The organism is Brevundimonas sp. NPDC058933 (assembly GCF_049315965.1).
Taxonomy (GTDB): domain Bacteria; phylum Pseudomonadota; class Alphaproteobacteria; order Caulobacterales; family Caulobacteraceae; genus Brevundimonas.
Genome location: NZ_JBMOSL010000015.1, coordinates 1 through 55611, shown reverse-complemented (window position 1 = coordinate 55611; position 55611 = coordinate 1). Strand labels below are relative to the sequence as shown.

Here is a 55611-nt window from a genome sequence, read left to right as displayed (position 1 = left end):
AACTGCAGAGCTGGATCTTCGTTCGAAACGCATCAGGAGCAGACATGCCCGCCTCCATCGACACCGGCCTGAAACCCAAGGAGCGCAGCGACGTCGCGCAGGAACTGTCCAAGGTTCTGGCCGACAGCTTCGCCGTCTATCAGAAGACGCACGGCTATCACTGGAATGTCCGCGGGCCCGAGTTCTTCAGCCTGCACAAGCTGCTGGAACAGCAGTACAATGAGATCTGGACGGCGCTGGACGACATCGCAGAGCGCATTCGCGCCCTGGGCGAACTGGCCCCGCAGAGCGCTTCGGCCTTCGCCAACCTGACCTCCATCAAGGACGGCGATCCCGAAAAGGACGCCAGCGCCATGCTCAAGGAGCTGATCAAGGACCACGGCGTGCTGATCGCCACGGCTCGCGCCGCGCTCGACGCCGCCGACGAGGTCGGCGACGAGGCCTCGGTGGATCTGATGACCCAGCGTCTGGCCGCACATGAAAAGGCCGCCTGGATGCTGCGTTCCAGCCTGGGCGACCGCTAGGCTCCTCACGGAACAGTAATCTTCGGGCCTGAAAAGCGCCGGATTGGGCGGTCATGGGACCCCCTCCGGCGTTCACCAGCGCCGCACATGGAAGGCTGGATGCTGAAAGGCCGACTGCCACAGTTGAAGATTACGGGACGCCGGGCCCTGGCCGCGGCGCCCATGGTCATGGCCGTCAGTCTGGCGGTCATGGGCGTGGCCATGTCGGCCAGCTCCAGCCCCCGTCCCGATATGGACCGGACCGTCGAGGCCGTCGCCCGCGCCACCGGGGGTGATCTAAGCCCGCGCGGGTTGCAACTGGTCATGGCGCGCCTGGATGCGGGACAACTGGCCCTGGCCCGCCGTTTCGACCCGGCGCTGAATCTGCCGGAACTCTACGACCTGACGCCGGGCTGGGAGAGCCTGTCCCTGGGCGGAAAGCCGTCGCTGGATCAGGGTGTGTCGGGCGTCGCCGCCCAGCAGCTGAACGCGGCCATGCCGACCGCCTTCGGCGCCCTGCAGCCGGCCAGGCCCTTTGATCTGCGCCCGGCGACCGAAGCCGACCGCAAGCGCGCCCTGCGCTGCCTGACCCAGGCCGTCTATTACGAGGCGGCGCTGGAGCCGACCGAGGGGCAGGAGGGCGTGGCCCAGGTCGTGCTGAACCGGGTGCGCGATCCCAACTATCCGAATACGGTCTGCGGCGTCGTCTATCAGGGCGCGGAGCGGACCACGGGCTGCCAGTTCAGCTTCACCTGCGACGGCGCCCTGGGCCGGGCGCCCATCGCCTGGGCCTGGAGCCGCGCCGCGCGCGTGGCCGAGCGGGCCCTGGCCGGTCATGTGGCGGCGCGCGTGGGAACGGCGACCCACTATCACGCCGACTATGTCCATCCCTGGTGGTCGCCGACCCTGGCCAAGATCACCCAGGTCGGGGCGCACATCTTCTATCGCTGGAAGGGGGCGCCCGGCGAGAGCGCCGCCTTCACCGACAAGTCCTCGGGCCGCGAGCCGGTCATCGACGAGGCCCGCTTCGCCCGTCCGCGCCTCCTGCTGGCCACCGCCGCCGACAGCGTCGAGGAAGCCCTGGCCGGCGCCCAGCCGGGCCAGTTGCGCACCGTCGAGATCGACGGCCAGACCCGGGTCGTCGGCGTCGCCAGCCTGGGCGGTCGTCGCCAGGCCAGCAAGGACGAGATCGCCGCCATCAACGAACGGCTGAAAGCCTACGAAAGCGCGCCCGCGGTCACGGTTGCGCCGCCGCCGCCCGGCGTCACCGCCATGGCGGTCGAGGAGGTGGGCAGGCCGGGAGCCTAGGCGTTGCATTTAAATGCAACGAGCCTTCGGCTCGCGCATTTCTGCTGGCCTGCTGACAAGCACGGGCTTCCCGGATTGATCGATTGACCAAAACCCCGACCTGGACAGAAGCAGACCGCCTCAAGGCCCTGCGGGCGACGGGCATTCTCGACACGGATCGCGAACAGGCCTTCGACGACATCGTCGAACTGGCGGCCAGCCTTTGCGATGTGCCAGTCGCGGTGGTCAATCTGATCGACGCCGAACGGCAGTGGTTCAAGGCCGAGGTCGGCCTGGGCGTGCGCGAGACGCCGCTGGAGACCTCCTTCTGTCGCCACGCCCTGCTGGAGAGCGATCGTCTGGTGGTGCCGGATGCGCGAGAGGATGCGCGTTTCGCCTGCAACCCCCTGGTCACGGCGGAGGGAGGCTTTCGTTTCTATGCGGGCGTTCTGTTGAGGGGCGAGAACGGTGCGCCCCTGGGCACCCTGTGTGTCCTGGATGTCGTGCCGCGCCCCGAAGGACTGACGCCCTTGCAGTCGCGGGCTCTGGAGGTGATGGCCAGCCAGGTCATGACCCTGCTGGACCTGCGACGCGGCCTGGCGCGAGAGCGCGCCAGCAATGCGCGGTTTGACGCCCTGGCCGACTCCATGCCGCAGATGGTCTGGTCCACACGCGCGGACGGCTTTCACGACTACTTCAACGCGCGCTGGCACGAGTTCACCGGCACGACCCCGGGCTCGACCGACGGCGCCGGCTGGAACGATCTGTTCCATCCCGAAGATCGCGAGCGCGCCTGGAGCGTCTGGCGTCATTCGCTGGCGACGGGCGATCCCTATGAGATCGAATACCGGCTGCGTCGCCACGACGGTCTCTATCGCTGGACCCTGGGCCGCGCAACGGCTGTACGCGATGACGAGGGCGAGATCGTCCGCTGGTTCGGCACCTGCACCGACATCGACGACCTGAAGCAGATCGAACGCGGCAAGGAGCTGGTCAGCCAGGAGCTGAGCCACCGGATCAAGAACATCTTCGCCGTGGTGTCGGCCCTGGTCGCCCTGTCGGCGCGCCAGCACCCGGAAGCCAAGGCGTTTTCCCAGTCGCTGCGCACCCGTATCAACGCCCTGGCCCGAGCGCATGAGTTCGTGCGCCCGCACACCGAAATCTCCGCGCCCAGCGTCGGCGCCATGACCTTGCACGCCTTCCTCGAGGCGATGTTCCGACCCTACGCCGGGGTTCAGGGCGCGCCCCGCGTGCTGCTGAGCGGCGACGATGCGGTGTTCGACGACCAGGCCGCGACCTCGGTGGCCCTGCTGTTCCACGAGATGGCGACCAACGCCGCAAAGTACGGCGCTCTGTCGGAGCCGGACGGTTGGGTGACGCTGGAAACCCGCAAGGCCGATGATCGGTTTATCCTGGTCTGGCGCGAGCATGGCGGACCGCGTGTTACGGGCCAACCGACGCGCGTCGGCTTTGGCACGACCCTGTCGACGCTGTCGGTCGAAGGCCAGTTGGGCGGCCGGTTGGAACGTCTGTGGCTCGAGGGGGGTTTGGTGGTGAAGGCCGACCTGCCCGCGACGGCCTTGTCGCGTCGCAGGGCGGCGTTGAAAACGGCATGAGGCCTGCGATCCCCTGCGGGTCAGGCCGAACCGGAGTTGTCAGGAAGCTAGTATGTCCGCGCGTATTCTGATCATCGAGGACGAGGCCCTTGTGGCGATGGAGCTGAAGTTCGCCCTGCTGGACCTGGGGTACCAGGTCGTGGGGCTGGCTGCGGACGCGCCCACCGCGCTCGACCTGGTGCGTGAGTCCGAAGTGGATCTCGCGCTCGTGGACATCCACCTGTCGGACGGGCCGACCGGGATCGAACTGGGTCGCGCGCTCGGACAGGAGCGCGGCATCACCGTCCTGTTCATGACGGCCAACCCCGGCATGGTGCGCGACGGCGTGGCGGGTGCGGTCGGCGTTCTGCCCAAGCCGACGGACGATTATGCGATTCAGAGCGCGGTCGATTACGCCCTGCGTCGTCGCAATGGAGAGCCGACGCTCTACGCGCCGCCCGAGTTGCAGGTCTTCAACTAGGAACTTGTGGCGAGGGCTTGCGCCCTCGCCAACGGATCACCAGGCGCCGATCTTCTCGGCTTCCTTGTGGCTGATCGGATTATGAGCGGCCTTGTGGTCTTCCTCGGCCAGGAAGCGCGAGGCTTCCAGCGCCGCCATGCAGCCCATGCCGGCGGCGGTGACGGCCTGGCGATAGACGTCGTCGGTGACGTCGCCGGCGGCGTAGACGCCCTCGATGGCGGTGGCGGCGGTGCCCGGCTTGACCCGCAGATAGCCGCCCGAGTTGATTTCCAGCTGACCGGCGAAGAGCTCCGAGGAAGGGGCGTGGCCGATCGCGATGAAGACGCCGTCGGCGGGGATTTCCGACAGGGCGCCGGTCTTGACGTTCTTCAGGCGCACCCCCGTGACGTTGCGGGCCACGCCGTCGACGACGCCGAGGATCTCATCTACGGCCACGTCCCAGACCACCTCGATCTTGGGGTGAGCGAACAGGCGGTCCTGCAGAATTTTCTCAGCGCGGAACTCGTTCTTGCGGTGGATGACCGTAACCTTCTCGGCGAAGTTGGTCAGGAACAGGGCCTCTTCGACAGCGGTGTTGCCGCCGCCGACGACCACCACCTGCTTGCCGCGATAGAAGAAGCCGTCGCAGGTGGCGCAGGCCGAGACGCCGAAGCCCTGATACTCGGCCTCGCTGTCGAGACCCAGCCACTTGGCCTGGGCGCCGGTCGAGATGATGACGGTTTCGGCCAGCATTTCCCCGCCCGAGTCCAGCGTCAGACGGAAGGGGCGCTGCGACAGGTCGGCCTCGACCACGATGTCGTGGACGATCTCCGTGCCCACGTGCTCGGCCTGGGCCTGCATTTGCTCCATCAGCCAGGGACCCTGGATGGTCTCGGCGAAACCGGGGTAGTTTTCGACGTCGGTGGTGATGGTCAACTGGCCGCCGGGCTGCAGGCCGGCGATGACCACCGGGTTCAGCGAAGCGCGGGCGGCGTAGATGGCGGCGGTCCAGCCGGCGGGACCGGATCCGATGATGGCGACGCGGACGGTGCGAACTTGGGCGGTAGCTTGGGTCATGGCCCTATTTAGGCGCTGATTCCCGGAATCGCGATGCTAGGATGCGGTTTCAGCATTGGGGGAGGGATTCATGCGTGGAAACAGGGCGGCCTTTTTGCCGATCGGCGTGGGCGCAGGCGTCGCCATCGGCGTCGCTGTCGGGACGGCCACGGATAATCTGGCCCTGTGGCTGTCGCTCGGCGTCGCCATCGGCTCGGGTCTGGGCGTGGCCATGATGGGGCTGAGCGGCGCCGTCTCGAAAAACAAGAGCGACGGCGGCGGTGTATCCGATAGCGGCGCGTCGGGCGGCGGCGACGCCAGTTGCGGCTCGGACGGCGGCGGCGGCGGCGACTAGCGCGCCCGCATCGCCTCCAGCACGGCGCGCGCCGCACGCTCGGTTTCATTGAGCGGGGCAGCGCTCCAGGCGTCGAGCCTGCCGTCGAAAGGGCGAGCGGCGCCATGGGCCGCCAGATCGGCGTGCAGCCGCGCGAACTTGCCGGGAGGCTTCAGCGCGACCATCGGCAGGATATGGACGGGTTTGCCGGTCGAGGCCGCCTCGGCCGCCATATTGGCGCTGTCCTCGGTCACGAGAATATGGTCAGCGGCGTCGAGCATGGCGAACAGGGGATTGTCGCCAGTTCCATCCCAGATCCAGCCGGGCAGGCCGGACAGGCGCTCGATCATGACGGCTTGGGCGGCCTCGGGCGTGCGGCGCGAGAAGGTCAGCAACAGGGAGCCGTTCGCCGTCTGGATCGCCGTCCTGATGCGATCGGCCAGGTCGGCGGCGTGGCCGGGCGGCAGGTCAAAGGCTTTCGACCTGCCGCCGATCATGACAGCGACGCGCGGATGGGGCAGGGCGCCGATGCGCTCGGCGAAGGCGGGAGCGGCCTGGGCCAGCGCCTGCGGCGTGATGCGGTGAGGGCTGCCGACGATTTCGAAGACATTGTCGCCCGACAGTCCATCATGGGCCGGGGCGACGATCAGGTCGTAGGCGGTGTTGCGCCAGCGCGGGTCCTGGGTCTGGACCGTGAAGGTTCGGCCGTCGCTCCAGTCGCCGACCTTGGCGGACAGGGGCAGGGTGGCGCGACCGGTGGCGATCCACAGGTCAGGCCATACATCGACTGTGCGAGGGTCGAATGAACCCGGCGCCAGCATGGCGAGGGTTTTCATCCCCGACGGCCAGCGATCAAAAGCGGGGCGCCAGCGAACATGCTTGATGTCAATTTCGGCCGGCGTCAGGCGCTGCACCGCCTCGGCCAGGCCCAGGGCCTGGTTCTGGATGCCGGCGCGGCCGTCGGAAACGACCCAGATCGACCGGGGCGGGGGGGTCACGATCCGGTTCGGGGGCCTGTTGGCGAGGCGACGACGGTATCGGCTGCGATCCAGCAGACGGCCTCGATCTTGTTGCCGTCGGGATCCCGAAGGAAGGCGGCGTAGTAGCCGGGGGCGTAGTGGGGCCGGCGTCCCGGCGCGCCTTCGTCAAACCCGCCCGCCGCCAGTCCGGCAGCGTGAAATCGCGCCACGGTTTCGGGCGCGTCTGCGGTAAAGCAGACGTGGACGCCGTTGCCGGCCGAGGCGTCCCTGCCGTCGTGGGGTCGCGCAGCCCAGAATTCGGGAAAGGCGCGGCCGTAGCCGATGCCGACGGCGTGTTCCATCACGCGGCGAGCGCCCAAAACGCCCATCACCGCATCATAGAAGCGTCCAGCGCGGGTCATGTCCGTCACGCCGACCGAGACGTGCGACACCAGAGGCGAACGCGTCCCGGTCGGTTCGGTCATGATGCTATTTCCACTCGACCTTGAGGATCTCATAGGCCTTCACGCCGCCGGGCGTGTTGACCTCGACCACGTCGCCGATCTCTTTCGAGATCAGGGCGCGGGCGATCGGCGAGGCGATGGAGATCTTGCCCTGCTTCACGTCGGCTTCGTGTTCGCCGACGATCTGATAGACGCCCTCTTCCTCGGTGTCCTCGTCCACATAGGTGACGGTGGCGCCGAACTTGACCTGGCTGCCCGACAGCTTGGACACGTCGATCACCTGGGCGCGCGACAGCTTGTCCTCGATGTCGGCGATCGAGCCTTCGATCCAGCCCTGGCGTTCCTTGGCGGCGTGATACTCGGCGTTTTCAGACAGGTCGCCGTGCTCGCGCGCCTCGGAGATGGCGGCGATGACGCTCGGCCGTTCGACCTGCTTCAATTGCTTCAACTGTTCGTCGAGGACACGGTAGCCCTCGGCCGTCATCGGCACTTTTTCCATTGTGTCGTGATTTTCTTGTTTCGCCCGGAGACTAATGAGAGACGTTAATCGGCACAGACACGATCACGGGGCGCGCGTGATCGGGGCCAAGAGGGTAGGGCGCCCTTGCCGTAAACTCAAGAGCATCCGTCCGAGGCGACCTGTCAGGGCTTGGGCTGGCTCATAGCCCGGCGAATGGCGGTCCAGGCGATGAAGCCAAGCGCCGCAACGGCCAGCAGCATGAAGACGCTGGATATGATCCCGACCCCGGCGGCGATGAACGCAATGGCGATGCAGACGGCGGCGGCCAGGGCCGCGATGACTTGAATGACGGACATGCGCATGGTGTCCCTAACGTCGTCGGCAGCTCCGGGTTGCCATGGCGTAGCCGTGAAGGCCGTCAGGCGTAGGCGTATTCCCCGCCGCGCTCCAGGGCGCGCTTCCACGCCGGGCGAGCATGGATGGCCGTCAGGAAGCGGCTGATGTGGGGATAGGCCGACAGGTCGATGGCGCGGCTGGCGGCGGCCTCCAGGGGAAAGCTCATCATGATGTCGGCGGCGCTGAACGACGGGCCGGCGAACCAGCCGGTGGCGGCCAATTCCCTTTCCTGCCAGTCGGCGTGGGCCTTGAGCTGGGGATCGATGAAGGTCCGCTGCGCCTTGGCGGCGATGCCGTTGACGATGGGCCGCAGAAGGCCCGGCGCGCGTTTCGGCATCTGGGCGAACACCAGCTTCAGCAGCAGGGGCGGCATGGCCGACCCCTCGGCGTAGTGCAGCCAGTAGCTGAAGCGACGCCCGTCCGCCGTGCCGCGCGCGGGACGCAGCCGTCCCTCGGGATCATGGGCGTCCAGCAGGTATTCGACGATGGCCCCCGTCTCGGCCACGCGGATGTCGCCGTCGTCCAGCACTGGCGACTTGCCCAGAGGGTGAATAGCTCTCAGCTCAGGCGGGGCCAGCATGGAGGCCGGGTTCCGCTCATAGCGTTTGACCTCATAGGGCAGGCCCAGCTCCTCCAGCAGCCAGAGGACGCGCTGGGAGCGGGAGTTGTTCAGGTGATGGACGACGATCATGGGCGCGCTCCGTCTGGTGAAGGGCCAGCTTGGGCGCTTGACCTAGGGGACGTCCAGAGACTGCGTGCCGGTCAGCGGCGCGAACGACCGCTCCAGTGACCGCGGCCTCGGGTTTTGGCGCGGGACTTCGCCCCGGACGAGGAGGTGGGCGCGGCGCCGGGGCGGCTCGCCTGATGCCGCTGCCACATCTCGAACGCCAGGGTGGCGAAGGCCAGCTTGCCCGCGTGGCGACCGGCGAAACCGCGTCCGCGACGGGACAGAAGAAGGCCGCCGAGCAGGGTGGCGATGCGGGGCAGGCGCATGTGAGGAACTCCGTGAAGGTCGGGCGAATGCAGGCTGAACGGTTCAGCCGCCCGACGGTTCAGAGGGGAGACTCCCGGCTTCAGGTCTTCGGCATCAGGGCTTCGGCGGCGAGGACGGAACCCTCGACGCCCAGGGTGACGGCGGGTTCGGGCGTGATGCGAAACAGGGGCGAATGGTGGCCGGGGGCGCTGTCGACCTGATCCGCCGGAGTGCCGCCGACGGCGAAGTAGACGCCCTTCACCCCGCTCTCGGGGGTGACGAAATGGGCGAAGTCTTCGGCGCCCATGCCGGAACGCGGCTGCTCGATCAATATGTCCTCGCCCAGACCGGCGGCGAAGGCGGCGCGGACCCGGGCGGCGGTCGCGGCGTCGTTGACGGTCGGCGGGGTGCTTTCCAGCGCCGAGCGGGTGACGGTGGGCAGCCTGTCCTCGGGCACGCCCAAAGCCAGGGCGGTGTTGCGGCTGACGCGGTCGATGCCGTCGAGTAACTGCGTTCGGACCTCGGGGCTGTCGGCGCGAACCGTCAGTTGCATGTCCACGCGGTCGGAGATGATGTTGTGCTTGATGCCGCCGTGGATGGCGCCGACCGTGACGACCGCCCCTTCCAGCGGATTGGTCTCGCGGCTGCGCAGGGATTGCAGCGACACGACGATCTGCGAGGCGACCAGGATCGGATCGACGCCCATGTGGGGCGAGGCGCCGTGGGTTCCGACGCCGTGAACCGTGATGTCCACGCTGTCGGCGCTGGAATAGACAATCCCCAGCGGGGCCTCGATCCTGCCCGACGGCAGGTCGGCCCCGACGTGGAAGGCCACGGCGTAATCCGGCTTGGGGAAACGGGTGTAGAGGCCGTCATCGACCATGGCCTTGGCGCCGAAGATGCGCTCCTCGGCCGGCTGGGCGATCAGGACCAGGGCGCCGGACCAGTTGGCCTTGCGCGCCGCCATCTGTCGCGCCGTGCCGACCAGGGCGGTGATGTGCACGTCGTGGCCGCAGGCGTGCATGACGGGCTTCTCGACGCCGTCGGTATCGACCTGACGCGCGGTCGAGGCGTTGGCCAGGCCGGAGTTCTCCAGCAGGGGCAGGCCGTCCATGTCGGCGCGGATCATGACGGTGGGGCCGGCGCCGTTCCTCAGAACCGCGACCACGCCGGTCCCGCCGACGCCGGTGGTGACCTCATAGCCCAGCGCGCGCAGTTCCTGCGCCATGCGGGCGGCGGTCTGGACCTCCATGCCCGACAGTTCGGGGTTGCGGTGGAAATGGTCGAACAGGGCCCCGAGGTTGGCGTCGTAGTCCGCCTTCACCGCCGCCTTGAGCCCGACGTCTTGCGCCATGACCGGTGCGGCGCCCGCCGCCAGAACCGCCGCCAGGGCGGCCGTCATCATCCGTCGCTTCATGTCATCCCCCTGATCCCTGCGGCGAGCCTATGCCTTTCACCGGGGGCGGCAAGGGTCGAAATGGAGGCTCAGCGCCAGACGACCATGGCGACGGCCAGCAGGGCCAGGGCGTGAAGCGTCAGGATCAGGCCCAGCCAGGCGGCGAAGGGCTGTTTGCGCGTCTTGTGACGCAGCAGCCGCTGGCCCAGGCCGGCGCCGAGGCCGCCGAACAGGGCGGCCAGCAACAGGGTGCGTTCGGGGATGCGCCGTCCGCCCGCGCGTGCCCGCGCCTTGTCGAGCGCGAACAGGCTGAAGGCCAAGAGGTTGGCGAGGGAGAGGGCCAGGAGGCACAGGGGGATGGCGTCGCTCATAGGGTTCCGTTTGCCGAGCCTGAGTTGCTGCTCCCTTCCCCCTCGAGGGGGGAAGGGCGGGGTTGGGGGTGGGAGCGCGACGCTTCTGGATTTGGCGCGTGAGGCGTCGGCGTCTCCCCGTTTCTGGATCTGAACGGTCTGCCTGCACCCCCACCCAACCCTCCCCCCTCGAGGGGGAGGGCTTTGGCTAGCTTCCATGAAAAAGCCCCCGGCGTCGGAACGCCGGGGGCTGATTTCACGACTGGCCCGAGGCTCAGTTGTAGGACTGCACCGGGCGGACATCCAGTTCGCCGGCGCGGATGGCGGCGATCCCTTGCGCTGCGGCCAGCGAGCCGGCGGCGGTGGTGTAGTAGGGAATCTTCATCATCAGGGCCGTGCGGCGGATGGAGAAGCTGTCGGCCAGGGCCTGCTTGCCGTCGGTGGTGTTGAAGACCAGCTGGACCTCGCCGTTCTTCATGGCGTCGACGACGTTGGGCCGGCCTTCCAGCACCTTCTTGACCAGACCGACCTCGACGCCCTGGGCCTTCAGGTAGTCGTGGGTGCCGGCGGTGGCGATCACCGCAAAACCCTGGTCCAGCAGCGAGCGGACGGCCTCGACGATGAAGGGCTTGTCGGCTTCCTTGACCGAGACGAAGGCGGTGCCTTCGGTCGGCAGGACGGTGCCGCCGCCGATCTGCGACTTGGCGAAGGCGCGGGCGAAGGCGGGGGCCAGGTCGGCCTCGCCTTCACGCTTCCAGTCCAGGCCCATGACCTCGCCGGTCGAACGCATTTCCGGGCCCAGGATGGTGTCGACCCCGGCGAAGCGCGCGAAGGGGAAGACGGCTTCCTTGACTGCGATGTGGTCCAGCTCGTGATCCACCAGACCGAAGGAGGCCAAAGGCACGCCGGCCATGACCTTGGCGGCGATGGCGGCGATGGGCTGGCCGATGGTCTTGGCCACGAAGGGCGCCGTGCGGCTGGCGCGCGGGTTCACTTCCAGCACGAAGATGCGCGGGTTCTCGCTGTGCGGCTCCTCGATGGCGAACTGCACGTTCATCAGGCCGCGCACCTTCAGGGCCTTGGCCATGGCGGCGGTCTGGCGCTTCAACTCGGCCACGATCTCGGGACGCAGGGAGAAGGGCGGCATGGAGCAGGCGCTGTCGCCCGAGTGGACGCCGGCTTCCTCGATGTGTTCCAGCACGCCGGCGACGAAGACGTCCTCGTCGTCGCACAGGGCGTCGACGTCCACCTCGGTGGCGCGGTTCAAATAGTGGTCGATCAGCACCGGATCGCTGCCCGAGACGCGCATGGCCTCATGGACGTAGCGGTCCAGCTGCTCGCGGTCGTGGACGATCATCATGCCGCGGCCGCCCAGGACGTAGGAGGGGCGGAGCACGACGGGATAGCCGACTTCCTCGGCCTTCTGCGCGGCTTCCTCGGCCGAGCGGGCCAGACCGTTCGGCGGCTGTTGCAGGCCGATGGCCTGCAGCATCTGCTGGAAGCGCTCGCGGTCCTCGGCCAGGTCGATCGAGTCGACGCTGGTGCCCAGGATCGGCACGCCGTCCTCTTGCAGGGCGTGGGCCAGTTTCAGCGGGGTCTGGCCGCCGAACTGCACCACGACGCCGATCAGGTCGCCGTTAGAGCGCTCGACGTCGATCAGCTCCAGCACGTCCTCTTCGGTCAGAGGCTCGAAATAGAGGCGGTCGGAGGTGTCGTAGTCGGTCGAGACGGTCTCGGGGTTGCAGTTGACCATGATCGACTCGACGCCGATGTCGGCGAAGGCGAAGGCCGCGTGGCAGCAGCAGTAGTCGAACTCGATGCCCTGGCCGATGCGGTTGGGACCGCCGCCGAGGATGATGGCCTTCTTCTTGTCCGACGGCGCGGATTCGCACTCGGGGATCTGGCCCAGGGCGCCGCTCTCGTAGGTCGAATACATATAGGCGGTGGCCGAGGCGAACTCGGCGGCGCAGGTGTCGATGCGCTTGAACACCGGGCGGACGTTCAGGGCGCGACGGGCCTTGCGGACCTCGACCTCGGTCTTGCCGGTCAGGGTCGCCAGACGGGCGTCGGAGAAGCCCTTGGCCTTCAGCTTGCGGAAGTCGGCGTCGGTCGCGGGCAGGCCCTGGACGCGGACATGGCCCTCGGTGCGGATCAGGTCGGCGATCTGACGCAGGAACCAGGGTTCATAGGCGCAGGCGGCGTTGACGTCCTCGACCGTCAGGCCGTGGCGGAAGGCCTGGGCGATGACGCGGATGCGGTCCGGCGTCGGCTGGCCCAGGGCGCGGATGACGGCGGCGCGGGCGCTGGCGTCGTCCGCAGCGTCGGCCACGCCCTCGATCTCGATCTCGTCAAAGCCGGCCAGGCCGGTTTCCAGACCGCGCAGGGCCTTCTGCATCGATTCCTGGAAGGTGCGGCCGATGGCCATGACCTCGCCGACCGACTTCATGGCCGTGGTCAGGTGGGGCTCCGAACCCGGATACTTTTCGAAGGCGAAGCGCGGAATCTTGGTGACGACATAGTCGATGCTCGGCTCGAACGAGGCCGGCGTCACCATGGTGATGTCGTTCTGAAGCTCGTCCAGCGTATAGCCGACGGCCAGACGGGCGGCGACCTTGGCGATGGGGAAGCCGGTGGCCTTGGACGCCAGGGCGGACGAACGCGACACGCGCGGGTTCATCTCGATCACGACCATGCGGCCGTCGGCCGGGTTGATCGCCCACTGGACGTTGGAGCCGCCGGTCTCGACGCCGATCTCGCGCAGGACGTTGATCGAGCCCGTCCGCATCAGCTGGTATTCCTTGTCCGTCAGCGTCAGGGCCGGGGCGACGGTGATGCTGTCGCCGGTGTGGACGCCCATCGGGTCGATGTTCTCGATCGAGCAGATGATGATGCAGTTGTCCGCCGTGTCGCGGACGACCTCCATCTCGTATTCCTTCCAGCCCAGGACCGACTCTTCGATCAGGACCTCGGTGGTCGGCGACAGGTCCAGGCCGCGCTCCACGATCTCGTGGAATTCTTCGATATTATAGGCGATGCCGCCGCCGGTGCCGGCCAGGGTGAAGCTGGGGCGGATGATGGCGGGCAGGCCCACGAAGGCCAGGGCGTCGTCGGCTTCCTCGATGTGGTGGACGGCGCGGCTGCGGGGGCTTTCCAGACCCAGCTTGTCCATGGCGTCGCGGAATTTCTGACGGTCCTCGGCCTTGTCGATGACCTCGGCCTTGGCGCCGATCATCTCGACGCCGTATTTCGCCAGGGCGCCCGAGGCGTTCAGGGCCAGGGCCGTGTTCAGCGCGGTCTGGCCGCCCATGGTCGGCAGAAGCGCGTCGGGGCGCTCCTTGGCGATGATCTTCTCGACGATCTCGGGGGTGATCGGCTCGATATAGGTGGCGTCGGCCACCTCCGGGTCGGTCATGATGGTGGCGGGGTTCGAGTTGACCAGGATGACCCGGTAGCCCTCGGCCTTCAGCGCCTTGCAGGCCTGAACGCCGGAATAGTCGAACTCACACGCCTGACCGATGACGATCGGGCCGGCGCCGATGATCAGGATGGACTGGATGTCTGTGCGCTTGGGCATCGGCGTTACTCAGTTCGTCACGACCGCGCACTCCCAGCCGTCGTAATCGAGCTGGAAGGCCGCGGCCCAGGATTGCATCATGGCCGACACAGGCGAAAACGACGCCTCGTCGACCGCTATGGTCGTCTCCAGGACGGTCATGTCGTCCTGGCCCCGCGTCAGAAACCCGGCGCGGCGGGCCACCTCGTTGAGGTCGCCGTGATCACCGTCACCATAGAAGTAGAACAGCGTATGGCGCGGGGTGATCCCGCTGTCGCCCTGCTCGGCCAGAGCAGCGCGCACCATAGCATCCTTTTCCTCATGGCTGGTCAGCGGCGGGCTCCACGCGCGCGAAGAAACCGGACGCAGGGCGAGCCCCCGCGACCGATCCGTTCAGGTTGTCGGTTAAGCGGCCCGTTTAGAGAGGCGGACCCCCGCTGGCAAGACCCGGGAAGCCTTGCAGGACGCAAAGAAAAAGGGCGGCCCTTGCGGGCCGCCCTTCAACCTCTTTTCAGACTGAACTTACCAGGGACGGAAGTTCAGGCCGACGAAGAAGCGACGACCGTAGGGGTCGAAGTTCGAGTACAGCGTCGTACCGAGGTAGGACGGCTGTTCGGCGTCGAAGGCGTTCACCACGCCGGCGCGCACGGACAGGTCGTCACGGACGTTCCAACGGACGGTGAAGTCGTTCCGCACGAAGTTGTCCGTGTTCAGCTGGTCAGCCGAACGCGAGTCGGCGTTCAGCACCCAGTCACGAAGCTGGACGATGTCCTGAGCGGCTTGCCAGTCGGCGGTCCAGTTGATGCTCCAGACCTCGTTCGGGGTCCAGGTCAGCGACGAGGACAGACGAACGCGCGGGTAGCTGCCGCCGACGGCCAGGGTGCTGGCCAGTTCGTCGAAGTCGCCCGGATCCGACTCGTTCAGGAAGTCCTTCTGCTCGATCAGCCAGCTGCCGGCCAGCGAGTAGTCCAGACGACCCCAGTTGCGACCCATCATCTCGTCGAAGTCGAAGCTGTAGTTCGCCGTGACGTCCATGCCGCGCGTCTGCAGCTTGGCGTAGTTCAGCGAACCCTGGATGAAGCCGCCGATCGGATCGTTGTTGGGGGCGCCGATGCCGAAAGCGATGCCCGGGTTGTTGCGGAAGATGGTCGAGCAGGCAGCTGTATTGAGGCTGTCGCCGTTGACGCAGTTTTCCGCAGCCGTCTGAGCCGACACCGAAGCGATGACCTGTTCGATCTCGATCTCGTAGTAGTCGAGAACCAGCGAGAAGTTCGGGATGAAGCGAGGCTTCAGCACCGTCGAGAAGGTGAAGCTGGTGGACTCTTCCGGCTCCAGGTTGGGGTTGCCGCCCATCGAGCCGGAGATGCCCGAGGTGTAGGTCGGGTTGAAGTCGTCGGCGTTGGTGGCGGTGGCGCCGGCGAAGTCGAACGTCAGACCCTGCTGCGCCGCAAGGGTGGTGCAGTTCGCGATGCGGTTGGTCTTGGTCTCGGCGTCAGCGACGGCCGCGATGTTCAGCGTGGCGCACGGGTCGGTGATGTTGTTGAGGAAGGTCTCGCTGTAGGGCGAGAAGTTTTCGCCCAGGTCAGGCACCCGCACCGAGGTGTTGTAGCTGGTCTTGAAGCTGATGTCCGGGATCGGACGATAGACCAGGTTCACGCCATAGACGTCGACATTGCCCACCGTCGAATAGTCGGCGTAGCGGTAGGAACCGCTCAGCTCGGCGTACTCACCCAGGAAGCTGTCGCGGAACAGCGGGATCGACAGCTCGGTGAAGACTTCCTTGGATTCATAGGAAGCTTCCGGGAAGTCCGGGCCCGAGTTGAGGAACAGCAGGCGACCGTCGGTGTCGCGATCGCGGCCAGTGGCCTCGGTCGTTTCCTTACGGTACTCGCCGCCGATGGCGACGCCGATGGGGCCAGCGCCCCAGAAGTCCCACAGGTTGCCGGAGACCGACGCCAGCACTTGCTGCTGCTCGTTACGCTCCTTGATGCCGATGACGGCGTCGACGTACTCGAGAGCTTCGGCGCTCTGGTTGCCCTTGCCGAAGATGTTCAGCGGGGTGCACTGGGCGATCGAGTCGCGACCGTATTGCGAGTCGCGCAGGTCGCCGCCGCGTTGCGGGTCGCCGATGTCGCCGTTCGGCACGCCTTGGGCGTTCAGCAGTTGGGCGCGGCAGACGATCTGGCCGGCCTGGCCGTTGACGATGCCGGCGGTGTCGACCACGGCGTCAGCCGCCAGGGCGAAGCGCTGGCCATCAACGCCACGCTCGCGGTTTTCGATCTCCACCTTGCCGTAGGTGTAGCCGATGTCCCAGGCGATGTCCTTGACGAAGCTGAACTGGTCGAAGTCGCCGCGGGCGCCGACCACATAGCGTTGCAGTTCACGCGTGTTGTCCTGCGTGCGGTCGGGACCGAACAGGGTGTGACGGGCGTTCTGCAGGGCGATGCCCGGCAGGGCGACGCCGGCCGCGTCAGCCGTCGGGCGGCTGTAGGGCGTCACGATGTTGTTGCGGATGGCTTCCTTGACGTTGGTCGGCAGGAAGGCGTTGTCGTCCCAGCGCAGGTCGAAGTTGTTCACCGCATAGATCGGATTGGCGGTGTTGGCGCTGTACGAGTTGACCAGATCGACGTCGAAGAAGGTCGGCTGACCACGGTCGAAGGTGTCTTCCGTGATGTACTTGGCTTCGCCGTACAGTTCGATGTTGTCGGTCAGCTTGAAGGTCGAACCGACCTGATAGCGTTGCGATTCCGAACGCGGAACGCGCGAGCCGGTCGAGAAGTCAGCCGGGTTTTCGCCGTCGCCGCCGATGTTGTACGGGCGGTTGATGCCGGTGTTGCCGACGCGCTGGCCGAAGTCGGCCAGGCGAGCGCCGCCGTTTTCATACCAGAAGGTCTTGCCCGGCGTGACGCCGAAGCAGTTGGCGCTGTAGGAGAAGTCGCCGTCCGGGAAGCAGTCGGCGTAGGCCACGTTCGGGTTGGTCAGGTCGCTGGGACGCTGGACGTTGGCCAGGGTGGTCTGGCCCCAACGCGGGATGTCCAGACGCTTGACGCCGCTGAAGACGTGGCTGTCGAGGCGGCCGTCGTACTGGGCGTTGGTCGGGTCGGCGTCGATGCCCAGGCGGACCGGAGCGCGACGGATCCAGTCGATGTCCATCGAGGTGACTTCGTCGGTCTGCTCGTATTCAGCGTGAGCATAGACGTTCAGGCGGTCGTCGAAGAAGTTCTTGCCGATCAGGGCCGAGACGCGCTTGTTGGCTTCGCCGCCCTGGTTGATCATGCCGTAGTTGGCGTCGACTTCCAGACCTTCGAAGTCCTTGCGCATCACGAAGTTCAGCACGCCCGAGACGGCGTCGGCGCCGTAAACCGACGATGCGCCGCCCGTGACGATCTCGATGTTCTGGATCAGCAGGCGCGGGATGGCGTCGACGTCGACGGCCAGCGAACCGCCCGACGAGCCCACGTGACGACGTCCGTCGACCAGGGTCAGGGTGCGGTTGGAGCCCAGCGAGCGCAGGTTCGGCAGCGACAGGCCGCCGTCGCCCAGGTTCGAGCCCGTGGTGTCCGAAGGCACAACCGAGTTCGACAGGGCCGGGATGGTGGCCAGATAGTTGATGACCGACGACTGACCGGTGGTCAGCAGGGCTTCACGCTGGACCTGGATCAGCGGGGTGGGGGCGTTGGTCGGGTCGCGACGGATGCGCGAACCAGTGACGACGATCTCGCCGACTTCGGTGGCGACGTCGGGTTGGGAAACGGGCTGCACAGCGTCGGCCGACTGGGCCATCGCCGGAGCGGTCAGCGCGATCGCGCTCACAAGCACCGTCGAACCGAGGAGGAATGCTCTCATTACTTTAATACACCTGACACAAAAAAGCCGGAAGCGGCCACACATTCCCCAAGGTGTGACCGAAATGGGGCTGAACTTGTCTAGATTTGGTCAAACTGTGGTCAGATCGACGGCTTGTCGGTCGGGTGGTGCAGACAAGACACAATTAAGACGATCTCTATCTCAGAATGTGAAGTTACCTTGTTCGACGATTCGGATGCTTTGAAATGCAGATTTTCGTTCTGAGAACATTGAAATATTTAGCGCTGACCCATGGCTGTTATCCAGTCAGGCAACTCGCCGATGCGGCTCAGGGACACATAGCGGGGGTGGTTTTCCGGGGCGTCCGCCAGCTCGTGGGCCCAGGTGATCTCGTAGGGGATGTGACAGGCGAAGGCGCCGGCCTCGAGCGCGGGCAGGACGTCGGACTTCATGGAGTTGCCGGCCATGACCGCCTCGGCCGCGCCGGTGCCGTGGCGGGCGAAGATCCGGTCATAGGTCGAGCGGTCCTTCTCGGACACGATCTCGACGGCGGCGAACAGATCGCCAAGGCCGGACGCCGCCAGCTTGCGCTCCTGATCCATCAGGTCGCCCTTGGTGATCAGGATCAGGCGATAGGTCTCTGACAGTTGGGCCACGACCTCGTCGACGCCGGGCAGGGTCTCGACCGGATGGGCCAGCATCTCGCGACCGGCGGCCAGGATCTCGCGGATAATGTGCGGCGGGGCGGCGCCGTCGCACAACTCCATCGCCGTCTCCAGCATCGACAGGGTGAAGCCCTTCACGCCATAGCCGTAGAGTCGAAGGTTGCGCCGTTCGACCACCGCCAGACGGTCCATCATCACCGGCTCGTCGGCGTGATCGGCCAACAGGTCCACGAACCGCTTCTGGCTCAGCCGGAAGATGGTTTCGTTGTGCCAGAGGGTGTCGTCGGCATCGAGGCCGACCGTGGTGATGGTCATGGGGTGAACTCCAGTGTGTCGGCGGCTCTCTATCCCAGGCCCGCCCCATTATCACGCGACGGGTGCGGCATTTCGGTCTATGCGGCGAAGATGACCCAGACGGAAATCCTGCCTGACCCGCCTCACCGCATCGGATGGGCGCTCGCCGCCCTGGTGGTGGCCGGGAACATGATCGGATCGGGCGTCTATCTTCTGCCGGCGACCCTGGCGCCGACGGGCAGTTCCAGCATCATCGGCTGGCTGATCTGCGGCCTGGGCGCGGTGACCCTGGCCCTGGTGTTCGGGGGCCTGGGGCGAATGCAGCCGGACGCCGACGGCCTGTCGGACTTCACCCGGCGCGGCATGGGGCGTTTCATCGGCTATCAGACGGGGCTGGCCTACTGGGCCGCCTGCCTGGCCGGGAACGTGGCCCTGGCGGTGGCGGGCACCGGCTATCTGGCCTTCTTCATTCCGGCGCTGAAGGAACCGCTGTGGGCGGCGCTCAGCAATCTGGCCCTGATCTGGCTGACCTCGGCGGCCTATGCCAGCGGCGCGCGGACGGCGGCGCGGTTTGGGGCCATTACGCTCGGTCTGGGCCTGATCCCCATTATTCTGGCCATCATCGCCGGGGCCATGGCCTTCAGCGGCGACACCTTCGCCGCCTCGTGGAGTCCGGGCTACCAGCCGCTATTGAAGACGGTGCCGGCCTCGCTGGCCATCATCTTCTGGGCCTTCCTGGGGGTCGAGAGCGCCGCCGCCCTGTCCAGCCTGGTCAAGAACCCCGCCGTCGACGTGGGGCGCGCCTCGCTGGGCGGGGTGGCCCTGGCCTTCATCGTCTATGTGGCCGCCAGCATCGCCGTTTTCGGCGTCATTCCGGCTGATGTCCTGATCCACTCGACCAGTCCCTACGCCGATCTGGTGGCGCGGGTCATGGGCTCGTCCGTGGCAGGGCTGGTCGCGGCCTGCGCCGTGATCAAGGTGCTGGGCACCATCGCCGGCTGGACCATGCTGGCGGGCGAGACCTCGCGCGGGGCGGCCGAGGCCGGCTGGATGCCGCGCTGGTTTGGCGGAGCCCAGAAGGGCAAGACGCCCCTCAGCAACCCCATCCTGAACTGCGTCGTCATGAGCGTCATGGTCATCGCCAGCGCCCAGCCGACCCTGGGCCAGCAGTTCGGCGTGCTGATCGGCGTGACCTCGGTGCTGACGCTCTGCCTGTATGCTCTGTGTTCGATCACGCTGTGGAGGCTGACGAAGAAGACCGGCTGGCGTGCTATGGCCGTGGTCGGGGTGGTCTTCTCGGCCTTTGCGGTCGCGGCGGCGGCGGGCGGCTATATCCTGCCCAGCGTCGGATTCTTCGCCCTGACCAGTCTGGCCTGGCTCTGGGTGCGGAAGCGCCAGACGGTATAATGGTCGGGGCGTGTTGACCGCGCCCCTGCATCTCTTTAGTCACGCCGCCGTTTGCCTGCCCGTATTCATTGTTAGGAGCCTGCGCCATGACGACCCAGATTCTGTCCGGCGCCACTGGCGTCCTCGCGCTCGCTGACGGCACCATCCTGCAAGGCATTGGAGTCGGCGCTGTCGGTTCGGTCCTCGGCGAGGTGGTCTTCAACACCTCCATGACGGGCTATCAGGAAATCCTGACCGACCCCTCCTACATGAGCCAGATCCTGGCCTTCACCTTCCCCCACGTCGGCAATGTCGGCGTGAACATGGAAGACGTCGAGCAGATCGGCGGCTCTCCGGAGCGTGCGGCCCGCGGCGCCATCTTCCGCGACGTCCCGACCGAGCCCGCTAACTGGCGCGCCACCGGCAGCCTGGACGCCTGGATGAAGACGCGCGGCGTGGTCGGTCTGGCCGGGGTGGACACCCGCGCCCTGACCAAGATCATCCGCGACAAGGGCGCGCCTCACGCCGTCATCGCTCACAATCCGGAGGGGCAGTTCGACCTGGAAGCCCTGGTGGCCCAGGCCAAGGCCTGGAGCGGCCTGGTCGGTCTGGACCTGGCCAAGGAAGCCTCGACCACCCAGGCCTTTGAATGGACCGAAGGCGTCTGGGACTGGCCGGCCGGCTACGCCAGGCCTGAAGCCGGCGCCAGGTCGGTGGTGGTCATCGACTATGGCGTGAAGCGCAACATCCTGCGCGCCCTGGCCTCGACCGGCGTGAAGATCACCGTGGTGCCGGCGACGACCTCGGCCGAGGACATCCTGGCTCGCAATCCCGACGGCGTGGTCCTGTCGAACGGTCCGGGCGATCCGGCCGCGACCGGCGAATACGCCGTGCCGGAAATCCGCAAGCTGGTCGCCAGCGGCAAGCCGGTCATGGGCATCTGCCTGGGCCATCAGATGCTGGCCATCGCCCTGGGCGCCAAGACGCTGAAGATGGATCAGGGCCACCACGGCGCCAACCACCCGGTCAAGGATCTGACCACGGGCAAGGTCGAGATCGTGTCGATGAACCACGAGTTCTCGGTCGACCGCGACAGCCTGCCGGACGCCGTGGAGGAAACCCACGTCAGCCTGTTCGACGGCACCAACTGCGGCATCGCCCTGAAGGGCAAGCCGGTGTTCAGCGTCCAGCACCACCCCGAAGCGTCGTCGGGTCCGATCGACAGCCTCTATCTGTTCGACCGCTTTGCCGAGTCGATGAAGGGCGCCTGATATCGCCCGCTCCCGCTATCTGAACTGGCTGGGCGGGGTTCTGCGTCCGGCGGCGGCTGGCCAGTCGGACGACGCTGGCGATCGGGACGTCATCCTGGGCTATGCGACCGGCTATGGCGTCGCCCATGTCGAGGCCTTCGTACGCTCGTTACGGGCGGTCTACACGGGGGCGGTCGTCCTGTTTGTGCATGACGATCCGGCTCTGCTGGCGTTTCTGGCCGCGCATGACGTGGAGACGGTGGTTGTCGCGCCGACCGAGGCCTGGACGCCGCAGCCGGTGGTGGCGCGCTTTTCCGCCTATGAGCGCTACATCGCCGCCCGGCCAGGTCTGCGCCATGTGCTGATGACCGACGTGCGGGACGTGGTGTTCCAGGGCGCGCCCTTCGTTCCGGCCCCGACCGGGCTGGAGGTCTTTGTTGAGTATGAAACGGGTCGGCTGGCGGACCACGCCTTCCAGGTGAAGCACCTGCGGGCGCTGGCGGGGGACGCTCTGGCCAGACGGCTGGACGACCAGCCCTGCATCTGCGCCGGCACCATCGTCGGGCCGGCCGACGAGGCGGCGCGTCTCTGCCGCCTGATCCTGACGCTGGGCGCCATCCCCCGGTCGGCGGTCGGCGGCGGTTTCGGCGTGGATCAGGCCTCGCTGGCGCTGGCGGTCGGCTATGGCCTCATCCCGGCGCAGGTTCAGGACAACTACCGCCGCGTCGCCACCATCGGGATGGCGTCTGACGGGATCCGTCTCGAGGACGGACGCATCGTCAATCCGGACGGCGGCGTCAGCCCGGTGGTGCACCAGTACGACCGCCGCCCCGAACTGGTGGAGGCCATGCGGGCGCGGTGGAGCCAGGCTCTTCCGGATCGCGTGGCCAAGGGGGCGGGCGCCTGGACCCGCTGGCGGCGCAAGACCGCAGCCTCGATCGAACGGCGCCTGCCCGACTTGCGCTAGAGGCGAGGCGTCAAGGCAGGGTCGCGAGTCGCGCTTCACGGCGCAGTTCGCAGGCCTTGCGCACCGCCATGGGTGCAGCGGAGATCCAGTAGGCGGCGTCCTCGGCGCGGCAGGCCGACCGCCGTTCCTGACCGCGTCGTCGTCGCGCGGCGGCGTTGTCCAGCAGGCGCGCGTGCAGGGCGCGGGGCGTCAGGAAGGGGATGGCGGGGGAGCCGGGGACGGCGACGGCGTCGGGGCCTTGGGGCTCCACCGCCGGGCGGGCGATGGCGATGAACATGGGCGCTCTTGATCCGGTTGCACGGCGTCGTATCGCGACCGCGACGGCGTCGTGGGTTTCGTCGCTTCTGCAACGACGGGAGGAATAATCCACAAGTCTGTGAATAGTTTCGTTGGTGTCGGAAATAATATCGTTTTTAATCAGGCGCTTAATGACGCAAAGCGGCCATTATGGTTAAGAAGTCCTTAATGCGGCCATTGGCCTGAACCATTCGTTTCTGCCGGCGATGGCCCTATATGATCGCCGTCTCTGGAGGATGCCTATGGGTCTCGGTCTGATGCGGACGGTCACAGCCGTCGTGGGCGCCGCCCTGTTATTGTCGGCCTGCGCCAGCGGCGCGCGCAGCGACTTCGGCCTGAGTGAACGCGAGGCGGCCTCGCCCCTGGGCTTTCCTCATGTCCGCTTCTCGGTTGAAGATGAAGCCGCGGCGCAGAGGATCGAGCAGCAGTTGGGCGATGGCGTGCCGAAGGGCCCCGACGGCCACTTCGACCTGATCGCCCTGTCCGGCGGCGGGGCCAACGGCGCCTTCGCCGCCGGCCTGATCAACGGCTGGACCGCCAGCGGCAAGCGCCCTGACTTCGAGGTCGTGACGGGGGTGTCCACCGGCGCCCTGGCCGCACCCTTCGTCTTCCTCGGCCCGCGCTGGGATGCGCGACTGAAGGAGGCCTATGTCGGGGGGCAGGCCACGGGTCTCCTGAAAAGCCGGGGCCTGAACGCCTTGGTCGGATCCGGGGTGTTCAGCGGTGCGCCGCTGCGCCAACTGGTCGAAAGCCATGTTGACGAGGTCATGCTGGCCGAGGTCGCCGCCGAACACGCCAAGGGGCGATTGCTGCTGGTCGCCACGACGGATCTGGACGCCCAGCGCGGCGTCATCTGGAACATGGGCGCCATCGCAGAGCGCGGCGGACCCGAGGCCCTGGAGCTGTTCCGCGAGGTCCTCGTCGCCTCGGCCAGCATTCCGGGCGCCTTTCCGCCGGTGATGATCCGCTCCCAGGGGCAGGGCGCGGTGTTCGAGGAGATGCATGTCGACGGCGGGGTGATGAACCCCTTCGTCGCCTTGCCGCAGATCATGTGGAACTGGGACGACGTGGCCGGGGTGTTCGAGGGCGCGCGCCTGCATGTCGTGGTCAACGGCAAGGATGCGCCGCGTTTCGCTGTGACCCGCGACGCCGGCATTCCGGTCCTGACCCGCAGCCTGGATGCGGTGCTGGGCGGACAACTGCGCGCCACCATCGCCGCCAACCGCGCCTTCGCCAGCCGCAACGGCCTGGAGTTCCACGTCGCCGCCATTCCCGAGGATTTCGACGGCGCCAACAGTCTGGATTTCAATCAGGCGGCGATGCAGGCCGTCTACGATCTGGGCGAGGCCCTGGGCCGCACCGGCGAGGCGTGGAAATAGGGCGGCGCCCGGAACCGATGCGGTTCTCCACGATGTTCACAGGCTGTGGGCAAGTTTGCCGGGAAAGGTCAGGCGCCGCGACGCGCCAGGGCTTCCCTTCGTGGTCGCGCGGGAGTCTCTGAGAACGTGCGTTTCGACGATCGTTTCCTTGAAGAACTGAAGGCCCGCCTTCGCCCGTCCGACGTGATCGGGCGGACGGTGAAGCTCAAGCGGCAGGGCCGTGAGTATGTGGGCCTCAGCCCCTTCTCCAAGGAACGGTCGCCCAGCTTCTTCGTCAACGACGACAAGGGCTTCTTCCACGACTTCAGCTCGGGCAAGCACGGCGACGTCATCAGCTTCCTGCAGGAGACCGAGCGTCTCAGCTTCGTCGAGGCGGTGCAGCGGCTGGCGGGCGAGGCGGGGATGCAACTGCCCGCCGAGGACCCGCAGTCGGCCGAGCGCGAGGCCCGGAAGCAGGGCCTGACCGACTGGATGGACCTGGCCCAGAAGTGGTTCGCCGCCAATCTGCGCCGCTCGGTCGGCAAGGCGGCGCGCGAGTATCTGGAAAAGCGCGGCCTGCCCGAGGACCAGTGGGAGCGTTTCGGTCTGGGCTATGCCCCCAATGACCGCGAGGGACTGAAGGCGGCCCTGGTCCAGCGCGGGGCGCGGCCGGGCGATCTGGTCGAGGCCGGGATGCTGATTTCGCCGGAAAGCGGCGGCCAGCCCTATGACCGGTTCCGCGACCGGCTGATGTTCCCCATCCTGGACGCGCGCGGGCGGATCGTCAGCTTCGGCGGGCGGGCCATGAATCCCGACGATCGGGCCAAGTATCTGAACGGGCCGGAAAGCCCGCTGTTTCACAAGGGCGCCACCCTCTACGGCCTGCCCGAGGCGCGGCGGATTCTGGGGGCCGAGAGCCGGGGCGAGCAGGGGATCATCGTCGTCGAAGGCTATATGGACGTCATCGCCTGCCAGCGCGCCGGCCTGCCGGCCGTGGCGCCCATGGGCACGGCCCTGACGGAAGAACAGATGGAACGGCTGTGGCGGGTCTCGGCCGAGCCCGTGCTCTGCTTCGACGGGGACGCCGCGGGGCTGCGGGCCGCCTATCGCTCGATCGAGCGGTCCTTGCCGCTGTTGAAGTCGGGGCGGTCCTTCCGTTTCGCCCTGCTGGAGGCCGGTCAGGACCCGGACGACATCCTGCGCGACAAGGGGGCGCCGGCCCTGCGCCATGCGATCAGCGAGACACGGCCCTTTGTCGAGGTGCTGTTCCGCCGCGAGGCCGAGGCCGAGCCGCTGGACACGCCCGAACGCAAGGCGGGACTGAAGGGGCGGCTGCGGCAGGCGGCCTCGGCCATCCAGGACAAGGATCTGGCCGAGCAATACCGCCGCGATCTGTTCGAGCGGTTCGACGCCCTGTTCCCGCGCCAGCAGCAACAGCAGCCGTCGACGCAATTCCAGAACGGTCGTGTCGGGCCGGCAGGGCGCTGGCGCGGTCCGCCGCCCAAGCTGGGTCAGACGGCCGAGGGCGCCCAGGCCATGCACGCCCTGTCGCGCTCCATCGAGCCGGTCGCCGCCGCCCTGGCCCACGGCGCGGTCGATGATCCGGAGCGAATGGACGATCATCTGGAGGCCATCGCCCGGCACGGCTTCGGCGACCCTGCGCTGGACGGGCTGGCGCAGGAACTGGTCCGATTGCGGTTTTCGGGGCAGAGCCTTGACTCTGCGGCGATCCGACGCCATCTGGCCCAATCGGGTCATGATGCCTTGATGCACGAGGTCGAGAAGGCGGCGGCAAAGTCCGGCGCGCCATTCCTGGCTGCAGACAAGCCCCTCGGCGAGGCGAGGATCCGGTGGTCGCAGGCGTTCGACGCTCTGACCCGCGTAGCGGCGTTGGAGCAGGCGCTGGCGTCAGCAAAGTCGGAAGCCCACAAGGCGTTCGACACCTCGGCTTTCACGCTGGTGAAGGCCGAGCGCGATGCTTTGCGACGGGCCATCAAGACCGGAACGATTTGGGAAGACGCGGCTTCTTCGTAACCAACGAAGTTGTCGGGCGTTGTATTTTCGCCGCAGGGGACTGATCACCCCCGAGCGGTCGTGGAGACTGACTGAATGAGCGCGCAGACCGAGACGCAGGAAACCGAAGCCAATACCGACGGGCCCTTGCTCGATCTGACGGACGCCGGCGTCAAGAAGTTCATCAAGCAGGCCAAGGCGCGCGGCTATGTCACGATGGAGGAGCTGAACAAGGTCCTGCCCAGCGAAGAAGTGACGCCTGACGCCATCGAAGACACCCTGGCCATGCTGTCGGAAATGGGCGTCAACGTGGTTGAAGCCGAGGACGACGCGGCGGAAGCGACCGGCACGGACGTGGCCGCCGCCGCCGAGACCTCGGTCGCCGAGGCCCCGGCCAAGGCCGCCTATGACCGCACCGACGACCCCGTGCGCATGTATCTGCGCGAGATGGGTTCGGTCGAACTGCTGAGCCGCGAGGGCGAAATCGCCATCGCCAAGCGGATCGAAGCCGGTCGCGACGCCATGATCTCGGGTCTGTGCGAAAGCGCCCTGACCTTCGAGGCCATCATGGTCTGGCGCGAGGAGCTGGCCAACAACCGCATCCTGCTGCGCGAGGTCATCGATCTGGACGCCACCTACGGCATCCTGAATCCGTCGTCCCTGCCGCACAACCAGCCGCCCGCCGCCTTGCCGGGCGCCGCCCCGGCCGCGGGCGAGGCCGAAAAGCCTGAGAGCGAGGATGACGACGAAGACGACTTCGACGACGGCGGCGGCATGTCCATCTCGGCCCTGGAAGCCGAGCTGCGCGACGGCGTCATGGAAGTGCTGGACGCGATCGCCGCCGACTTCAGCGGTTTCCGCAAGCTGCAGGACAAGCTGGTCGAGGCCCGCCTGAAGGGCGAGGTGCTCAGCGCCAAGGATCACAAGGCCTACGAGACGCTGACGAAGACGATCTCGGATCGTCTGAAGACGATGAAGTTGAACAACAACCGCATCGAGGCCCTGGTCGAGCAGTTGTATGCGATCAACAAGCGCCTGATCGGCCTGGAAGGCCGTCTGCTGCGCCTGGCCGACAGCTACGGCATCTCGCGTCCCGAGTTCCTGAAGGCCTATTTCGGTTCGGAGCTGGATCCGAACTGGGCCGAGCGCGTCAAGGAGATGGGCGTGCGCTGGACCAAGTTCAGCGAGAACGAAGCCGGCCAGATCGGCCAGATCCGCAGCGACGTCGCGGCCGTGGCGACCGAAGCCGGCCTGCCGATCGACGACTATCGCCGCATCGTCCAGACGGTGCAGAAGGGCGAGCGCGAGGCCCGTCAGGCCAAGAAGGAAATGGTCGAGGCCAACCTGCGCCTGGTCATCTCCATCGCCAAGAAATACACCAACCGCGGCCTGCAGTTCCTGGACCTGATCCAGGAGGGCAACATCGGCCTGATGAAGGCGGTCGACAAGTTCGAGTACCGTCGCGGCTACAAGTTCTCGACCTACGCCACCTGGTGGATCCGTCAGGCCATCACCCGCTCGATCGCCGACCAGGCGCGGACCATCCGTATCCCGGTGCACATGATCGAAACGATCAACAAGATCGTCCGCACCTCGCGTCAGATGCTGCACGAGATCGGCCGTGAGCCGACCCCGGAAGAACTGGCCGAAAAGCTGGCCATGCCGCTGGAGAAGGTCCGCAAGGTCCTGAAGATCGCCAAGGAGCCGATCAGCCTCGAAACCCCCATCGGCGACGAGGAAGACTCCCACCTGGGCGACTTCATCGAGGACAAGAACGCGATCCTGCCGATCGACGCGGCCATCCAGTCGAACCTGCGCGAGACCACGACCCGCGTGCTGGCTTCGCTGACGCCGCGTGAGGAACGCGTCCTGCGGATGCGCTTCGGCATCGGCATGAACACCGATCACACCCTGGAAGAAGTCGGCCAGCAGTTCAGCGTGACCCGCGAACGCATCCGTCAGATCGAGGCCAAGGCCCTGCGCAAGCTGAAGCACCCGTCGCGGTCGCGGAAGCTGCGGTCCTTCCTGGACAGCTGAAGACGATCAGGGGCGGCTCCGACGGGGCCGCCCTTTTTCGTTGCGAGATCCCATGGCGCGAAAGCACGTCAATCTGGGCATGGCGCCGGCCAAGGGCGACCTGCCGCAGAAGGTCTGCGCCGCCTGCGGCCTGCCCTTCGCGTGGCGCAGGAAGTAGGCGCGGGATTGGCATCAGGTCAGGTTCTGCTCCGATCGCTGTCGGGCCAGGGGCGCGGCCGAGGGGGGCGATAGTCGGCTGGCCGGCTCGTAACGCAGGCGATGAGGGAATCAGATAGCGTTCCGACCATGTTGTTCCCGTCTCGCGTCTTATCTGTCCTCGTCTGCCTCGGCGTCGCGCTGGCGCTCAGCAGTTGCGTGCGGCGCCCGCCCGAGCCCTTGAGGCCGTCCTATCCCGCGCGGACGGAGGCGCCGCTGGTCGGGGGGCTGGTCGATCGGGCGATCGACGGCGGAACCCAGGCCTCGGTCGTCCGTGAGGGGAGCAATCTGGGTCAATGCCTGGCCGAGTTGAACGCTGCCCGGGTGCGGTTCAGCCCCGTGCCGGACCGCCAGAACACCTCCACCTGCGGTCTGAGCCAGGGCGGGGTGCTGGGCGCCGATCTGGGCACGGTGGCGCGGATGGTGCCGGGCGAGGTGGAGATGACCTGCCAGACAGCCCTGGCCCTGAGCATCTGGCGGCGGCAGTCGCTGGAGCCGGCGGCGCGAGAGATATTGGGCTCGGACGTGGTCCAGATCGACCACTTCGGCGCCTACGCCTGTCGCAACGTGAACAACGGCGGCGTCAGCACCCGCGTCAGCGCCCACGCAAGGGCCATGGCGCTGGATGTCTCCGGCGTGCGCCTGCGCGACGGACGGCGCATCACCCTGACCGACAACTGGCAAGGGGATGCGCCCGAAGCCCGGTTCCTGCGCCGCATCCGCGATGACGCCTGCCGCATCTTCGGCACGGTGCTGAGCCCTGACTATAACGCCGTGCATGCCGACCACCTCCACCTGGAGGCGACCGACACGCGGTTCTGCCGCTGACCGTCGCCGGTCGGCGTATCAGCTCTCGAAGATGGGCTGGAAGCCGCCCCACATCATGCGCTTGCCGTCGAACGGCATGTCCATGTCGGAAAAGTCCGGGTCGTTCTGCATCTTCTCCCAGCAGGCGTCGGCGGTGGCGCGGTCCGGCCATTTCAGCCAGGAGAAGACGACCGCTTCGCCTTCCTCGAGCTTCACCGCCAGGTCGAAGCCGGTGACCTTGCCGGGCGGGATGTCCTCGCCCCAGGTCTCGACCTGTTCCAGGGCGCCGTACTTCTGGAACAGGGGCCAGGACTTGCGGGCGGACTCGATATAGCGGTCCTTGTTCTCGGTCTTCACGGGGGTCAGGAAGCCGGTGATGTAGGCCATATTGGTGTCTCCTAAGGTTGACCCCTATCGCTCGCCGCGCGGCGGCTCGCTGAGGGCGGATGGTCGTTGAAGGCGCAGGCGTAGGCTTGGTGGAAAGCGACAGTCAGGCGGCCAATTAACGCGGTCGATCACCCCGCCCTGTCAGCAGCCGCCTCCAGCGCGGCGATGTCGATCCTTGTCATCGTCATCATGGCCTCGAAGGCGGCCCTGGAGCGGGCCGGATTGGGGTCGTCGTAGAAGGCCATCAGGCGGCGCGGCGTGATCTGCCAGTTGACGCCCCAGCGGTCCTTGCACCAGCCGCAGGCGCTTTCGGCGCCGCCGTTGCCGACGATGGCGTCCCACAGGCGGTCGGTCTCGGCCTGGTCATCGGTCATGATCATGAAGGAGACGGCCTCGGTCTGGGGAAAGTTCGGCCCGCCGTTCAGGCCGACGTAGCGCCGCCCCGCCAGGGTGAATTCCACCACCAGCTCGGCGCCCTCCGGACTGGACGGATTGTCGGCAGGGCTGGCCGCGACCCGGTCGATGCGGCTGTCGGGCAGGCCGAGCGAGACGTAGAACTCGGCCGCAGTCTTGGCCTGGCCGAGGTCGTACCAGATGCAGGGGATGATCTTGTCGGTCATCGCGTCTTCTCCTGTGACGCCAGACGCTCGGCCACCTCGCCCAGTTGATCGGCGGCGGCGCCCCAGCCTGGCTCGAAGCCCATTTCGGCGTGCGTCTGCATGGCCTTGTCGTCCCAGTGACGGGCGCGGGCGGTGTAGCGCGTGCCGTCGCCCTCGGGTTCGAACGTGTCGATGCGGACGAAGTTCATCTCGCTGGCTTGCGGGATCCAGCCTTCGGTCATGGCGCCGGTGGTGACGATGCGGCGGCCTGGTTCGACCTCCAGCACCACGCCGCGATATTCATGCCGCTCGCCCTCGGGCGACTGCATGACGATGTCGGCGCGCCCGCCGGGGCGCAGGTCATAGTCGACCTGAGGCGTGGTCCAGGGGCGGGGCGTGAACCACTCGGTTCCGTGCTGGGTGAAGGCTTTCCAGACGGTTTCAGGCGAGGCCCTGAAGGCGCGGTTGACGCTCAGTTCGAACAGGTCGGCCATGATCAGCCGCCTCCGACCTGAGAGGCGAAGGCCTCGGGGCCTTGGGCGGCGGCTTCGGGGTCCATCCACATCACTTCCCAGATATGGCCGTCCGGGTCGGCGTAGCTGCGGCCGTACATGAAGCCATAGTCCTGGGTGGCGTTGGGATCAGCCTGACCGCCCGCCTTGGCGGCGCGGTCGACCACGGCGTCGACGGCGTCGCGGCTGTCCTCGGAGACGCAGATCAGCACCTGGGCCGTCTTGTGCGCGTCGGGGATGGCGCGGTCGGTGAAGCTGGCGAACTTCTCGTGCGTCAGCAGCATGGCGTGGATGGTGTCCGAAAACACCAGGCAGGCGGCCGTATCGTCCGAGAACATCGGGTTCTTCGTCGCCCCCACGGCCTCATAGAAGGCGACGGAGCGGGGCAGGTCGGTGACCGGCAGGTTGACGAAAATCATCTTTGACATGGCGTTCTCCCTCTCTCTGATGGTGCAAGTCTTGCGTCTCGATGTTATGTTAGTCAACCATGAAGTTAGAAAAAATAACTAAAGAGTCCGCCGGGCGGTCCCGCCGCTATCACGACGCCTGCGGCGCGGCGCACGGGCTCGACCTGATCGGCGAGCGCTGGGCGCTGCTGGTGATACGAGAACTCATGATGGGGCCGAGGCGTTTCAGCGACCTGCGCAAAGACCTGTGCGGCCTGTCGGCCAACGTCCTGACGCAGCGGCTGGAGGGGTTGGAGGCTTCGGGCATCGTCCAGCGCCGCAAGCTGCCGCCGCCCGCCTCGGTCCAGGTCTATGAGCTGACCGACTGGGGCTATGAGATCAAGCCGGTCTTCATGGTGCTGGGCCGCTGGGCCGCGCGCTCGCCGCAGCACGACCCGACCCTGCCGATCAGCGCGGTCTCGGTCATGCAGTCGTTCGAGACCATGTTCGATCCGGCGCGGGCGGGCGACGCGGTCATGCGTCTGGGCTTTGCGCTGGACGAGGATCAGATGGTGGTGACCGTGGCGGAGGGCGTCATCGCCACCCGGCGCGGCGCGGTTGAGGACTGCGACGTCATCGTGCGCGCCTCGCCGCCGGCGGTCGTGGCCGCCGCCGTCTATGGCAAGGTTCCCCTAGCGGCGCTGGAAGGCGAGGGGGCGATGACCATCGACGGCGACCGCGATGTATTCGCCCGCTTCATCGACTTCTTCCACCTGCCGGAAAAGGCGGGGTGATCCGCAATTTACCCCGCTCATCCCCGCGGAGGCGGGGACCCAGGCTTTGGCTGCGAGCGCGCGGTTAAATCAGGCGCGCATTTGAGCGTGGCGCGCGTGGCTCTCACTGGGTCCCAGCCTCCGCGGGGATGAGCGGAATAGGGTTAGACCAGCACGTCCAGCAGCGTCCCGGTCATTTCGTCGGCCGTGCGCATCACGGCGGCGTTGGCGGAGAAGTCCTGTTTGGCGCGGATCTGCTCCACCGCTTCGACCGCCAGATTGTCCAGCGCGCCCGCGGCCGTGCGACGGGCGCTGGCCTCGAAGCGGCTGGCGGCGCTCTGCATCCCGGCGGCGGCGATGCTCAGGGGCGGAATCGTCATGGCGGTCTCCGGCGCGAGGAAGGTCTGCGAGCGGTCAGGATCGTGGCTTTGCGGTCAATGTCGCCTGAACAAGCGTGGTGAACGGCGGTCTTTTTCCGGAAACACGCCGCATCGGGGCCAATATTGGTGTATAGAGGCGGTCTTCTCCTCGCCCGGCCGGCTGTTTGCCTTGGCCGGGCGCGGTCGTTTCGGCGGCCGCATTGCTCTTTTTCAGGTCGTATATGCCCTTTCCCGCGATCCACCCCGCGCTAGACCGCGCTCTCGTCAACAAGGGCTATGCTGAGCCCACGCCCGTCCAGGCCGCGGTTCTGGACGGCCACGGCGAGGCCGACATGCTGGTGTCGGCCCAGACCGGATCGGGCAAGACGGTGGCCTTTGGTCTGGCGGCGGCCTCGACCCTGCTGGGCGACAATGAAAGCTTCGGGCCTGCCGACGCGCCGCTGATGCTGGCGATCGCCCCGACGCGCGAACTGGCGCTGCAGGTCTCGGCCGAGCTGGAATGGCTGTACGGCCAGTCGGGCGCCAAGATCACCACCTGCGTCGGCGGCATGGACGCCCGCAAGGAAGCCCGCGCGCTGAACTTCGGCATCCACATCGTGGTCGGCACGCCCGGCCGCCTGAAGGACCACATCGACCGCGGCAACCTCGACCTGTCGGCGCTGAGAGTGCTGGTGCTCGACGAGGCCGACGAGATGCTGGACATGGGCTTCCGCGAGGACCTGGAATACATCCTGGAGCAGTCGCCGCCCGAGCGCCGCACCCTGCTGTTCTCCGCCACCATCGCCCGCGACATCGCCACCCTGGCCAAGCGCTATCAGCGCGACGCCGTGCGCATCGACACCGTCGACCGCAGCGCTCCGCACAGCGACATCGAATACCGCGCCCTGCGCATCGCTCCGAACGAGATCGAGCACGCCGTCGTCAACGTGCTGCGCTTCTATGAAGCGCCCGGCGCCCTGGTCTTCTGCTCGACCCGCGACAGCGTGCGTCACCTGCAGTCGTCGCTGCTGGAACGCGGCTTCTCGACCGTCTCCCTGTCCGGCGAAATGGGCCAGCGCGAGCGCACCGACGCCCTGCAAGCCCTGCGTGACGGCCGCGCCCGCGTCTGCGTCGCCACCGACGTGGCCGCGCGCGGTCTGGACCTGCCCGACCTGGGCCTGGTGATCCACGCCGAACTGCCGATCAACAAGGCGACCATGCTGCACCGTTCGGGCCGTACCGGCCGCGCGGGCAAGAAGGGCGTGTCGATCCTGCTGGTGCCGCACACGCGCCGCCGCAAGGCCGAGATGCTGCTGAACTCGGCTGGCGTGGACGCCACCTGGGCCGGCGCGCCGACCGCCGAAGAAATCCTGGCCAAGGACGAGACCCGCCTGCTGGGCGGCGACATCTTCGAACAGGCCGTGACCGAAGAGGACATGGTCCTAGCGCGTCGCCTGATGAGCGAGCGCACCGCCGACGAAATCGCGGCCGCCCTGATCCGCGTGATCAAGAAGGACCTGCCGGCGCCGGAAGACCTGCTGGATCCGGGCGCGATCCATCAGCCGCGCGGACGCGATCGCACCGCCGCCGGCGGCGGCGGTGAGGACTTCTCGCCGACCCCGTGGCCGGGCGACCGCCTGCAAGCCGACGAAGTCGTCTGGTTCCGCATGGATGTGGGCCGCAACAAGAACGCCGACCCGAAATGGCTGATCCCGCTGATCTGCCGCGTCGGTCACATCACCAAGAAGGAAATCGGCGCAATCCGCACCTTCCCGGATGAGACGCGCTTCGAGATCGCCAAGACCCACGAAGGCCTGTTCCGCGACGCCTTGAAGAACAGCCCGCGCGACGACGTCACCATCACCCCGTCGGAAGCCCCGACGCCGGGCGGCGGCGGCGGCTTCAAGAAGCCGTTCAAGAAGCGTGACGATGAGCGCGGCGGCGATCGTCCGGCCCGTCCGCCCTTCGCCAAGAAGCCCTTCAACCGCGAAGAGCGCACCGGCGACGGTCCGCGCCCGGACTTCAAGAAGAAGCCCTACGCCCCGCGCACCGACGCCGAGCGCAGCGCTCCGCGCGCCGACGGCGACAAGCCCTACGCCAAGAAGCCCTTCGGCGCGAAGCCGGGCGGCTTCAAGCCCGGCGGCAAACCGGCCGGCGCCAAGCCGTTCAACAAGGCCGGCAAGCCCGGCAAGCGTTTCGACTGATCACTGATCGCTGACTTGCCCCCGGTTCGATCCGGGGGCAGGCTGCGGCCATGACCGCACGCGAACCACAGGCCGAACGCGACGCAGGGGGACGCTACGCCTCCTTTGCCGCCTTCTATCCCTATTACATCCACGAACATTCCAACCGGACCTGCCGCCGCATCCATGTGGTCGGGACCGGGCTGGTGATCGCCGCCTTCCTGGCCTTCTGTTTGACGCTGAACGCCTGGTGGCTGCTGGCCATGCCGCTGGTCGGCTACGGCTTCGCCTGGGTCGGGCATTTCTTCTTCGAGAAGAACCGGCCGGCGACCTTCAAATATCCGCTGTGGAGCCTGATGGGCGACTTCCGCCTGTTCTTCGAGACGGTGACGGGCAGGCGCAGGTTCTGATCACGACCCCGTGCGATCGGGTCGAAGCGTCGCCTTGCGCTCCCATATGTCGGTCACGCTTTCAGTAGAAGGAGACCGCGTATGGAACTTGAGAACCAGGTCATTATCGTCACGGGCGGGGCCAGCGGCATCGGCCGCGAAGCCTGTCTGGCGCTGGCGAAAAAGGGCGCGGACCTGATCGTCGCCGACTTCAACCTGGCGGGCGCCGAAGCCGTCGCCGGCGAAGTCCAGGCCCTGGGGCGCAAGGCCCACGCCTTCAAGGTCGATGTCTCCAAGGCTGATGAGGTCAAGGCCCTGGTGGATTTCGCCGTCGAGCGGCTAGGCACGCTGAACGGCATGTTCAACAACGCCGGCATCGGCCTGGTGAAGCCCTTCCTCGAAATGGAGCCGGCCGACTATCTGAAGGTGATCGAGGTCGATCAGCACAGCGTCTATTACGGCCTGCTGTACGGGGCGCGGAAGATGGTCGAACTGGGCGTCAAGGGCGCCTTCGTCAACACGGCCTCCATCTACGGCTCGGTCGCCGCGCGGGGCAGCTTCAACTACAATGCGGCCAAGGCGGCGGTGGTCTCGATGAGCCGGTCCGGCGCGCTGGAGTTGGCCGAGCACGGCATCCGGGTCGTGGGCGTGGCCCCCGGCTTCATCGACACCCCGATCCTGGGCGACGATCCGGCGGCCAAGGCGCCGCTGGCGATTCAGCATATGCACAACCGGCTGATCCAGCCTGAAAAGGTCGCCAGCGTGGTCGCCTTCCTGTTCACCGACGCGGCCAGCGCTGTGAACGGCTCGACCGTGGCGGTGGACGACGGCTTCCTGTCCTTCAAGGTCTGACGAACGGCCTGTGGCGCAGCAAAAAGGCGACCGGATCGCTCCGGTCGCCTTTTTTGTCGGTCGGGCTGTGCGCCCGTCAGTTCGAGGCTGTTTCCCAGGCGGGAGGGCAGCCGTCGAAGTCGCCGGCGTCAGCGATGGTCAGGGTCTTCATGTTCAGGTTCATGGCCTGGCGCATCGAGCCGCGGCCGTGGCCGGTATAGAGGTCGATCTTGGCGCCCTTGATGGCGCCGCCGGTGTCGGACGCATACCAGTAGCCGTCATGGACGGTGCCGTCGCTCATGCGCAGGCCGACGGTTTCGCGGATGAACAGCTTGGTGCGGCGCGGGATGACGCGGGGATCGACAGCGACCGTGCGCATGGCGATGGGGCGGCAACCGAGCGAGTCATTGCCCGTCGCGCCGCCGCCGCCGGCATGATAGAGGCGCGCCGAGGCTCGCCAGTCGGGATCGCCGGCCATCAGTTCGGCCTGTTCGGCGGACAGGGCGTCGATGGAACCTTCATCCGCCGCAGCGGTTTCCATTGCAGCTGCGTCGATAGCGACGACAGCCTCATAGGACTGAGGCTCTCCGGAACCGGAGAAGGCCATAGCCCAGAACATGGCAAGCGCGGCGGCTGTGTTCAGCATCGAACAGACTCAGGAAGCACCGGTCCCGACACGATCCGGCAGCGGGTTTTTGACCCCCAATTACGGCGAAAACGTGTCCTTTGAGGTCAGGCGCGGGTCTGGCGCGCGATCATCGTTCGATTAGTCCACAGGTCGATGAGCATATCGCGTAAATGCCACAGCATATGTGGCAGCAACGAAAACAGTATTCGTGCCGTATCGCTTCTATACTGCGCTTATGAGCTGTTGGGTTAACACCTATGTCTGATTGTGTAACACTTTATTGCGAAGAAAGTCTCGGGTTCCAGCAAAGGTGATGGCTGTGTGGTTGCGCGGCCACCTGATGGCGCTCGCGGCTAGAGGTCGAGCGGGGAATGAGATAAGCGGTCGTTTCCTCACGAACTTTTCCGCCGGTGTTCCCTGATGAAGCGTCAAGTCAAACGCCTGATGATCTCCGCCGCCGCCCTGCTGCTGGTCGCGGCTCCTGCTGTTCACGTCGACGCCTGGGGCAATACCGGCCACCGTCTGATCGGCGTTGCGGCCATGCGCGGCCTCAGCGACGACCTGCCGGCCTTCCTGCGGACGCCCGGCTCCATCGCCGACGTCGGCGAACTGGCGCGCGAACCCGACCGCTGGAAGGGCGCCGGCCAGCCGCACGATCGCGAGCGTGACACGGCCCACTTCATCGACTTCGACGACAACGGCTTCGCCATGAACGAGAAGGGGCCGTCCATCGACGCCCTGCCGCGTCTGAAGTCGGACTTCGACACCGCCCTGGTGCAGGCGGGCATCAAGATCGACGAGGTCGGCTATCTGCCCTACGCCCTGATGGACGCCTATCAGAACCTGGGCCGCGACTTCGGCTACTGGCGCGTGCTGACCGCCGCAGAGGCGCGCGAAACGGATCCCGGCAAGAAGGCCTGGTACCGGGCCGACCGCGAGCGCCGCGAGGCCTTGATCCTGCGCGACATCGGCGTCCTGGCCCACTACGTCGGCGACGGCTCGCAGCCGCACCACCTGTCGATCCACTTCAACGGCTGGGGCGACTATCCGAACCCCGAGGGCTTCACCAACTCGCGCCGCACCCATGGCGTGTTCGAGGGCGAGTTCGCCTCGCGCGTCGCGCGTCTGGACACGGTGGAGGCCGCCATGGCCCAGCCTCAAGTCGCCAGCCTTGACCTGCGCGCCCGCACCGCCGGCTATCTGAAGACGACGCTGGGCACGGTCATTCCCTTCTATCGTCTGGAAAAGGCGGGCGGGTTCAAGGACGCCGATCCGCGCGGCGCAGCCTTCGTCAACGAGCGTCTGGCGGCCGGCGCCTCGGAGCTGCGTGACCTGATCATCCTGTCCTGGCGCGAGAGCGGCGCGGCTTCCGTCGGCTGGCCCGCCGTCAAGGTGGCCGAGGTCGAGGCCGGCGCGGTCGATCCCTGGTTGTCGATGATTGGCGAGGACTGATCGGGCTTCCTTCTCCCCTGAGGGAGAAGGTGGCAGGCGAAGCCTGACGGATGAGGGGTGCGAGGAGCCTGGGCTGAGGGCTTCCTGTCCAACGTCGCGCCGACACCCCTCATCCGACCCTACGGGCCACCTTCTCCCTCAAGAGGAGAAGGGTTACAGAGCCCCCCATGACTGAACTCACGCCCCCCGTCGTCATCCTCGACAAGTCCCAGATGGCCGAAAACATCGGCGCGGTCGCCCGTGTCATGGCGAACTTCGGCCTGACGGAACTGCGGCTGGTCACGCCGCGCGACGGCTGGCCCCAGGACCGCGCCTGGGCCATGGCCTCGGGCGCCGACTGGGTTCTGGACGGGGTCAAGGTCTTCGACAGCGTGGCCGAAGCCGCCCACGACCTGCACACCGTCTTCGCCACCACCGCCCGCCCGCGCGAGACGCGCCAGCCGGTGCGCACGCCGCGTGAGAGCGCCCGCATCCTCTATGACGACACGGCCTCGGGCCTGAAGACCGGCCTGCTGTTCGGCGGCGAGCGGGCGGGGCTGGAGACGACCGACATCGCCCTGTGCGCCGGGATCACCACCATCCCCATCGACCCGCGCCACCATTCGCTGAACCTGGCCCAGGCCGTCGCCATCAACGCCTATGAGTGGCGCACCCTGATCCTGGACGCCCCGCCGCCGCGCTTCCGCGAAGGCGAGCCGCCGGCGGCGAACGCCCTGCTGGTCGGCATGTACGAGCATCTGGAGGCGGAACTGGACGCCGGCGGCTTCTTCCACCCGCCCGAGAAGAAGCCGTCGATGAGCCAGAACCTGCGCGTCATGCTGGGCCGCGCCGCCTTCACCGAACAGGAAGTCGCCACCATGCGCGGCGCCATCCACGCCCTGGCCAAGGGGCGGGGTCGGGTCCTGGCCAAGCTGGCCGAGAAGCGCGCGGCGGAGGAAGCGAAGAAGGGCGAGTAGCTTCTTTTATTTCGTCATCCTCGGGGCGGCGCAGCCGAACCCGGGGACCCAGGCGGTGGCTGTGGTTGCGCCTTGTCCTGTCGCCTTCCTGCGTGCTGAATGGCCTGGGTCCCGGGTTCGCTTCGCGCCCCGGAATGACGGAGGGGGTGGGGCGAGGTGCGAAACCCAGACGCGATCATCGCCGTCTACATCATGGCCAACCGCCGCAACGGCACGCTCTACACCGGCGTCACAAGCGATCTCCACGACCGCGTCTGGAAGCACAAGCTCGGGACGTCCAAGGGCTTCACTGACGACTACGCCTGCAAGGGGTTGGGTCTGGTTCGAGCCTCAACTCGGCATGACCGAAGCCATCGCGCGCGAAAAGCAGATCAAGAAATGGCGGCGTGCGTGGAAGCTGGAATTGATCGAAGCCGCCAACCCTGTTTGGGAAGACCTGGCGGCGGACTGGTATGACTGACCTCTCAATGCCGTCATCCCGGGGCGAGAAGCGAACCCGGGACCTAGGGGGTTGATATGACTGTGCCTTGTCCTGTCGTCGCGCCGCATGTTGAACGGTCTGGGTTCCGGGTTCGGCTGCGCCGCCCCGGAATGACGGAGATGCAATGAAACTCGCCCTCATCTACCCCCTGGCCGCCCTGGCCGAGATCGGCGGCTGCTTCGCCTTCTGGGCCTGGCTGAAGCTGGATCGGTCGCCGGTCTGGCTGGTTCCGGGCGTGATCAGTCTGATCGCCTTCGCCTGGCTGCTGACCCTGGCGCCGAGCGAGGCGGCGGGGCGGGCGTTTGCGGCCTATGGCGGGGTCTATATATGCGCGTCTCTGGTCTGGATGGCGCTGGTCGAGAAGACGACGCCGGACCGCTGGGACCTGATCGGCGGGGCGGTCTGCCTGATCGGGGCCGGGGTCATTCTGTTCGGGCCCAGAACCTAGAGCGCGCCGAAGAAGGCGGGCACGGTCTCAGTCGCGGGCCCATAGACGCCCTCGTCGAACAGGCGCGCGCCCTGCGTCGGCTCCAGGTTGATCTCGACCGTCCGCGCCCCGGCCATGCGGGCCAGTTGCACGAAGCCCGCGGCCGGATAGACGGCGCCCGAAGTGCCGATGGAGACGAACAGGTCGCAGGCGTCCAGCGCCGCCTCGATCCGCTCCATCGCCAGCGGCATCTCCCCGAACCAGACGATGTGCGGACGCAAGGTCCCATGCGGGTGATGCGGCGAGGCGTGCTCGGCCTCCAGATCGTCGGTCCAGTCGCAGACGAGGCCGGACGCGGTGCAGCGCGCCTTGTTCAACTCGCCGTGCATATGGATCAACTCGAACCCCGGCGCCGGGGGCGTCTCGACGTGCGCCCGGTCGTGCAGGTCGTCGACGTTCTGCGTCACCAACAGGAAATCTCCCCGCCACCGCGCCGCCAGATCGGCCAGGGCCCGGTGCGCGGCATTGGGCTGGACCTCGGCCAACTGGCGGCGCCGCTGGTTGTAGAAGTCCTGCACCAGGGCCGGGTTCGTCGCGAACCCCTCGGGCGTCGCCACCGCCTCGATGCGATGCCCCTCCCACAGCCCGTCCGAGGCGCGGAAGGTCGGCACGCCGCTCTCGGCCGAGACGCCGGCGCCGGTCAGGACGACGAGGTTCATGCGGGGCTCCTTTGTGCGCTAGCCAGGCTGTCATGCAGCCAGTCGATCATGGCGCGGACCTTGGGCGGGACGTGGCGGGGGTGGGGATGGACGGCCCAGACGCCTTCGTCGGGCGGGCGGGCCTCGTCGAGCAGGGAGGCCAACGCGCCCGACGTCAGAGCTTCGGCGACGTAGAAGTCGGGCAACTGGCACAGGCCGAGGCCTTGCAGGGCGGCGTCGAGCACCGCCGCGCCGGAGTTGCAGCGCCAGCGGCCGGTGGGGCGCAGGCTGACTTCGCGCCCGGCCTCGGTGAAACGCCATTGCTCGGACGAGCCGATCAGGCCGTCGTGGCTGGCGATCTCGGACAGGTCGCGCGGGGCGCCCCGCCTCGCCAGGTAGTCGGGGCTGGCGCACAGGATCAGTCGTCGCGAGGCCAGCCGCCGCGCCATCAGCCGCGAGTCAGTCAGGTGGCCGAACCGCACCGCCAGATCATAGCCGTCGCCGACCAGGTCCCTGAGACGATTGTCCAGATCCAGCTCGATGCGCAGCTCCGGGTTCTGGCGCGCGAAGGCGTTGACGGCGGGGGCGATGAAGCGCTCGCCGTAGGAGACCGAGCAGGTCATGCGCAGCAGGCCGCGCGGGGCCTGATCATCGGGCTGGACGGCGGCCAGGGCCTCGTCGCGTTCGTCGATCAGGCGACGGCAGCGGGCCAGGAAGTCGCGGCCCGCGTCGGTCAGCTCGACCCGGCGGGTGGTGCGATGCAGCAGGCGGGTCTGCAGCCGGTCCTCCAGCCGGGCGATCTCGCGGCTGACGGCCGAGGTCGACAGGCCCAGTCGCCGAGCGGCGGCCGAGAAGCTGGCCTGTTCGGCGACAGCGGTGAATTCGTCGATCCCGGCCCAGCGGCTCATGGGGACGTTCGATCATGATTGTTGCAGTACGACAATAATGTTTTTGCGGTTGTCGCCATATCCGCCCCGCCGCGACCGGCGTAGAACAGACGCCAATTCAGTCACCTCCTGTCCCTGAAGCAGCGAGCGACCGCGTCGCGCGCGTTAGGGACGTCCGAAGGACCCAGATCATGAAAACCCGCGCCGCCGTCGCCTTCGAAGCCAAACGCCCGCTTGAGATCGTCGAGGTCGATCTGGAAGGCCCGCGCGCCGGCGAGGTGCTGATCGAGATCAAGGCGACGGGCGTCTGCCACACCGACGCCTATACGCTGGACGGACTGGACTCGGAGGGCATCTTCCCGTCGATCCTGGGCCATGAGGGCGCGGGCGTAGTGGTCGAGGTGGGGCCGGGCGTGACCTCGCTGGCCGTCGGCGACCACGTCATCCCGCTGTACACGCCGGAATGTCGCCAGTGTAAGTCGTGCCTCAGCCGCAAGACCAACCTCTGCACCTCGATCCGCTCGACCCAAGGCAAGGGTCTGATGCCGGACGGCACCTCGCGCTTTTCCTACAAGGGTCAGGCCATCGCCCACTACATGGGTTGCTCGACCTTCTCGAACTACACGGTGCTGCCCGAGATCGCCGTCGCCAAGATCCGCAAGGACGCTCCCTTCGACAAGGCCTGCTACATCGGCTGCGGCGTGACGACGGGCGTGGGCGCGGTGGTCAACACGGCCAAGGTCGAGCCGGGCGCCAACGCCGTGGTCTTCGGTCTGGGCGGCATCGGCCTGAACGTCATCCAGGGGCTGAAGCTGGTCGGGGCCGACATGATCGTCGGCGTCGACATCAACGCAGACAAGGAAGAATGGGGCCGCCGCTTCGGCATGACCCACTTCGTCAATCCCAAGGACGTCTCGGACGTGGTGGCCCATCTGGTCGAACTGACCGGCGGCGGCGCCGACTACACCTTCGACTGCACCGGCAACACCGTGGTCATGCGTCAGGCGCTGGAAGCCTGCCACCGGGGCTGGGGCGAGAGCATCGTCATCGGCGTGGCCGAGGCGGGCAAGGAGATCTCGACCCGTCCGTTCCAGCTGGTCACCGGCCGCGTCTGGAAGGGCTCGGCCTTCGGCGGCGCGCGCGGCCGCACCGACACGCCCAGGATCGTCGACTGGTACATGGACGGCAAGATTGAGATCGATCCGATGATCACCCACACTCTGCCGCTGGAACGCATCAACGAGGCCTTTGACCTGATGCATGAAGGCAAGAGCATCCGTTCGGTGATCGTCTTCTAAAAGAGCGTTGCCAAACGAAACTGACCAAGCCTAGCTTGCGGCGCCCGGCGAACCGGCCGGGCGTCACATCGGGAGGAAGATCATGTTCACGCACGTCACCCTGGGCGCCAACGACGTCGAGGCGTCGCACAAATTCTATGACGCGGTGCTCGGCGCCCTGGGCCATCAGCCCGGCGCCTACAATGACCAACCCCGGCCGGGCGTCTGGTACATGACGCCGCGCGGCATGCTGGGCGTGGTCACGCCGCGCGACGGCGAGCCCGCCTGTCACGCCAACGGCGGCACCATCGGTTTCGCCGCCGCCAGCCCGGAAGCGGTCGTCGCCTTCGCCGAGGCCGGCGTGGCGGCGGGCGGCACGGCCATCGAGGACCCGGCGGGTCCGCGCGACACCCCCTTCGGCAAGATGCACCTGGCCTATCTGCGCGATCCGTCGGGCAACAAGATCTGCGCCGTTCACCGGCCGGGCTGAGGACTGAAACGATGAAGAAGGCGGCGACCGCGTCGATCATGGCCCTTGCGGTCGTCATGGGCCTCGCCGCCTGCAATCGCGAGCCTGCGCCCGTGGCGGCGGAGACCCCCGCCGAGGCCTGGGTGGGCAAGGACGTGGTTCTCTATCTGCCCGATCCGGTGATGAAGGCGCGGGTCGAGGTCGCGGCCCTGTCGCCCTATGTCAATGCGGCGGCGATTGCGGCTGAGGGGGCGATTCGCGCGGCCCCCGCCCAGGCCGGCGCCTCGGGCATGTTGCTGCTGATGGTCAAGCCGGGCGGGCGCTCGAAGGCGTGGGTCGTGACCGGCGAGCCGGCGCCCAGCGCGGAAACTGTCGCGGCCGTGGTCAAGGCGGTCGAGGCCGTGCCGGCCCCCGCAGTGCGCGAGGGACCGATCCTGGTCGGCGTCGGCTTCGAGGCCTGGGGCGGCGGCGCGCCGCCCGCCGGGGCCAGCCCGCCGATCCCGCGCGACTGGTACAGCTATTTCCCGAAGGACGGCGGCCGACTGGACGACGCCTTCATGGCCCGCGTCTGGCCTGACTGATCGGAGTTTGAGTTGATGGAAACGGTCAAGATCCACGCTGTCCACGGCGGGACCCTGCGTTATCTAAAGCACGACAGCGCCGCGACGGGCACGCCCATGACCCTGTCGGTGTTCACGCCCGCCGGCGAGGGGCCGTTCCCGGTCCTGATCTGGCTGTCGGGCCTGACCTGCACCGAGGATAATTTCACCACCAAGGCCGGGGCCTACAAGGCCGCCGCACAGCACGGCGTCATCATCGTCGCGCCGGACACCTCGCCGCGCGGGGAAGGCGTGGCGGACGATGCGGCTTATGATTTGGGGCAGGGCGCGGGCTTCTATGTCGACGCCACGCAGGCGCCCTGGGCGCCGCACTTCCGCATGGAAAGCTACGTCACGGACGAACTGATCGCCCTGATCGACGCCGAGTTCCCGACGACGAAGACCCGTTCGATCTTCGGTCACTCCATGGGCGGGCACGGGGCGCTGACCTTGGCCCTGCGCCATCCCGAGCTGTTCACATCGGTCTCGGCCTTTGCGCCGATTTCCTCGCCGACGCGCTGCGCCTGGGGCGAGAAGGCGTTTTCCGCCTATCTGGGCGAGGACCGCGCAGAGTGGGCCAAACACGACACCGCCCTGCTGATCGAAGGCGGCGCGGCGGCGGGCGTGTTCGACGACATCCTGGTGGATCAGGGCGACGCCGATCCCTTCCTGACCGACCAGTTGAAACCCGAACTTCTGGTCGCGGCGGCCAAGGCGGCGGGACAGCGGCTTACCCTGCGGATGCAGCCGGGCTATGATCACTCCTACTTCTTCATGGCCAGCTTCGTGGACGACCACGTGGCCTTCCATGCGACCCGCCTGAAAGCCTGAAACGATGACCGACGCCGCCCCCAATTTCGACCACGTGGACTTCGACGAAATGTTCGCCGCCCTGTGCAGCGAGGTTGGCTTCTGCCTGCATGACAAGGGTCAGAAGAAGGTGATCGCGGCCCTGCCCAAGGGGCTGGACGCCGCGATGAAGGCGGTTCTGGCCGCCGACGGCGTGGATGAACCCAATGCGCCGGGCGACCTGAAGAAGGCTGTGCGCGACTGCCTCAAGGCCCACGTCCAGCCAGGCTGATCCGGTTTCGTGGCCACGGGATGGAGGAAACTTCATCCGCGCCGTGATCATGACGCCTTGCGGGGCGGCTACGCTTCGATAGTGTCCCCTTCCATCGCTTTTGGGAGGAAGCCCTATGATGGATCGCCGCCGCCTGTTGATGACCGCCGCCCTGGGAGGCGCGTTCGCGACCTCGGGCGCCGCCCGCGCCCTGGCCCAGGCTGCGGGGACGCCTGCCGCCGCCGCCGGCCCCGTCTCGGCCCAGTTCCTGGCCCTGCTGGACAAGATCGCGCAGGAGATGATCCTGTCCGACCCCGAGACCCTGACCTCGCTGGGCATGGACCGGGGGGCCATGGCGCAGGCGCGCTTCAAGCTGAGCGACCGGTCCCAGGCCAAGATCGACGCCGACAAGGTCAAGTTCAACGACGGCATGAAGGCGGTGAAGGCCATCGACAAGGCCCGACTGACCGCTGAAGAGCAGACCTATTACGACTCGCTCGAGTTCTTCGGCGACACGGTGCAGGAGGGGTACAAGTTTCCCTATGGCGGCGGCATGTTCCCCTCGCCCTACACCGTCAGCCAACTAAGCGGCGCCTACCAGAGCGTGCCGGACTTCCTCGACAGCCAGCACCGTATCGAGGCGGCGGACGACGCCGAGGCCTATCTGTCGCGCCTGTCGGACTTCGCCAAGGGCCTGGACGACGAACGCGCCCGGATGCAGGCCGACTTCGCCGCGGGCGCCGTGCCGCCCGACTTCGTCATCGACCGCACCCTGACCCAGATGGCCGCCATCACCGGCACGGCCCCGGGGGATTCGATCATGAGCCAGTCGGTGGCTCGCCGCACGGCCGAGAAGAACATTCCCGGCGACTGGGCCGCGCGCGCCCAGGCCATTCTCACCAATGACGTCTATCCGGCCATCCAGCGTCAGGCCGACGCCCTGAAGGCGGTGCGCCCCGGCGCGACCCACGACGGCGGCGTCTGGCGTCTGCCGCAGGGCGAGGACTACTACCGCTTCGGCCTGAAATACTTCACCACCTCGTCGATGACGCCGGACGAGGTGCATCAGATGGGCCTGGAGCAGGTGGCCGAAATCTCGGCCCGCGCCGACGCCCTGCTGAAGGCGCAAGGGATGACGCAAGGGTCGGTCGGCGAGCGCATCGCCGCCTTGGGCAAGGACCCGCGCTTCGTCTATCCGAACACGGACGAGGCCAAGGACGAGCTGATCCAGGAGCTGAACGCCCAGATGGTCGCCATGCAGGCGCGCATGCCGGACTATTTCGGCCGCCTGCCCAAGTCGCCGTGCGACATCAAGCGCGTGCCCAAGGCCATCGAGGCCGGTGCGCCGGGCGGATACTATCAGTCGCCGGCCCTGGATGGTTCGCGTCCGGGCGCCTACTACATCAACCTGCGCGACACGGCGGAATGGCCCAAGTGGACCCTGCCGACCCTGACCTATCACGAGGCGGTGCCGGGCCATCACTTCCAGATCGCCTTGCAGCAGGAGCAACCGGATACGCCGCTGCTGATGAAGGTCATGGGCTTCTCGGCCTATTCCGAGGGCTGGGGCCTGTACGCCGAGCAGCTGGCGGACGAGATCGGCGCCTATGAGAACGATCCTTTCGGCCAGATCGGCTATCTGCAGTCGCTGATGTTCCGCGCCGCGCGTCTGGTCGTCGATTCCGGTCTGCACCACAAGCGCTGGAGCCGCGAGCAGGGCATCCGCTACATGGTCGATACCCTGGGCGACCAGGAATCCAGCATCGCCACCGAGGTCGAGCGCTACTGCGTCTGGCCGGGTCAGGCCTCCAGCTACAAGGTCGGCCACACCACCTGGGTTCGTCTGCGCGAGGACGCCAAGAAACGTCTGGGCGGCCGCTTCGACATCAAGGGCTTCCATGACACCGGCCTGAACCTGGGCGGCGTGCCGCTGACGGTGCTGGAGCGGACCCTGAACGCCTGGACGCCCGCCTAACAGCGGGAACGGGCGCGCCGGCCCGACGACAGTCGAGTGAAGAGGGGGCGCGCGGCGCAGCGCCGCCCTCGTCGGGGAGTGAAGACCATGATCGACCGCCGCCGCCTGTTGCTGACCGCCGCCGCCACGGCGGCCGTGGCGCCCTCGCTCGCCCATGCGGCGTCCGGTGATGCTGACGCGCGCCTCAACGCCCTGCTGGACGGCTGGTTCGAGGCCGACGTGGACGAGGCGCCGGAGCGGGCCACCAACCTGGGTCTGGACCGCGGCGCCCGCGCCGGTCTGTCGTCCAAGCTCAGCGAGGCCGGTCCCGCCGCCATCCGCAAGGATCGCGACAAGGCGATCAGCCGCTGGGCAAGCTTGCGCGCCTTCGACCAGACCGGGCTGTCGGAGGCCGGCGCCCTGAACTACGCCATCGCCGCCTTTGGGCGCGAGACGGCGGCCGAGACCGCGCGCTTCGCCTATGGCGCGGGGCCGGGCCGTCCGTCGCCCTATGTCGTCACCCAGCTGTCAGGCGCCTATTTCGAGACGCCGGACTTCATGGACAACCAGCACCGCATCGAGGACGCGGCGGGGGCCGACGCCTTCCTTTCGCGCCTGTCGGCCTTCGCCGGGGTGCTGGACGGCGAGACGGACAAGGTGCGTGAGGACGCGGGGCTGGGCGTCATCCCGCCGGACTTCATCATCGACCGGATGCTGCCCCAGGTCCGCACCCTGCACGACACGAGCGCGGCCGACCTGGCCATGATCAAGTCGCTGGTCCGCAAGACCGCGGCCCTGAACCTGACCGGCTATGACGCCCGCGCCGCCGCCATCGTCGACCAGCAGATCAAGCCCGCCCTGGCCCGTCAGGTCGCCGCGCTGGAGGCCATCCGCCCGCAAGCCGTCCATGACGCCGGGGTCTGGCGCCTGCCCGACGGCGAGGCCTTCTACGCCAACGGCCTGAAGTCCAACACGACCACGACCCTGAGCGCCGCCGAGATCCACAGGATGGGCCGCGAACAGGTGGCCGAGATCAGCGCCGAGATCGACGCAATCCTGAAATCCCAGGGCTATACGCAAGGCACGGTCGGCGAACGGATCCAGGCCCTGAACAAGGACCCGGCCCAGCTCTTCCCCAACACCGACGCGGGCAAGGAAGAACTGCTGGCCTGGCTGAACGAGCAGGTTGCGGCGCTGGAGCCCAAGCTGCCGTCCGTCTTCGGGCGTCTGCCCAAGTCGCACGTCGAGATTCGCCGCGTGCCGGTGTCGATCCAGTCGGGCGCGCCGGGCGGCTATTACCAGGGACCGCCGCTGGATGGCTCGCGGCCGGGCGCCTACTACATCAACCTGCGCGACAGCGGGAACTGGCCGAAGTTCGCCCTGCCGACCCTGACCTATCACGAGGCCTCGCCGGGCCACCATCTGCAGGTCGCCCTGCAACGCGAGTCGGGCGAGCTGCCGCAGTGGCGCCGCGCGGGCGGCTTCTCGGCCTACAACGAGGGCTGGGCGCTCTATGCCGAGGCGGTCGCCGCCAACGACCTGAACGCCTATGCCGACAACCCGCTGGGCCGGGTCGGCTTCCTGATGTCCTATCTTTTCCGGGCCGTTCGGCTGGTGGTCGACACCGGCCTGCATTCCGAGCGCTGGAGCCGCGAACAGGCGGTCGAATACATGGCGGCCTCGGGCGCCAAGCCGCTGGACGCCTCGAACAGCGAGATCAACCGCTACTGCGTCTGGCCGGGCCAGGCCTGCTCCTACAAGGTCGGCCACACGGTCATCGCCCGCCTGCGGGCCGAGGCGGAAGGCCGCCCCGGCTTCGACCTGCGCGCCTTCCACGACAAGGTGCTGGTGAACGGCTCCCTGCCGCTGGCGGTGCTGGAAGCCCAGATGCGCGGCTGATCCCGTCTGTTTATTCTGCCGTCATCCCGGACGGCCGTCAGGCCGATCCGGGACCCAGTCGTTCGCTGCCAGACAAAGACGCTGTCAAGATCGGCAGACTGGGTCCCGGATCTTCGTCTCGCCAGCGAGACTTCGTCCGGGATGACGGAGGGAGAACCTAGCGGCTGCGCCAGGTCGTCGGCCACTGGTCCGAAGGCACGCCCCAGCATTCGCGCATCTCGCTTTCCGCTTGAAGCGCGAAGGCGCGGCCGGTCCAGACCCACAGGGAATCGATGCCGCAGTCGCCGATGCCGCGCCCCTTGTTGAAGCCGCGCAGGGTTCGGCTGCCGGGATCGTATTCGCTGTCCACCACCTCGTCGTCGGGCGTGCGCGAGGTGGGGAAGCTGAGGGCCTGCGGATCGGCGCCGTTCGGGCCGGTCACGAAATAGCGCATGCTGTAGTTGTAGGCCCCCGACGAGCAGGGCACGCCCCACAACTCCTGATCCGCCGACAGGCGATCCACGGTGACGGCGGTCTGGAAGGTCGGGCTCTGGACGGTGTCGGCGCGGCACTGTTTCACGTCGGCCCGCGCTTCGAATGCCGGGGACAAGACGGGCTTGGGCAGGTTGGTCTGGGCCACGGCGGGGGCGGGCCTGACCACCGGCAGGGCCGGGGCGGCGGGCACGGTCGAGGCGGGCCTGGACCCGCGCCGCACCAGGGCGGTCGTCGTGCTCAAACGCCCCTGACGCTCGTCGATCCACAGCAGGGCGGCGGCGGCCCCGGACAGGGAGATGGGCGTGCTCTCCGCCCCCTGCGACAGGGTCAGGCGGCGGCCCGAGGCCAGGGCGTCCACGACCGGCAGGGCGTCGCCTTCGATCACCCCGGCGTAGGCCTGATCATTGGAGGGGTCGATCCCGTGCGCGGCGGGGAAGGCGCGGCCGTCGATCGTCAGGGTGAAGGGGCCGACGCCGCCCTCTTCCTGCTCGCCCCAGAAGCCGGCGGCGACGGCGGGACGGGCGTCGGGTCCGGCGTCCAGGCTGACCCGCACCCAGCCGTCCTGGCCATCCGGCGCGGGACCGAAGGCGGAGCAGGCGTTGCCGTTGTCGCAGACCACCAGCCAGTCGCGGAACTTGCGGGTCTCGGTCTTGACCGTGGCCGTCGCGGCGTCGCGGGCAGGGGCGGCGGGCGACGACGCGGCCGAGGCGGTCGCCTCGGCCTGATCCCCCTCCTGACAGGCCCCCAGGGCCAGGGCGGCGGACGCGGTGAGCAACAGGCTGCGGAGCATCATGGGCGGCGTTTCCGGCGACAGGAGCGGGACGTCATGAACGGTCTGGCTGGCCTCCGGTTCAAGCCGGCCCAAGGCCTTTTCACGCAGGGACAGGCTTAGAGGCCCTCACCCTTTGCGCCCGCGCGCGCGTCTCGCTATACCGCCCGCACGATATTCCTTCCCTGATTAAGAGACAGAGGCAGAGCATGGCCAAGATCAAGGTCGCCAACCCCATCGTGGACATCGACGGCGACGAAATGACCCGGATCATCTGGCAGATGATCAAGGACAAGCTGGTCTTCCCCTATCTGGACCTGGACCTCGACTACTACGACCTCGGCATGGAAAACCGCGACGCCACCGACGACCAGGTGACGATCGACGCGGCCCACGCGATCCAGAAGCACGGCGTCGGCGTGAAGTGCGCCACCATCACCCCGGACGAAGCCCGCGTTCAGGAATTCGGCCTGAAGAAGATGTGGAAGTCGCCGAACGGCACCATCCGCAACATCCTGGGCGGCGTCGTCTTCCGCGAGCCGATCATCTGCTCCAACGTGCCGCGTCTGGTTCCGGGCTGGACCCAGCCCATCGTCGTCGGCCGTCACGCCTTCGGCGACCAGTACAAGGCCACGGACTTCCTGGTCCCCGGCCCGGGCAAGCTGACCATGAAGTGGGTCGGCGCCAACGGCGAAGAGCAGAATTACGAGGTCTTCGACTTCCCCTCGGCCGGCGTGGCCATGGGCATGTACAACCTGGACGACTCGATCACCGAGTTCGCCCGCGCCAGCTTCTCGTTCGGCCTGCAGCGCAACTATCCGGTCTATCTGTCGACCAAGAACACCATCCTGAAAGCCTATGACGGCCGCTTCAAGGACATCTTCCAGAAGGTGTTCGACGAAGAGTTCGCCGCCGAGTTCAAGGCCAAGGGCCTGACCTATGAGCACCGCCTGATCGACGACATGGTGGCTGCGGCCATCAAGTGGTCGGGCGGCTTCGTCTGGGCGTGCAAGAACTACGACGGCGACGTGCAGTCGGACATCGTGGCCCAGGGCTTCGGCTCGCTGGGCCTGATGACCTCGGTGCTGATGACGCCGGACGGCAAGGTGCTGGAATCGGAAGCCGCCCACGGCACCGTGACCCGTCACTATCGCCAGCATCAGAAGGGCGAGGCCACCTCGACCAACTCGATCGCCTCGATCTACGCCTGGACGCGCGGCTTCTCGCACCGCGCCAAGCTGGACGACAACGCCGAGCTGGCCGAGTTCGCCGCCACCCTGGAACGCGTCGTGGTCGAGACCGTCGAAGCCGGCTTCATGACCAAGGACCTGGCCCTGCTGGTCGGCGATCAGCAGTCCTGGCTGACCACCGAGGGCTTCCTCGACAAGGTCTCCGAGAACCTGAAGAAGGCCCTGCCGAACATCGGCTAGCGGCTTTTTGTTGGGCTGCGGTCGCCCTCCGGGTCGACCCGACGCGGCCTGACGCGCTCAAGCAGCGCGAAGCGCGTTAGCGCACCAAGCATGAAGGCCCGCTCGAGCGATCCGGCGGGCCTTTTTGTCGTTCGCTTTCCTGCCTGCCGTCACCCCGGACGACGCGCAGCGGCGATCCGGGGCCCAGGCGTTGCAACACGCAGGGGCGCGGCAGAACCAGACGCCTGGGTTCCGGGTTCGTTTCGCACCCCGGAATGACGGCCGTGTTTGTGTTGGCGGCTTGAGCCCCCTCACGAACCATGCCCTTAATGTCCCTGGGGATTTTCGGGGGTCGTGGTGCAACATGTCGCCTACCCGTCGCGTTCGTAAGGCAGGGGAGGGCCGATGAACCAGAAACTGATCATTCGACTGGGGGGCGCCGCCGTGGCGGTCTTCGTCCTGGCCTATGCCGCTTCGCCCTTGCTGGCGGCGCGGTCGCTGGTGCAGGCGGCCAAGACGGGCGACGAACAGGCGTTGGAGCGTCAGGTGGACTTTCCCGCCTTCCGCGCCAGCCTGAAGGACGAACTGGGCGAGCGCATGGTGGCGGAAATGCGCAAGGATGATCGCCTGGGCGGTCTGTCCGGTCTGGGCATGCTGCTGGCCCCGGCTCTGGTCGGCGGCGCCGTGGACGCCTTCGTCACGCCCCAGGCCATCGCGCTCATGGTGCAGGAGGGCAAGGCGCCGAAGCCGGATCTGGCTCGCGTCGAACCGGAGGCCGGGCCCAAGCCGGAAAGCCAGAAGGTGCGCCAGTCCTGGGGCTACCGCGATCTCGACACCTTCGCCGTCACCCTGACCCGCGACGACCAGCCGGACGAGCGGGTCTCCCTGCTGATGAAGCGCCGCAACCTGTTCGGCTGGAAGCTGGCGGGGATCGATTTGAGCAAGCCGGAGTAACGCATTCTCTGCTCCCTTCCCCCTCGAGGGGGGAAGGGTCGGGGATGGGGGTGTGCACGCCGCCCTTTGACGATGCGGCGCGAGAGGCGCGACGTCTCACGCGCCAGCCTTCAAGCGACCTGCCTCCACCCCCACCCAACCCTCCCCCCTCGAGGGGGAGGGCTTTTGTTATTTCAAAGAAAAAGGGCGGCGCATCGGATGCGTCGCCCTTTCCTTTCCTCCCTGTCGCATAGCGATGGGGAAATGGATCGACGCCGCAGGCGACGAGACGGAGGGGGCGGCTCGACGGCTGACGTTTGCGTCGCCCCCTCCACCGCTACGCGGTCCCCCTCCCCATGGAATGGGGAGGAAAGAAAAAGGCGGCGGACCCGAAAGCCCGCCGCCTGATTTCATTCAGCCTGTGAGGGCCTAGCCCTTCAGCGCGGCCCGGATCGCGTCCAGACCGGCTTCGGCCTTTGACCCGTCGGGCGCGCCGCCCTGGGCGAAGTCGGGCTTGCCGCCGGCGCCCTTGCCGCCCATGGCGATGACAGCGTCGCGGGCCAGATCGGCCGCGTTCACCTTACCGGCCATGTCAGGGGTCGCCGCGACCGTGATGGCCGCCTTGCCGTCGGTGACGCCGACCAGGGCGACGACGCCCGAGCCGATCTGCTTCTTGAAGTCCTCGGCCACGCCGCGCAGGCCCTTGCCGTCCACGCCGTCGAGGACGCGGGCGATCAGCTTGACGCCGTTGATCTCTTCCGGGGCCGCATTGGCGCCCGAACCGCCGCCCAAGGCGAGTTGCTTCTTCAGGTCGGCGACCTGCTTCTCCAGTGCCTTGCGTTCAGCGCTCAGGGCCTCGACCCGGGCCGGGACGTCGGCGGTCTGGATCTTGAAGCCCTGGGCCAGCGAACGGGCCACATTGGCCTGATCCAGCAGGAAGCGGCGGGCCGCCTCGCCGGTCAGGGCCTCGATGCGGCGGACGCCGGCGGCGACGCCGCCTTCCGACACGATCTTGAACAGGGCGATGTCGCCGGTGCGGGCCACGTGGGTGCCGCCGCACAGTTCCACCGAATAGGCGCCGTCGCCGGTCAGGGCCTGGCCCAGGGTCAGGACGCGGACCTCGTCGCCGTACTTCTCGCCGAACAGGGCGACGGCGCCGGCCTCGATGGCCTGCTCAGGGGCCATCAGCTGGGTCGTGGCCGGGACGTTCTGGCGGATGACCGCGTTCACCTCGTCCTCGATCCGCGCCAGTTCGTCTTCGGTCACGGGGGCGTTGTGGCTGAAGTCGAAGCGCATGCGCTCGGCATCGACCATCTGGCCCTTCTGGGCGACGTGGGGGCCGAGCACGTTCTTCAGCGCGGCGTGCAGCAGGTGGGCGGCCGAGTGGTTGGCGCGGGTGGTCGGACGCGAGCCGGTCTCGACCGTGGCCGTCACGGTTGCGCCGACCGTCAGGGCCGCGCCCTGGGCCACCTGGACCGTGTGAACGAAGAGGTCGGCGTGCTTCTTGGTGTCCAGCACGCGGCCTTCGCCGTTGGTCCAGACGAAGCCGCCCTTGTCGCCGGCCTGACCGCCGCCTTCGCCGTAGAAGGGGGTCTGGTTCAGCACCACCTCGACCACTTCCCCGGCCTCGGCGGCCTCGACCGCCACGCCGTCCTTCAGGATGGCGACGACCTGGCCTTCGCCGGTTTCCGTGTCATAGCCGGTGAACTGGGTCACGCCGTGCTGGTCGCGCAGGGCCAGCCAGGCGCCGGCCGAGGCCGTCTGGCCCGAGCCGGTCCAGTGCTCGCGCGACCGGGCGCGCTGCTCTGCCATCGCGCTTTCGAACCCGGCGACATTGACCGAGAAGCCGCGCCGGCGGGCCTCGTCCTGCGTCAGGTCCAGCGGGAAGCCATAGGTGTCATAGAGGGCGAAGGCCGTCTGGCCGTCCAGCATGTCGCCGGTCTTGAAGTCCGTCGTCGCCTGATCGAACAGGTTCATGCCGCGACCGAGCGTGGTGCGGAAACGGATCTCTTCCTGCTTCAGCGTGTCCTCGATGAAGGCCTGGGCGCGGCGCAGTTCGGGATAGGCCTCGCCCATCTCCTCGACCAGGGTCGGCACCAGACGGTGCATCAGCGGGTCGGCGGCGCCCAGCAGGTGGGCGTGGCGCATGGCGCGGCGCATGATGCGGCGCAGGACATAGCCTCGGCCCTCGTTCGACGGGGTCACGCCGTCGGCGATCAGGAAGGCGGTCGAGCGCAGGTGGTCGGCGATGACGCGGTGCGACGGGGCGCGCTCGCCCTCGGCCTTGGTGCGGGTCAGCTCTTCCGAGGCGCCGATCAGGCTCTTGAACAGATCGACGTCATAGTTGGAGTGGACGCCTTGCAGGACGGCGGCGATGCGCTCCAGACCCATGCCGGTGTCGACGCTGGGCTTGGGAAGGTCGCGAACGATATTATCGTTCTCCTTCTCGTGCTGCATGAAGACGTTGTTCCAGATCTCCACGAAGCGGTCGCCGTCCTCATCGGGGCTGCCCGGAGGACCGCCGAAGATGTGGTCGCCGTGGTCGTAGAAGATCTCGGTGCACGGACCGCAAGGGCCGCTGTCGCCCATGGCCCAGAAGTTGTCGGCGGTGGGGATGCGGATGATCTTGTCGTCCGAGAAGCCGGTGATCTTCTTCCAGATGTCGAAGGCTTCGTCGTCGGTGTGATAGACGGTGACCAGCAGGCGGCTGGGATCAAGGCCGAACTCCTTGGTCAGCAGGCCCCAGGCGCTCTCGATGGCGTGGTCCTTGAAGTAGTCGCCGAACGAGAAATTGCCCAGCATCTCAAAGAAGGTGTGGTGACGCGCCGTATAGCCGACGTTGTCCAGGTCATTGTGCTTGCCGCCGGCGCGCACGCATTTCTGCGAGCTGGTCGCGCGCTTGTAGGGCGGGGTCGAGGCGCCGGTGAAATAGTCCTTGAACGGCACCATGCCCGCGTTGACGAACAGCAGGGTCGGGTCGTTTTGCGGCACCAGCGGAGCCGACTGCACCTTCTCGTGGCCGTCGGCCGCGAAGTAGTCGAGGAAGGTGGAGCGGATCTGTTTCAGGCTGGTCATGGCGTATCGCTCTAAGGAGTTCGGGCGCGCGGGGAGAATGTCGGAACCGGCGTCATATAGGGATTTTGCGCCGAGCGCATCACTGGCGCGTGATCCGGTTCGGGCCGACTCTCTTTTTCCTCCCCATTTCATGGGGAGGGGGACCACGAAGTGGTGGAGGGGGCGCCTCTGCCATCTGACGATTTGAGCGCATTCGGCAAGTACGGCGTCGCCCCCTCCGCCACGTCGGCTCCGCCGCCGCGCCACCTCCCCATGAAATGGGGAGGAAAGGTATGGCTAGTCGCGCAGGCGGCGGGGCGAGACGATGACCCCGTCCGCGTCGGCGTAGAGCCAGTCGCCGGGGGTGAAGATGACGCCGCCGAAGGCCGTGGGGATGTCGATTTCGCCGATGGCGTCGCGGTCGGCGCGCAGGGGGACCGTGCCCACGGCCTTGACGCCCACTTTCATCGTGTCGATGACGGCGCTGTCGCGGATGGCGCCGTGGACGATGATCCCGGCCCAGCCGTTGTCGACGGCCAGCTTCGCCAGGTTGTCGCCGACCAGGGCGCGTTTCAGCGACCCGCCGCCATTGACCACCAGAACCGCGCCCTGACCGGGGCGCTCCAGCGTCTGGCGGACCAGGGCGTTGTCATCGAGGACGCTGAGGGTGCGGATCGACCCGTGGAAGGCCGCGACCTGGCCGAAGCTGCGGAACGGAATGTGGCAGACCTTCACCTTGTCGGGGTGGGCGTCGCAGAGGTCGGCGGTGGCGAGGGTCATGGGGGGCTCCGGTTCTTCACGGCCGAGTTTGCCCGGAGGGGCGAGCCGAGAACAGCCGGGGCGCTGAGAAAAGGGGGGCGGCGCCCCCGATTTCAACACCCGCTCATCCCCGCCTCCGCGGGGA

Annotated in this window: 53 protein-coding genes and 2 pseudogenes; 30 read left to right on the top strand and 25 right to left on the bottom strand. The window is 67.5% G+C overall.

Annotated features, from left to right (window positions below; genetic code table 11):
• The first annotated feature begins 44 nt into the window (after positions 1 to 44).
• From ACOZBP_RS16385 to ACOZBP_RS16370, 4 genes are all read left to right on the top strand, one after another.
• Positions 45 to 524: a Dps family protein gene (locus tag ACOZBP_RS16385; protein WP_422677392.1), complete on the top strand. Its 480-nt coding sequence runs from the start codon at positions 45 to 47 to the stop codon at positions 522 to 524.
• Positions 525 to 623: 99 nt separating this feature from the next.
• Positions 624 to 1811, top strand: a complete 1188-nt coding sequence (locus ACOZBP_RS16380) for a cell wall hydrolase (RefSeq protein ID WP_422677391.1) — start codon at positions 624 to 626, stop codon at positions 1809 to 1811.
• Positions 1812 to 1894: 83 nt separating this feature from the next.
• Positions 1895 to 3406, top strand: a complete 1512-nt coding sequence (locus ACOZBP_RS16375) for a sensor histidine kinase (protein ID WP_422677390.1) — start codon at positions 1895 to 1897, stop codon at positions 3404 to 3406.
• Positions 3407 to 3419: 13 nt separating this feature from the next.
• A complete protein-coding gene (locus tag ACOZBP_RS16370; protein ID WP_422677399.1) occupies positions 3420 to 3866 on the top strand; it encodes a response regulator in 447 nt (148 codons plus the stop codon).
• Positions 3867 to 3902: 36 nt separating this feature from the next.
• Here the strand turns inward: ACOZBP_RS16370 and trxB are convergent, their stop codons facing one another.
• Entirely contained in the window at positions 3903 to 4922 is a 1020-nt protein-coding gene (gene trxB, locus ACOZBP_RS16365; RefSeq protein ID WP_422677389.1) for a thioredoxin-disulfide reductase, read from the bottom strand.
• A gap of 70 nt (positions 4923 to 4992) precedes the next feature.
• Between trxB and ACOZBP_RS16360 the strand changes: the two genes are divergently transcribed.
• Positions 4993 to 5256 (top strand): hypothetical protein, encoded by a 264-nt coding sequence (locus tag ACOZBP_RS16360; RefSeq protein WP_422677388.1) that lies wholly within the window; start codon positions 4993 to 4995, stop codon positions 5254 to 5256.
• Here ACOZBP_RS16360 and ACOZBP_RS16355 read toward each other — a convergent pair.
• From ACOZBP_RS16355 to ACOZBP_RS16300, 12 genes are all read right to left on the bottom strand, one after another.
• Positions 5253 to 6233, bottom strand: coding sequence for a mitochondrial fission ELM1 family protein (locus ACOZBP_RS16355; protein ID WP_422677387.1), 981 nt, complete (start codon positions 6231 to 6233; stop codon positions 5253 to 5255). The genes ACOZBP_RS16360 and ACOZBP_RS16355 overlap by 4 nt on opposite strands.
• Positions 6230 to 6679, bottom strand: coding sequence for a VOC family protein (locus tag ACOZBP_RS16350; RefSeq protein ID WP_422677386.1), 450 nt, complete (start codon positions 6677 to 6679; stop codon positions 6230 to 6232). The genes ACOZBP_RS16355 and ACOZBP_RS16350 overlap by 4 nt, the downstream gene beginning before the upstream one ends.
• A gap of 4 nt (positions 6680 to 6683) precedes the next feature.
• The gene (greA, locus tag ACOZBP_RS16345; protein ID WP_422677385.1) at positions 6684 to 7157 is read right to left on the bottom strand and encodes a transcription elongation factor GreA; all 474 of its coding nucleotides are present in this window, start codon (positions 7155 to 7157) and stop codon (positions 6684 to 6686) included.
• Between the two features lie 143 nt (positions 7158 to 7300).
• Positions 7301 to 7474, bottom strand: a complete 174-nt coding sequence (locus tag ACOZBP_RS16340) for a hypothetical protein (RefSeq protein WP_422677384.1) — start codon at positions 7472 to 7474, stop codon at positions 7301 to 7303.
• Between the two features lie 62 nt (positions 7475 to 7536).
• Positions 7537 to 8205: a glutathione S-transferase gene (locus ACOZBP_RS16335; protein ID WP_422677383.1), complete on the bottom strand. Its 669-nt coding sequence runs from the start codon at positions 8203 to 8205 to the stop codon at positions 7537 to 7539.
• A 71-nt stretch (positions 8206 to 8276) separates the two neighbouring features.
• Entirely contained in the window at positions 8277 to 8507 is a 231-nt protein-coding gene (locus ACOZBP_RS16330; RefSeq protein WP_422677382.1) for a cysteine protease, read from the bottom strand.
• Between the two features lie 80 nt (positions 8508 to 8587).
• Positions 8588 to 9904, bottom strand: a complete 1317-nt coding sequence (locus tag ACOZBP_RS16325) for an amidohydrolase (RefSeq protein ID WP_422677381.1) — start codon at positions 9902 to 9904, stop codon at positions 8588 to 8590.
• Positions 9905 to 9972: 68 nt separating this feature from the next.
• Positions 9973 to 10254 (bottom strand): DUF1294 domain-containing protein, encoded by a 282-nt coding sequence (locus ACOZBP_RS16320; RefSeq protein WP_422677380.1) that lies wholly within the window; start codon positions 10252 to 10254, stop codon positions 9973 to 9975.
• Between the two features lie 253 nt (positions 10255 to 10507).
• Positions 10508 to 13807 carry a carbamoyl-phosphate synthase large subunit gene (carB, locus tag ACOZBP_RS16315; RefSeq protein ID WP_422677379.1) on the bottom strand — a complete coding sequence of 1100 codons (3300 nt, stop codon included), beginning with the start codon at positions 13805 to 13807 and terminating at the stop codon, positions 10508 to 10510.
• A gap of 9 nt (positions 13808 to 13816) precedes the next feature.
• Positions 13817 to 14092 carry a hypothetical protein gene (locus ACOZBP_RS16310; RefSeq protein ID WP_178823261.1) on the bottom strand — a complete coding sequence of 92 codons (276 nt, stop codon included), beginning with the start codon at positions 14090 to 14092 and terminating at the stop codon, positions 13817 to 13819.
• 216 nt (positions 14093 to 14308) lie between these two features.
• Positions 14309 to 17599 (bottom strand): TonB-dependent receptor domain-containing protein, encoded by a 3291-nt coding sequence (locus ACOZBP_RS16305; protein WP_422677378.1) that lies wholly within the window; start codon positions 17597 to 17599, stop codon positions 14309 to 14311.
• Positions 17600 to 17871: 272 nt separating this feature from the next.
• Positions 17872 to 18573, bottom strand: coding sequence for an HAD family hydrolase (locus ACOZBP_RS16300; protein WP_422677377.1), 702 nt, complete (start codon positions 18571 to 18573; stop codon positions 17872 to 17874).
• 90 nt (positions 18574 to 18663) lie between these two features.
• Here ACOZBP_RS16300 and ACOZBP_RS16295 point away from each other — a divergent pair, with 90 nt between their 5' ends.
• From ACOZBP_RS16295 to ACOZBP_RS16285, 3 genes are all read left to right on the top strand, one after another.
• Positions 18664 to 19959, top strand: coding sequence for an amino acid permease (locus tag ACOZBP_RS16295; protein ID WP_422677376.1), 1296 nt, complete (start codon positions 18664 to 18666; stop codon positions 19957 to 19959).
• 86 nt (positions 19960 to 20045) lie between these two features.
• Positions 20046 to 21209 carry a glutamine-hydrolyzing carbamoyl-phosphate synthase small subunit gene (gene carA / locus ACOZBP_RS16290; protein WP_422677375.1) on the top strand — a complete coding sequence of 388 codons (1164 nt, stop codon included), beginning with the start codon at positions 20046 to 20048 and terminating at the stop codon, positions 21207 to 21209.
• Positions 21210 to 21393: 184 nt separating this feature from the next.
• On the top strand, positions 21394 to 22155 hold the full coding sequence (locus ACOZBP_RS16285; RefSeq protein ID WP_422677374.1) for a hypothetical protein: 762 nt from the start codon (positions 21394 to 21396) through the stop codon (positions 22153 to 22155).
• A gap of 10 nt (positions 22156 to 22165) precedes the next feature.
• On the opposite strand, the gene ACOZBP_RS16280 is transcribed toward ACOZBP_RS16285, so the two are convergent.
• Complete coding sequence (locus ACOZBP_RS16280) at positions 22166 to 22432, bottom strand: hypothetical protein (protein WP_422677373.1); 267 nt, start codon at positions 22430 to 22432, stop codon at positions 22166 to 22168.
• A gap of 262 nt (positions 22433 to 22694) precedes the next feature.
• On the opposite strand from ACOZBP_RS16280, the gene ACOZBP_RS16275 reads away from it, so the two are divergent.
• From ACOZBP_RS16275 to ACOZBP_RS16255, 5 genes and pseudogenes are all read left to right on the top strand, one after another.
• Positions 22695 to 23831, top strand: coding sequence for a patatin-like phospholipase family protein (locus ACOZBP_RS16275; RefSeq protein ID WP_422677372.1), 1137 nt, complete (start codon positions 22695 to 22697; stop codon positions 23829 to 23831).
• A 126-nt stretch (positions 23832 to 23957) separates the two neighbouring features.
• Entirely contained in the window at positions 23958 to 25844 is a 1887-nt protein-coding gene (gene dnaG, locus ACOZBP_RS16270; RefSeq protein WP_422677371.1) for a DNA primase, read from the top strand.
• A gap of 75 nt (positions 25845 to 25919) precedes the next feature.
• Complete coding sequence (gene rpoD, locus ACOZBP_RS16265) at positions 25920 to 27860, top strand: RNA polymerase sigma factor RpoD (protein ID WP_422677370.1); 1941 nt, start codon at positions 25920 to 25922, stop codon at positions 27858 to 27860.
• 52 nt (positions 27861 to 27912) lie between these two features.
• Positions 27913 to 28110 (top strand): annotated as a pseudogene (locus tag ACOZBP_RS16260) (DUF2256 domain-containing protein).
• Positions 28111 to 28145: 35 nt separating this feature from the next.
• Entirely contained in the window at positions 28146 to 28883 is a 738-nt protein-coding gene (locus ACOZBP_RS16255; RefSeq protein ID WP_422677369.1) for an extensin family protein, read from the top strand.
• Positions 28884 to 28901: 18 nt separating this feature from the next.
• Here ACOZBP_RS16255 and ACOZBP_RS16250 read toward each other — a convergent pair whose 3' ends face one another.
• The 4 genes from ACOZBP_RS16250 to ACOZBP_RS16235 all read right to left on the bottom strand — a co-directional run bounded on the left by ACOZBP_RS16250 (position 28902) and on the right by ACOZBP_RS16235 (position 30788).
• Positions 28902 to 29249, bottom strand: coding sequence for a DUF1428 domain-containing protein (locus ACOZBP_RS16250; protein ID WP_422677368.1), 348 nt, complete (start codon positions 29247 to 29249; stop codon positions 28902 to 28904).
• Between the two features lie 128 nt (positions 29250 to 29377).
• On the bottom strand, positions 29378 to 29869 hold the full coding sequence (locus ACOZBP_RS16245) for a VOC family protein (protein WP_422677367.1): 492 nt from the start codon (positions 29867 to 29869) through the stop codon (positions 29378 to 29380).
• Entirely contained in the window at positions 29866 to 30342 is a 477-nt protein-coding gene (locus ACOZBP_RS16240) for an SRPBCC domain-containing protein (protein WP_422677366.1), read from the bottom strand. Before ACOZBP_RS16240 ends, ACOZBP_RS16245 begins: the two co-directional genes overlap by 4 nt.
• 2 nt (positions 30343 to 30344) lie before the next feature.
• Positions 30345 to 30788: a VOC family protein gene (locus tag ACOZBP_RS16235; RefSeq protein WP_422677365.1), complete on the bottom strand. Its 444-nt coding sequence runs from the start codon at positions 30786 to 30788 to the stop codon at positions 30345 to 30347.
• Between the two features lie 59 nt (positions 30789 to 30847).
• Between ACOZBP_RS16235 and ACOZBP_RS16230 the strand changes: the two genes are divergently transcribed.
• The gene (locus tag ACOZBP_RS16230; RefSeq protein WP_422677364.1) at positions 30848 to 31540 is read left to right on the top strand and encodes a winged helix-turn-helix transcriptional regulator; all 693 of its coding nucleotides are present in this window, start codon (positions 30848 to 30850) and stop codon (positions 31538 to 31540) included.
• Between the two features lie 143 nt (positions 31541 to 31683).
• On the opposite strand, the gene ACOZBP_RS16225 is transcribed toward ACOZBP_RS16230, so the two are convergent.
• Positions 31684 to 31899 (bottom strand): flagellar basal body rod C-terminal domain-containing protein, encoded by a 216-nt coding sequence (locus tag ACOZBP_RS16225; RefSeq protein ID WP_422677363.1) that lies wholly within the window; start codon positions 31897 to 31899, stop codon positions 31684 to 31686.
• A 221-nt stretch (positions 31900 to 32120) separates the two neighbouring features.
• On the opposite strand from ACOZBP_RS16225, the gene ACOZBP_RS16220 reads away from it, so the two are divergent.
• The 3 genes from ACOZBP_RS16220 to ACOZBP_RS16210 all read left to right on the top strand — a co-directional run bounded on the left by ACOZBP_RS16220 (position 32121) and on the right by ACOZBP_RS16210 (position 35302).
• Positions 32121 to 34082: a DEAD/DEAH box helicase gene (locus ACOZBP_RS16220; RefSeq protein ID WP_422677362.1), complete on the top strand. Its 1962-nt coding sequence runs from the start codon at positions 32121 to 32123 to the stop codon at positions 34080 to 34082.
• A 50-nt stretch (positions 34083 to 34132) separates the two neighbouring features.
• Entirely contained in the window at positions 34133 to 34471 is a 339-nt protein-coding gene (locus ACOZBP_RS16215) for an Mpo1-like protein (protein WP_422677361.1), read from the top strand.
• A gap of 81 nt (positions 34472 to 34552) precedes the next feature.
• Positions 34553 to 35302 carry an SDR family NAD(P)-dependent oxidoreductase gene (locus tag ACOZBP_RS16210; protein WP_422677360.1) on the top strand — a complete coding sequence of 250 codons (750 nt, stop codon included), beginning with the start codon at positions 34553 to 34555 and terminating at the stop codon, positions 35300 to 35302.
• A 76-nt stretch (positions 35303 to 35378) separates the two neighbouring features.
• Here ACOZBP_RS16210 and ACOZBP_RS16205 read toward each other — a convergent pair whose 3' ends face one another.
• Positions 35379 to 35927, bottom strand: a complete 549-nt coding sequence (locus ACOZBP_RS16205) for a 3D domain-containing protein (RefSeq protein WP_422677359.1) — start codon at positions 35925 to 35927, stop codon at positions 35379 to 35381.
• A 402-nt stretch (positions 35928 to 36329) separates the two neighbouring features.
• On the opposite strand from ACOZBP_RS16205, the gene ACOZBP_RS16200 reads away from it, so the two are divergent.
• The 4 genes and pseudogenes from ACOZBP_RS16200 (at position 36330) to ACOZBP_RS16185 (ending at position 39246) form a co-directional block, all read left to right on the top strand.
• Positions 36330 to 37361, top strand: a complete 1032-nt coding sequence (locus ACOZBP_RS16200) for a S1/P1 Nuclease (protein WP_422677358.1) — start codon at positions 36330 to 36332, stop codon at positions 37359 to 37361.
• Positions 37362 to 37528: 167 nt separating this feature from the next.
• On the top strand, positions 37529 to 38317 hold the full coding sequence (locus ACOZBP_RS16195; RefSeq protein WP_422677357.1) for an RNA methyltransferase: 789 nt from the start codon (positions 37529 to 37531) through the stop codon (positions 38315 to 38317).
• Positions 38318 to 38509: 192 nt separating this feature from the next.
• A pseudogene (locus ACOZBP_RS16190) lies at positions 38510 to 38557 on the top strand (GIY-YIG nuclease family protein); the annotation flags it as partial.
• Positions 38558 to 38922: 365 nt separating this feature from the next.
• Positions 38923 to 39246 carry a YnfA family protein gene (locus ACOZBP_RS16185; RefSeq protein ID WP_422677356.1) on the top strand — a complete coding sequence of 108 codons (324 nt, stop codon included), beginning with the start codon at positions 38923 to 38925 and terminating at the stop codon, positions 39244 to 39246.
• On the opposite strand, the gene ACOZBP_RS16180 is transcribed toward ACOZBP_RS16185, so the two are convergent.
• Both ACOZBP_RS16180 and ACOZBP_RS16175 read right to left on the bottom strand, forming a co-directional pair.
• On the bottom strand, positions 39243 to 39944 hold the full coding sequence (locus ACOZBP_RS16180) for an NAD-dependent deacylase (protein WP_422677355.1): 702 nt from the start codon (positions 39942 to 39944) through the stop codon (positions 39243 to 39245). The two genes, ACOZBP_RS16185 and ACOZBP_RS16180, sit on opposite strands and share 4 nt — an antisense overlap.
• Positions 39941 to 40831: a LysR family transcriptional regulator gene (locus tag ACOZBP_RS16175; protein WP_422677354.1), complete on the bottom strand. Its 891-nt coding sequence runs from the start codon at positions 40829 to 40831 to the stop codon at positions 39941 to 39943. The genes ACOZBP_RS16180 and ACOZBP_RS16175 overlap by 4 nt, the downstream gene beginning before the upstream one ends.
• Before the next feature lie 170 nt (positions 40832 to 41001).
• On the opposite strand from ACOZBP_RS16175, the gene ACOZBP_RS16170 reads away from it, so the two are divergent.
• The 7 genes from ACOZBP_RS16170 to ACOZBP_RS16140 all read left to right on the top strand — a co-directional run bounded on the left by ACOZBP_RS16170 (position 41002) and on the right by ACOZBP_RS16140 (position 48068).
• A complete protein-coding gene (locus ACOZBP_RS16170) occupies positions 41002 to 42108 on the top strand; it encodes an S-(hydroxymethyl)glutathione dehydrogenase/class III alcohol dehydrogenase (RefSeq protein WP_422677353.1) in 1107 nt (368 codons plus the stop codon).
• Positions 42109 to 42190: 82 nt separating this feature from the next.
• Entirely contained in the window at positions 42191 to 42577 is a 387-nt protein-coding gene (locus ACOZBP_RS16165; protein ID WP_184265883.1) for a VOC family protein, read from the top strand.
• 11 nt (positions 42578 to 42588) lie between these two features.
• A complete protein-coding gene (locus tag ACOZBP_RS16160; protein ID WP_422677352.1) occupies positions 42589 to 43137 on the top strand; it encodes a hypothetical protein in 549 nt (182 codons plus the stop codon).
• 15 nt (positions 43138 to 43152) lie between these two features.
• Entirely contained in the window at positions 43153 to 43986 is an 834-nt protein-coding gene (gene fghA / locus ACOZBP_RS16155) for an S-formylglutathione hydrolase (RefSeq protein WP_422677351.1), read from the top strand.
• Positions 43987 to 43990: 4 nt separating this feature from the next.
• Positions 43991 to 44236 (top strand): hypothetical protein, encoded by a 246-nt coding sequence (locus ACOZBP_RS16150; RefSeq protein ID WP_422677350.1) that lies wholly within the window; start codon positions 43991 to 43993, stop codon positions 44234 to 44236.
• A gap of 115 nt (positions 44237 to 44351) precedes the next feature.
• On the top strand, positions 44352 to 46190 hold the full coding sequence (locus ACOZBP_RS16145) for a DUF885 domain-containing protein (protein WP_422677349.1): 1839 nt from the start codon (positions 44352 to 44354) through the stop codon (positions 46188 to 46190).
• An 87-nt stretch (positions 46191 to 46277) separates the two neighbouring features.
• A complete protein-coding gene (locus ACOZBP_RS16140) occupies positions 46278 to 48068 on the top strand; it encodes a DUF885 domain-containing protein (RefSeq protein WP_422677348.1) in 1791 nt (596 codons plus the stop codon).
• A gap of 157 nt (positions 48069 to 48225) precedes the next feature.
• Here ACOZBP_RS16140 and ACOZBP_RS16135 read toward each other — a convergent pair whose 3' ends face one another.
• A complete protein-coding gene (locus tag ACOZBP_RS16135; protein ID WP_422677347.1) occupies positions 48226 to 49407 on the bottom strand; it encodes a DUF1176 domain-containing protein in 1182 nt (393 codons plus the stop codon).
• Positions 49408 to 49520: 113 nt separating this feature from the next.
• Here ACOZBP_RS16135 and ACOZBP_RS16130 point away from each other — a divergent pair, with 113 nt between their 5' ends.
• Together ACOZBP_RS16130 and ACOZBP_RS16125 are read left to right on the top strand one after the other, a co-directional pair.
• Positions 49521 to 50741 carry an NADP-dependent isocitrate dehydrogenase gene (locus tag ACOZBP_RS16130; RefSeq protein WP_422677346.1) on the top strand — a complete coding sequence of 407 codons (1221 nt, stop codon included), beginning with the start codon at positions 49521 to 49523 and terminating at the stop codon, positions 50739 to 50741.
• A 384-nt stretch (positions 50742 to 51125) separates the two neighbouring features.
• Entirely contained in the window at positions 51126 to 51674 is a 549-nt protein-coding gene (locus ACOZBP_RS16125) for a DUF2939 domain-containing protein (protein WP_422677345.1), read from the top strand.
• 408 nt (positions 51675 to 52082) lie between these two features.
• On the opposite strand, the gene alaS is transcribed toward ACOZBP_RS16125, so the two are convergent.
• Together alaS and rraA are read right to left on the bottom strand one after the other, a co-directional pair.
• Positions 52083 to 54728, bottom strand: coding sequence for an alanine--tRNA ligase (alaS, locus tag ACOZBP_RS16120; RefSeq protein ID WP_422677344.1), 2646 nt, complete (start codon positions 54726 to 54728; stop codon positions 52083 to 52085).
• 276 nt (positions 54729 to 55004) lie between these two features.
• On the bottom strand, positions 55005 to 55487 hold the full coding sequence (rraA, locus tag ACOZBP_RS16115; RefSeq protein ID WP_422677343.1) for a ribonuclease E activity regulator RraA: 483 nt from the start codon (positions 55485 to 55487) through the stop codon (positions 55005 to 55007).
• Positions 55488 to 55611: the final 124 nt, after the last annotated feature.

Bases quoted from the DNA above. Each gene is read 5' to 3' on its own strand.
- ACOZBP_RS16385 (WP_422677392.1), top strand. From the start codon at position 45: ATGCCCGCCTCCATCGACACCGGCCTGAAACCCAAGGAGCGCAGCGAC.
- ACOZBP_RS16380 (WP_422677391.1), top strand. From the start codon at position 624: ATGCTGAAAGGCCGACTGCCACAGTTGAAGATTACGGGACGCCGGGCC.
- trxB (WP_422677389.1), bottom strand. From the start codon at position 4,922: ATGACCCAAGCTACCGCCCAAGTTCGCACCGTCCGCGTCGCCATCATC.
- ACOZBP_RS16360 (WP_422677388.1), top strand. From the start codon at position 4,993: ATGCGTGGAAACAGGGCGGCCTTTTTGCCGATCGGCGTGGGCGCAGGC.
- ACOZBP_RS16350 (WP_422677386.1), bottom strand. From the start codon at position 6,679: ATGACCGAACCGACCGGGACGCGTTCGCCTCTGGTGTCGCACGTCTCG.
- greA (WP_422677385.1), bottom strand. From the start codon at position 7,157: ATGGAAAAAGTGCCGATGACGGCCGAGGGCTACCGTGTCCTCGACGAA.
- ACOZBP_RS16340 (WP_422677384.1), bottom strand. From the start codon at position 7,474: ATGTCCGTCATTCAAGTCATCGCGGCCCTGGCCGCCGCCGTCTGCATC.
- ACOZBP_RS16335 (WP_422677383.1), bottom strand. From the start codon at position 8,205: ATGATCGTCGTCCATCACCTGAACAACTCCCGCTCCCAGCGCGTCCTC.
- ACOZBP_RS16330 (WP_422677382.1), bottom strand. From the start codon at position 8,507: ATGCGCCTGCCCCGCATCGCCACCCTGCTCGGCGGCCTTCTTCTGTCC.
- ACOZBP_RS16325 (WP_422677381.1), bottom strand. From the start codon at position 9,904: ATGAAGCGACGGATGATGACGGCCGCCCTGGCGGCGGTTCTGGCGGCG.
- ACOZBP_RS16320 (WP_422677380.1), bottom strand. From the start codon at position 10,254: ATGAGCGACGCCATCCCCCTGTGCCTCCTGGCCCTCTCCCTCGCCAAC.
- carB (WP_422677379.1), bottom strand. From the start codon at position 13,807: ATGCCCAAGCGCACAGACATCCAGTCCATCCTGATCATCGGCGCCGGC.
- ACOZBP_RS16310 (WP_178823261.1), bottom strand. From the start codon at position 14,092: ATGGTGCGCGCTGCTCTGGCCGAGCAGGGCGACAGCGGGATCACCCCG.
- ACOZBP_RS16300 (WP_422677377.1), bottom strand. From the start codon at position 18,573: ATGACCATCACCACGGTCGGCCTCGATGCCGACGACACCCTCTGGCAC.
- ACOZBP_RS16295 (WP_422677376.1), top strand. From the start codon at position 18,664: ATGACCCAGACGGAAATCCTGCCTGACCCGCCTCACCGCATCGGATGG.
- carA (WP_422677375.1), top strand. From the start codon at position 20,046: ATGACGACCCAGATTCTGTCCGGCGCCACTGGCGTCCTCGCGCTCGCT.
- ACOZBP_RS16280 (WP_422677373.1), bottom strand. From the start codon at position 22,432: ATGTTCATCGCCATCGCCCGCCCGGCGGTGGAGCCCCAAGGCCCCGAC.
- ACOZBP_RS16275 (WP_422677372.1), top strand. From the start codon at position 22,695: ATGGGTCTCGGTCTGATGCGGACGGTCACAGCCGTCGTGGGCGCCGCC.
- rpoD (WP_422677370.1), top strand. From the start codon at position 25,920: ATGAGCGCGCAGACCGAGACGCAGGAAACCGAAGCCAATACCGACGGG.
- ACOZBP_RS16255 (WP_422677369.1), top strand. From the start codon at position 28,146: ATGTTGTTCCCGTCTCGCGTCTTATCTGTCCTCGTCTGCCTCGGCGTC.
- ACOZBP_RS16250 (WP_422677368.1), bottom strand. From the start codon at position 29,249: ATGGCCTACATCACCGGCTTCCTGACCCCCGTGAAGACCGAGAACAAG.
- ACOZBP_RS16245 (WP_422677367.1), bottom strand. From the start codon at position 29,869: ATGACCGACAAGATCATCCCCTGCATCTGGTACGACCTCGGCCAGGCC.
- ACOZBP_RS16240 (WP_422677366.1), bottom strand. From the start codon at position 30,342: ATGGCCGACCTGTTCGAACTGAGCGTCAACCGCGCCTTCAGGGCCTCG.
- ACOZBP_RS16235 (WP_422677365.1), bottom strand. From the start codon at position 30,788: ATGTCAAAGATGATTTTCGTCAACCTGCCGGTCACCGACCTGCCCCGC.
- ACOZBP_RS16230 (WP_422677364.1), top strand. From the start codon at position 30,848: ATGAAGTTAGAAAAAATAACTAAAGAGTCCGCCGGGCGGTCCCGCCGC.
- ACOZBP_RS16225 (WP_422677363.1), bottom strand. From the start codon at position 31,899: ATGACGATTCCGCCCCTGAGCATCGCCGCCGCCGGGATGCAGAGCGCC.
- ACOZBP_RS16220 (WP_422677362.1), top strand. From the start codon at position 32,121: ATGCCCTTTCCCGCGATCCACCCCGCGCTAGACCGCGCTCTCGTCAAC.
- ACOZBP_RS16215 (WP_422677361.1), top strand. From the start codon at position 34,133: ATGACCGCACGCGAACCACAGGCCGAACGCGACGCAGGGGGACGCTAC.
- ACOZBP_RS16210 (WP_422677360.1), top strand. From the start codon at position 34,553: ATGGAACTTGAGAACCAGGTCATTATCGTCACGGGCGGGGCCAGCGGC.
- ACOZBP_RS16205 (WP_422677359.1), bottom strand. From the start codon at position 35,927: ATGCTGAACACAGCCGCCGCGCTTGCCATGTTCTGGGCTATGGCCTTC.
- ACOZBP_RS16200 (WP_422677358.1), top strand. From the start codon at position 36,330: ATGAAGCGTCAAGTCAAACGCCTGATGATCTCCGCCGCCGCCCTGCTG.
- ACOZBP_RS16195 (WP_422677357.1), top strand. From the start codon at position 37,529: ATGACTGAACTCACGCCCCCCGTCGTCATCCTCGACAAGTCCCAGATG.
- ACOZBP_RS16185 (WP_422677356.1), top strand. From the start codon at position 38,923: ATGAAACTCGCCCTCATCTACCCCCTGGCCGCCCTGGCCGAGATCGGC.
- ACOZBP_RS16180 (WP_422677355.1), bottom strand. From the start codon at position 39,944: ATGAACCTCGTCGTCCTGACCGGCGCCGGCGTCTCGGCCGAGAGCGGC.
- ACOZBP_RS16175 (WP_422677354.1), bottom strand. From the start codon at position 40,831: ATGAGCCGCTGGGCCGGGATCGACGAATTCACCGCTGTCGCCGAACAG.
- ACOZBP_RS16170 (WP_422677353.1), top strand. From the start codon at position 41,002: ATGAAAACCCGCGCCGCCGTCGCCTTCGAAGCCAAACGCCCGCTTGAG.
- ACOZBP_RS16165 (WP_184265883.1), top strand. From the start codon at position 42,191: ATGTTCACGCACGTCACCCTGGGCGCCAACGACGTCGAGGCGTCGCAC.
- ACOZBP_RS16160 (WP_422677352.1), top strand. From the start codon at position 42,589: ATGAAGAAGGCGGCGACCGCGTCGATCATGGCCCTTGCGGTCGTCATG.
- fghA (WP_422677351.1), top strand. From the start codon at position 43,153: ATGGAAACGGTCAAGATCCACGCTGTCCACGGCGGGACCCTGCGTTAT.
- ACOZBP_RS16150 (WP_422677350.1), top strand. From the start codon at position 43,991: ATGACCGACGCCGCCCCCAATTTCGACCACGTGGACTTCGACGAAATG.
- ACOZBP_RS16145 (WP_422677349.1), top strand. From the start codon at position 44,352: ATGATGGATCGCCGCCGCCTGTTGATGACCGCCGCCCTGGGAGGCGCG.
- ACOZBP_RS16140 (WP_422677348.1), top strand. From the start codon at position 46,278: ATGATCGACCGCCGCCGCCTGTTGCTGACCGCCGCCGCCACGGCGGCC.
- ACOZBP_RS16130 (WP_422677346.1), top strand. From the start codon at position 49,521: ATGGCCAAGATCAAGGTCGCCAACCCCATCGTGGACATCGACGGCGAC.
- ACOZBP_RS16125 (WP_422677345.1), top strand. From the start codon at position 51,126: ATGAACCAGAAACTGATCATTCGACTGGGGGGCGCCGCCGTGGCGGTC.
- alaS (WP_422677344.1), bottom strand. From the start codon at position 54,728: ATGACCAGCCTGAAACAGATCCGCTCCACCTTCCTCGACTACTTCGCG.
- rraA (WP_422677343.1), bottom strand. From the start codon at position 55,487: ATGACCCTCGCCACCGCCGACCTCTGCGACGCCCACCCCGACAAGGTG.